At 66.1% G+C, this 46,271-nt stretch carries 38 protein-coding genes; 27 read left to right on the forward strand and 11 right to left on the reverse strand.

What is annotated here, in order from left to right:
- Positions 1–171: 171 nt before the first annotated feature.
- The 3 genes from AUL36_RS21620 to AUL36_RS21630 all read left to right on the forward strand — a co-directional run bounded on the left by AUL36_RS21620 (position 172) and on the right by AUL36_RS21630 (position 3,662).
- Positions 172–717, forward strand: coding sequence for a flavin reductase family protein (locus AUL36_RS21620; protein WP_062224150.1), 546 nt, complete (start codon positions 172–174; stop codon positions 715–717).
- A gap of 327 nt (positions 718–1,044) precedes the next feature.
- Entirely contained in the window at positions 1,045–2,220 is a 1,176-nt protein-coding gene (ssuD, locus tag AUL36_RS21625) for an FMNH2-dependent alkanesulfonate monooxygenase (RefSeq protein WP_062224152.1), read from the forward strand.
- Complete coding sequence (locus tag AUL36_RS21630) at positions 2,217–3,662, forward strand: FAD/NAD(P)-binding protein (RefSeq protein WP_062224154.1); 1,446 nt, start codon at positions 2,217–2,219, stop codon at positions 3,660–3,662. Before ssuD ends, AUL36_RS21630 begins: the two co-directional genes overlap by 4 nt.
- 122 nt (positions 3,663–3,784) lie before the next feature.
- Here AUL36_RS21630 and efeO (AUL36_RS21635) read toward each other — a convergent pair whose 3' ends face one another.
- The 5 genes from efeO (AUL36_RS21635) to AUL36_RS21655 form a co-directional block, all read right to left on the reverse strand.
- Positions 3,785–4,600, reverse strand: a complete 816-nt coding sequence (gene efeO / locus AUL36_RS21635) for an iron uptake system protein EfeO (RefSeq protein WP_062224156.1) — start codon at positions 4,598–4,600, stop codon at positions 3,785–3,787.
- A gap of 17 nt (positions 4,601–4,617) precedes the next feature.
- Positions 4,618–5,937, reverse strand: a complete 1,320-nt coding sequence (gene efeB, locus AUL36_RS21640) for an iron uptake transporter deferrochelatase/peroxidase subunit (RefSeq protein ID WP_062224157.1) — start codon at positions 5,935–5,937, stop codon at positions 4,618–4,620.
- Entirely contained in the window at positions 5,934–7,133 is a 1,200-nt protein-coding gene (gene efeO, locus AUL36_RS21645) for an iron uptake system protein EfeO (RefSeq protein ID WP_062224159.1), read from the reverse strand. The genes efeB and efeO (AUL36_RS21645) overlap by 4 nt, the downstream gene beginning before the upstream one ends.
- Positions 7,130–7,984, reverse strand: a complete 855-nt coding sequence (efeU, locus tag AUL36_RS21650) for an iron uptake transporter permease EfeU (RefSeq protein ID WP_062224161.1) — start codon at positions 7,982–7,984, stop codon at positions 7,130–7,132. Before efeU ends, efeO (AUL36_RS21645) begins: the two co-directional genes overlap by 4 nt.
- Before the next feature lie 161 nt (positions 7,985–8,145).
- A complete protein-coding gene (locus tag AUL36_RS21655; protein WP_062224205.1) occupies positions 8,146–10,059 on the reverse strand; it encodes a putative bifunctional diguanylate cyclase/phosphodiesterase in 1,914 nt (637 codons plus the stop codon).
- Positions 10,060–10,505: 446 nt separating this feature from the next.
- On the opposite strand from AUL36_RS21655, the gene AUL36_RS21660 reads away from it, so the two are divergent.
- The 6 genes from AUL36_RS21660 to AUL36_RS21685 all read left to right on the forward strand — a co-directional run bounded on the left by AUL36_RS21660 (position 10,506) and on the right by AUL36_RS21685 (position 18,542).
- Complete coding sequence (locus AUL36_RS21660) at positions 10,506–11,435, forward strand: LysR family transcriptional regulator (RefSeq protein WP_062224163.1); 930 nt, start codon at positions 10,506–10,508, stop codon at positions 11,433–11,435.
- A gap of 121 nt (positions 11,436–11,556) precedes the next feature.
- Positions 11,557–13,221 (forward strand): OFA family MFS transporter, encoded by a 1,665-nt coding sequence (locus AUL36_RS21665; RefSeq protein WP_062224165.1) that lies wholly within the window; start codon positions 11,557–11,559, stop codon positions 13,219–13,221.
- Between the two features lie 60 nt (positions 13,222–13,281).
- Positions 13,282–13,767 (forward strand): formate dehydrogenase subunit gamma, encoded by a 486-nt coding sequence (locus tag AUL36_RS21670; RefSeq protein ID WP_062224167.1) that lies wholly within the window; start codon positions 13,282–13,284, stop codon positions 13,765–13,767.
- Positions 13,764–15,341 carry a formate dehydrogenase beta subunit gene (locus AUL36_RS21675; RefSeq protein WP_062224169.1) on the forward strand — a complete coding sequence of 526 codons (1,578 nt, stop codon included), beginning with the start codon at positions 13,764–13,766 and terminating at the stop codon, positions 15,339–15,341. Before AUL36_RS21670 ends, AUL36_RS21675 begins: the two co-directional genes overlap by 4 nt.
- A gap of 13 nt (positions 15,342–15,354) precedes the next feature.
- Positions 15,355–18,228: a formate dehydrogenase subunit alpha gene (gene fdhF, locus AUL36_RS21680; protein WP_062224171.1), complete on the forward strand. Its 2,874-nt coding sequence runs from the start codon at positions 15,355–15,357 to the stop codon at positions 18,226–18,228.
- Positions 18,225–18,542, forward strand: coding sequence for a formate dehydrogenase subunit delta (locus AUL36_RS21685; protein ID WP_082656005.1), 318 nt, complete (start codon positions 18,225–18,227; stop codon positions 18,540–18,542). The genes fdhF and AUL36_RS21685 overlap by 4 nt, the downstream gene beginning before the upstream one ends.
- Positions 18,543–18,652: 110 nt before the next feature.
- Here the strand turns inward: AUL36_RS21685 and AUL36_RS21690 are convergent, their stop codons facing one another.
- The 3 genes from AUL36_RS21690 to AUL36_RS21700 all read right to left on the reverse strand — a co-directional run bounded on the left by AUL36_RS21690 (position 18,653) and on the right by AUL36_RS21700 (position 22,776).
- Complete coding sequence (locus tag AUL36_RS21690; protein WP_062224173.1) at positions 18,653–20,086, reverse strand: NAD(P)(+) transhydrogenase (Re/Si-specific) subunit beta; 1,434 nt, start codon at positions 20,084–20,086, stop codon at positions 18,653–18,655.
- 16 nt (positions 20,087–20,102) lie between these two features.
- Positions 20,103–21,671, reverse strand: a complete 1,569-nt coding sequence (locus AUL36_RS21695; RefSeq protein ID WP_062224175.1) for a Re/Si-specific NAD(P)(+) transhydrogenase subunit alpha — start codon at positions 21,669–21,671, stop codon at positions 20,103–20,105.
- Between the two features lie 211 nt (positions 21,672–21,882).
- A complete protein-coding gene (locus AUL36_RS21700) occupies positions 21,883–22,776 on the reverse strand; it encodes a helix-turn-helix transcriptional regulator (protein WP_082656006.1) in 894 nt (297 codons plus the stop codon).
- 214 nt (positions 22,777–22,990) lie between these two features.
- Between AUL36_RS21700 and AUL36_RS21705 the strand changes: the two genes are divergently transcribed.
- The 3 genes from AUL36_RS21705 to AUL36_RS21715 all read left to right on the forward strand — a co-directional run bounded on the left by AUL36_RS21705 (position 22,991) and on the right by AUL36_RS21715 (position 26,651).
- Entirely contained in the window at positions 22,991–24,565 is a 1,575-nt protein-coding gene (locus AUL36_RS21705) for an amino acid permease (protein WP_062224177.1), read from the forward strand.
- 67 nt (positions 24,566–24,632) lie between these two features.
- On the forward strand, positions 24,633–25,400 hold the full coding sequence (locus tag AUL36_RS21710; protein WP_062224179.1) for an SDR family NAD(P)-dependent oxidoreductase: 768 nt from the start codon (positions 24,633–24,635) through the stop codon (positions 25,398–25,400).
- Between the two features lie 12 nt (positions 25,401–25,412).
- Positions 25,413–26,651 carry a D-arabinono-1,4-lactone oxidase gene (locus tag AUL36_RS21715; RefSeq protein ID WP_062224181.1) on the forward strand — a complete coding sequence of 413 codons (1,239 nt, stop codon included), beginning with the start codon at positions 25,413–25,415 and terminating at the stop codon, positions 26,649–26,651.
- A 193-nt stretch (positions 26,652–26,844) separates the two neighbouring features.
- Here the strand turns inward: AUL36_RS21715 and AUL36_RS21720 are convergent, their stop codons facing one another.
- Entirely contained in the window at positions 26,845–27,030 is a 186-nt protein-coding gene (locus AUL36_RS21720; RefSeq protein ID WP_062224183.1) for a hypothetical protein, read from the reverse strand.
- Positions 27,031–27,279: 249 nt separating this feature from the next.
- On the opposite strand from AUL36_RS21720, the gene AUL36_RS21725 reads away from it, so the two are divergent.
- The 3 genes from AUL36_RS21725 (at position 27,280) to AUL36_RS21735 (ending at position 30,267) form a co-directional block, all read left to right on the forward strand.
- Positions 27,280–28,290, forward strand: coding sequence for a Gfo/Idh/MocA family protein (locus tag AUL36_RS21725; RefSeq protein WP_062224185.1), 1,011 nt, complete (start codon positions 27,280–27,282; stop codon positions 28,288–28,290).
- A gap of 13 nt (positions 28,291–28,303) precedes the next feature.
- On the forward strand, positions 28,304–29,404 hold the full coding sequence (locus tag AUL36_RS21730) for a Gfo/Idh/MocA family protein (protein WP_062224187.1): 1,101 nt from the start codon (positions 28,304–28,306) through the stop codon (positions 29,402–29,404).
- A gap of 107 nt (positions 29,405–29,511) precedes the next feature.
- Positions 29,512–30,267, forward strand: coding sequence for a FadR/GntR family transcriptional regulator (locus tag AUL36_RS21735; protein WP_062224189.1), 756 nt, complete (start codon positions 29,512–29,514; stop codon positions 30,265–30,267).
- Positions 30,268–30,283: 16 nt separating this feature from the next.
- Here AUL36_RS21735 and AUL36_RS21740 read toward each other — a convergent pair whose 3' ends face one another.
- On the reverse strand, positions 30,284–31,747 hold the full coding sequence (locus AUL36_RS21740) for a protein adenylyltransferase SelO (protein WP_062224194.1): 1,464 nt from the start codon (positions 31,745–31,747) through the stop codon (positions 30,284–30,286).
- Positions 31,748–32,023: 276 nt separating this feature from the next.
- Here AUL36_RS21740 and AUL36_RS21745 point away from each other — a divergent pair, with 276 nt between their 5' ends.
- The 9 genes from AUL36_RS21745 to AUL36_RS21785 all read left to right on the forward strand — a co-directional run bounded on the left by AUL36_RS21745 (position 32,024) and on the right by AUL36_RS21785 (position 43,620).
- Positions 32,024–34,873 (forward strand): GAF domain-containing protein, encoded by a 2,850-nt coding sequence (locus AUL36_RS21745; RefSeq protein ID WP_082656007.1) that lies wholly within the window; start codon positions 32,024–32,026, stop codon positions 34,871–34,873.
- A gap of 315 nt (positions 34,874–35,188) precedes the next feature.
- The gene (locus AUL36_RS21750; protein ID WP_058600308.1) at positions 35,189–35,398 is read left to right on the forward strand and encodes a cold-shock protein; all 210 of its coding nucleotides are present in this window, start codon (positions 35,189–35,191) and stop codon (positions 35,396–35,398) included.
- A 583-nt stretch (positions 35,399–35,981) separates the two neighbouring features.
- Positions 35,982–36,224, forward strand: coding sequence for a 30S ribosomal protein S21 (gene rpsU / locus AUL36_RS21755; RefSeq protein WP_062224197.1), 243 nt, complete (start codon positions 35,982–35,984; stop codon positions 36,222–36,224).
- A 563-nt stretch (positions 36,225–36,787) separates the two neighbouring features.
- The gene (locus AUL36_RS21760) at positions 36,788–37,669 is read left to right on the forward strand and encodes an AraC family transcriptional regulator (RefSeq protein WP_062224199.1); all 882 of its coding nucleotides are present in this window, start codon (positions 36,788–36,790) and stop codon (positions 37,667–37,669) included.
- Positions 37,670–37,765: 96 nt separating this feature from the next.
- The gene (locus AUL36_RS21765) at positions 37,766–38,683 is read left to right on the forward strand and encodes an ABC transporter substrate-binding protein (RefSeq protein WP_058600305.1); all 918 of its coding nucleotides are present in this window, start codon (positions 37,766–37,768) and stop codon (positions 38,681–38,683) included.
- A gap of 52 nt (positions 38,684–38,735) precedes the next feature.
- Complete coding sequence (locus tag AUL36_RS21770; protein ID WP_062224200.1) at positions 38,736–40,238, forward strand: sugar ABC transporter ATP-binding protein; 1,503 nt, start codon at positions 38,736–38,738, stop codon at positions 40,236–40,238.
- Complete coding sequence (locus AUL36_RS21775) at positions 40,228–41,199, forward strand: ABC transporter permease (RefSeq protein WP_058633575.1); 972 nt, start codon at positions 40,228–40,230, stop codon at positions 41,197–41,199. Before AUL36_RS21770 ends, AUL36_RS21775 begins: the two co-directional genes overlap by 11 nt.
- A 32-nt stretch (positions 41,200–41,231) precedes the next feature.
- A complete protein-coding gene (locus AUL36_RS21780; protein ID WP_062224201.1) occupies positions 41,232–41,963 on the forward strand; it encodes an SDR family oxidoreductase in 732 nt (243 codons plus the stop codon).
- A gap of 31 nt (positions 41,964–41,994) precedes the next feature.
- Positions 41,995–43,620, forward strand: a complete 1,626-nt coding sequence (locus AUL36_RS21785; protein WP_062224202.1) for an FGGY-family carbohydrate kinase — start codon at positions 41,995–41,997, stop codon at positions 43,618–43,620.
- 47 nt (positions 43,621–43,667) lie between these two features.
- On the opposite strand, the gene phnF is transcribed toward AUL36_RS21785, so the two are convergent.
- On the reverse strand, positions 43,668–44,387 hold the full coding sequence (gene phnF, locus AUL36_RS21790) for a phosphonate metabolism transcriptional regulator PhnF (RefSeq protein ID WP_062224203.1): 720 nt from the start codon (positions 44,385–44,387) through the stop codon (positions 43,668–43,670).
- 110 nt (positions 44,388–44,497) lie between these two features.
- Between phnF and phnG the strand changes: the two genes are divergently transcribed.
- The 3 genes from phnG to AUL36_RS21805 all read left to right on the forward strand — a co-directional run.
- Positions 44,498–44,986, forward strand: coding sequence for a phosphonate C-P lyase system protein PhnG (gene phnG / locus AUL36_RS21795; RefSeq protein ID WP_082656008.1), 489 nt, complete (start codon positions 44,498–44,500; stop codon positions 44,984–44,986).
- 1 nt (position 44,987) lies between these two features.
- Positions 44,988–45,599 (forward strand): phosphonate C-P lyase system protein PhnH, encoded by a 612-nt coding sequence (gene phnH, locus AUL36_RS21800; protein ID WP_062224204.1) that lies wholly within the window; start codon positions 44,988–44,990, stop codon positions 45,597–45,599.
- Positions 45,600–45,602: 3 nt separating this feature from the next.
- A partial coding sequence (locus AUL36_RS21805; RefSeq protein ID WP_192843890.1) for a carbon-phosphorus lyase complex subunit PhnI occupies positions 45,603–46,271 on the forward strand: 669 nt, incomplete at its 3' end.

Here is a 46,271-nt window from a genome sequence, read left to right on the forward strand (position 1 = left end):
AGACCCTGATGGACCCCAGGCGGCGCGGGAGTGTCGCAATGCTACGGCGCGCCTCCGAGACGACGGGATCGTTCTCCATAATCCATTAATTTGGTATATTATTTGTCCCACAGGCCGCTCGGCACGGTCTAATCTGTGGCCATCCGCATGGTTCAAAATCGGGATGCCGCCATGTCTCTGACTTCCTTGCCGACCCGCCGTCATGTGCCGGCCTCGCTCGCCTCGCTGCCGACGGACGGGCCGCAGTTGAAAGACGCCATGCGCCATCTGGCGGGTGCTGTATCCGTTGTCACGGCCGGCATCGGCGACGAGCGCACGGGGGCGACCGTCACCAGCGCGCATTCGCTTTCGGTCGAGCCGGAGACCATGGTCGTCTCGATCAATCTCTCCTCCTCGACTTGGCCGGTGATCCGCCGCTTCGGGCATTTCTGCGTCAATCTTCTGGCCGACGATCAGCAGGAGATCGCCGATCGCTTCGCCGGGCGCGGCGGCGTGAAGGGGGCCGATCGCTATCTCGGGGCGGATTGGTCCACGCTGGAAACGGGCGCGGGCGTGCTGGCTGGCGCCCTGGCTTCGGTGGATTGCGAGGTGGACGAGATTATCGAGCGCCACAGCCACGCGCTCATTCTCGGGGCGGTGCGGGGCGTGATCGTGTCCGGCGGTCAGCCGCTGGTCTATAGCCACGGCCGCTACGCCCGCGTTCATCACGGCGACTAGAGCGTTTCCGGCGAACATAGGTTCGCTAGAAACGCTCTAGGGTTTTTGTTCTCGCATTGTCCGGGCGCAAAAGCCGACTCGGCTTTCGCTGGAAATGCTCTAGGCGGGTCTCACGGCTCTTTGAACTCGCTGGGGCCTCGTTTTCTGCGACGACGCCCCTCCAAACGCTTCGAAGCCTGTCCAACGCATCCAGTTCGACGTCGCTCGAGGCGCAACGAGGAATGGCGAGCGCCATTCCCAGCGCACCCTCGTTCAACGCAAGCGCCCGTTGCCAACCGCCATCACGCTCGACCCGTCGTCCCCCGCCATCCTTTCAGGACCCCCTTCATGTCCTTCCATACGCCCGACAAGATCAACGTCCTCTGGTTCCTGCCGACCCATGGCGACAGCCGCTATCTCGGCACCAGCGAGGGCGGGCGCGCCGTCGATTTGCCGTATCTGCGCCAAGTGGCGCAGGCCGCCGACCAGCTCGGCTATTACGGGGTTCTCCTGCCGACCGGGCGCTCCTGCGAGGATAGCTGGGTGGTCGCGTCCGCGCTGGCTCCGCTCACCGAGAAGCTCCGCTTCCTTGTGGCGGTGCGCCCTGGCCTGCAATCGCCGACGCTCGCCGCGCGCATGACCGCGACGCTCGATCGCATCTCCAACGGTCGCCTGCTGATCAATGTGGTGACGGGCGGCGATCCGCAGGAGAACAAGGGCGACGGCATCTTCCTGTCGCATGCCGAACGCTATGAGGTGACGCGCGAGTTCCTGCAGATATACAAGCGCGTTCTGTCGGGCGAGACGGTGGAGCACAGCGGCAAGCACTTCACCATCGAGGATGGCCGCCTTCTCTTCCCGCCGGTCCAGTCGCCCTATCCCCCGCTTTATTTCGGCGGTTCGTCGGAGGCCGCCAACGAGGTCGCGGCCGGCGAGATCGACAAATATCTCACCTGGGGCGAGCCGCCCGCGCTCGTCGCCGAGAAGCTGGACACGGTGCGCGCTCTGGCGCGGGCGCGCGGGCGTCAGGTCTCCTTCGGCATCCGCCTTCATGTGATCGTGCGCGAAACCAACGAAAAGGCTTGGGCGGCGGCGGACGAGTTGATCAGCCGTCTCGACGATCACACGATCGCCGAGGCGCAGAAGGTCTTCGCGCGCATGGATTCGGTTGGCCAGTCCCGCATGAGCCAGTTGCATGGCGGGCGGCGCGACAAGCTGGAGGTCAGCCCCAATCTCTGGGCCGGTGTCGGGCTGGTGCGCGGCGGCGCGGGCACGGCCCTGGTGGGCGATCCCGAGACGGTGGCCGAGCGCATCGACGAATATCGCCGACTGGGCATCGATACGTTCATTCTGTCGGGCTATCCGCATCTGGAGGAAGCCTACCGCTTCGGCGAACTCGTCCTGCCGAACCTGCCGCTGGCGCACCCGGTGAAACGCGCGGGCAGCGACATCAATACGGGGCCCTTCGGCGAGTCGATCGCGGGAGACCGCCGCCCCGTCGCGCGCCTCGCCAGCCAGTCGTGACACGGCGTCCAGCCGAGCACCCGCCGGTCGTGGCGATCATCGGCGGCGGATTTTCCGGCGCGGCGCTCGCTTACCATCTGGCGCGCCGGCGGGACAGCGCGGGCGCGCGCATCATCGTCGTGGAACCGCGCGAACGGCTCGGCGCCGGCCTTGCCTATTCCAGCGCGGAGCCCAGTCACCGCATCAACGTGCCGGCCGGGCGCATGAGCCTCGACACGGCCGAGCCGGATCAGTTCGCCCGCTGGCTGGAGGGCGCGCGCCTTCTGGAAAACGGAGAGCGCGCGGCGAGCGATGTCTACGCCCAGCGCGGCCTGTTCGGCCGCTATGTCCATGAAGCGTTGACGCCGCTCGTGAGGGCAGGGCGGATCGAGCATTGTCGCGCGAGGGCCGAGCGCATCACGCGAGAAACGGACGGCCGCTTCCGCATCCAGCTGAGCGACACGGTGGAGCTGACGGCCGATATCTTGGCGCTGGCGACGACCCATCCCCTGCCGGCCGTCCCGTCGCCCTTGGCGCGTGTGGCGCAGGCGAAAGGCTTCCTCGCCGATCCCTATGATCCCGCGGCGCTGGCCGCCGTGCCCGACAAGGCGCGCGTGCTCATTGTGGGCAATGGGCTGACCTCGGCCGATATGGTCGCGACGCTCGACCGGCTCGGCCATCGCGGATCGATCGTCACGCTGTCGCGCAACGGGTTGCGCTCGCGCGGCCACGCGCCCGCGCCGGTCGAAGCGCGCGGCGATTTTACCAGCGATCCCGAAACCAGCGCCGTGTCGCTGCTCGGGCGCATCCGGCGCGAAATCGAGGCGGCGGGGCGCGAGGGCCTGTCGTGGCACGGGGTTCTCGACGCCGTTCGCTCGCAGGGGCAAGTGATCTGGCAAGGGCTGCCGGAGCCTGAGCGAGCTCGCATCGTGCGCCATCTCCGAACGATCTGGGACGTCCATCGCTTCCGCATCGCGCCCGAGGTCGAAGCCACGCTGGAGCGCTTGGAACAGGACGGCCGCCTTCGCCGGGTCGCGGCGACGTTGAACGGCGCAGAAGCAGTGGCGGATGGGTTCGACGTAAAACTGCGCCCCCGCCGCTCGGTTGAGGTCGAAACCCAGCGCTTCGACGTGATCATCAACACGACGGGTCCGGCCCATCGTTCGGTCATTGCAGCGGAGCCCGCGCGCTCGCTGCATCAGGCGGGCTTCATTACCCTCGACCGCGTCGGCCTCGGGCTTGCGACGGCATCGGATGGATCGGCCCTTGGTTCGAACGGCGAGCCGGTGGAGGGCCTTTACATCGCCGGCCCGCTGGCGCGCGGAACATTCGGCGAATTGATGGGCCTTCCGCAGGTGACCGCTTATGCGGAACATCTTTCCGAAACGCTGGCGCATGAACTCTCGCGCCGTGAATTCGCGAACCCTCATGTCGAAGCTGGTTCTCGCCGCCGGAGCGCATAAGCGCTGCGAAAAGCGCTATGAATACTTCGAGATGCAAAAGGCCTGTCGCTTCATACGGCAGGCCTTTTGCACAAGAGGCACCGCCGGCATCAGATGCGCCGGCGATCCGATCGGACTCGAACTCAGTTCAGCCCGAGCTTGCCACGCAGGGTGGAGAGTTCTTCGGCCAGGACGTTGACATTGGCGGATAGGATCTTGCGGTCGCCGTCCGTCAGCTTGTCATAGGTCTCGTAGCCATTCGCCGTGCGGTATTTGGCGAGCGTGGTGTCGACCGTGGCGAAACTGTCATCGACCTTTTTGACGAAACCGGCATCGTCCTTCGCGATCAGGGGGCGGACGAGATCGTAGATCTTCTTCGAGCCGTCGAAATTGGCTTTGAAGTCCCAGAGATCGGTGTGGCTGTAACGGTCTTCCTCGCCGGAAATCTTGGTCGCCGCCACTTCCTCCATCAGGGCGGCGGCACCGCCCACGACCTTTTCCGGTGGCAGGGCGAGGCTCGCGATCCGCTTGTCGAGATCGGTGACATCAGCCATCAGCTTGTCCGCGACCGGGCCAAGACCCTCAGTCGAGTTCTTCTCGAACAGGCCATATTCGATGCGATGGAAGCCGGTGAAGCCGGGGTCCTGCTCGCGCTTCTCATGGTCGTCCGCGCGCGAATCGATCGAGGCATCAAGATCGCTGAAGAGTTCGGCGATCGGCTCCACCGCCTCGTAGCTCATGCGCGTCGGCGCAAACAGGGACTTGGCCTTCTCCAGATCGCCCGCCTTCACCGCGTCGGTGAAGGCCTTCGTGTCCTTGGTCAGCTGCTCCAGCTTCTCCGACACGTAGATCTTGTAGTCGACGACGGGCTGCACGATGTCGAGCGGCGAGACTTTGGCAAAAGCGGGAGTCGCAAGGAGAGCGGCCAGCGCCACGCCGCGCAGGAGAAAAGACGTCATCGGTTTCAAGGTCTCCGTTAGGATTTGAGCTGGGTTGCCGCTTGAAGCAGCGAGCGGCCCAAGAAGTCCGCCTCGTCCCGCACGCCGGGCAGAGTGAAGAAATATCCGCCGCCGATCGGCTTGATGTATTCTTCCAAAGGCTCGCCATCGAGGCGAGACTGAACAGTGATGAAGCTGCGTTCGAGATCGGCCTGATAGGCGATGAACAGAAGCCCCTGGTCGAGCTGCCCGTTCTTCGTCACGCCGTTCGAATAGTTGAAGGGCCGGCGCAGCATCAGGCTCTTCTGCGTCTGCGGCGTGCGCGGATTGGCGAGGCGGATATGGGCGTCGAGCGGGGTGAGCTCGCCCTTCGGGTCCTTGGCATAGTCGGGCACGTCGTGCTCGCTCGTACCCCCACTCAGCGGCGCGCCGCTGGCCTTGTGCCGGCCGAAGATCGCCTCCTGCTCGCCCAGCGGCGTGCGGTCCCAGCGCTCCACGAAATTGCGGATGATGCGCACCGCCTGATAGGTGCCATCGTGCGCCCATCCGGGCTCGTCATCGTCCTCGCCCACCCAGACGACGCGGTTCATCACGTCGCCATCGTGCGAGTTCGGATTGGCCGAGCCGTCGCGAAAGCCGAGAAAGTTTCGCGCGCTTTCATGTACGCCCTTGGGGCTCGGCGGCAGGATCGGCAGGGTGCCCTCCTGCTTCCAGCGCACCAGAAGCAGGTCGGGGAGGGTCTTGATGAGATCGCGCAGGGCGTGGATCGTGGCGTCCGGCGTGTTGGCGCAAATCTGCACGGTGAGATCGCCATGGCAGAGATCGGCCACCAGCGCGTCGTTCTTGAACTGCGTCATGCGCTGGAGACGGCGGGGCTTGGCCGGCGTCAGCCAAGGCCGGTCATCGAAGAAGGACGAGCCGAGCGACAGGGTCATAGTGAGATTGTCGGGTGGCACGACCGGGCCCAGAATGCCGGAATCGGCCGGCGGCAGCTTGGGGTCGAGTTCGGGCACCGGACCGCCCGCCATCAAAAAGCGAAACCGCTCCGTCAGGCCGCGCAGGAGACGCTCGACATCCTCCGGGTTCTGCGCCAGCGTGTCGAAGGACACGACCATGCCGGCTGCCGGCCGAGGCGTGACGATGCCGCTCTGATGTCGACCGTGAAAGGGCTGCGCTTCGCGCGCTGTGTCGCTCTGCGGCGCTTCCGCGACCTGATTGTCCTGCGTGTCGCGGCTCTGGCTCGCGGCATGGGCGGGGTGGAACGTGGCGGCAGCGGCCGCGCCTCCCGCCAGCCCGGCCAGAAGCCGACGCCGGTTGGTGACGAACCCGTTCTCGACTGGCTTTTCCCGATCCATCATACGTTGTCCTGACCAAACCCAACCTTTTCGTTGAGCGTTTCCATCGTTTGTTCGAGGGCGTTGACCCCGTCCGACAGGGCGGTCTTCTGCGTCTGCGGCAGAGCGTCGAAAGCGGGATCGCCGCCCGGCTTTCGCAGCGCCGAAAGCTGACCCTCCACAGCGGCAAGCTTGGCCTCCACAGCGGCAAGGGGCGCGGGCGCGGCCTCGCCGGCGACCGGCTTCAGAAGCGCGATGATCTTCGCGACGCCCGCCAGCCGCGCTTCGATGTCGGCCAGATCCGTTCCGGCATAAAGTTCGGTCCCGCCCGTGGACAGGGCATCGGCCATCACACGCAGGGCGCGCGCGGCCCCATCGCCCATATCCTCCGGCATCAGCCGCAAAGCGCGCAGCCGGCCGCGCAGCGCCTCGACATCGGCCAGCAGCTTCGCCGAGACCGGCGCGAGACCATCCAGACTCTGAGCGGCGAAGAGCCCATGCTCCAGCTTGTGAAAGCCGGTGAAGCCCGGGTCCTTCTCACGCCCGGCGAGATAGGCTGGCAGCGGATCGATCGCGTTGGCGAGATCTGACAGATGAGGCATGACCGGGGTGAGCGTGTCGTAGGGGGCACGCGCAGGCGCATAGAGCGCGCGCGCCTTTTCGAGATCGCCGGCCTGGATGGCGTCGTTCAGTGCGCCGACTTCGCGCACCAGCTTGTTGGACTGGAGCGCCAGATAAACCTGATATTCCGCAAGCGGACCGATGAAGGCGGTCAGTGCTGGACGCTCGGCTTCACCATCCTGACCCGCCTGCGAGGGCGAGACGATCAGCTTGCCGCGTGGGTTGGAGAGGAGGCCGCAGGTGATCTCATATTCGCCGGGGCGAAGCTTGGCACCGAGCGTCTGCGACAGGCCGGGCGCGATATTCTCACGCTCTTCCAGCACCATCACGCCATCGAGAATTTCCCATTCCACGGCGCGATCCGTCTGGTTCACGATGCGAAAGGTCGATCGGCCTTCGGGAACGCGCAACTCGCCGGGCTCGCATCGGTTGTCGCGTAAGGTGACGGTGATCGCCCCGCTGCCCGACGCGCGGCCCGCCGCGACATTCGAGGCATAGGCAAAGGCTCCCAGCCCCGCCAGCATCAGAAGCCCGGACCCTGCCGCGCCCCACTTGAGAAGGCGGTTCGAACCGACGGACCGAGGGGACGGCGCGCTCATCGCACGTTTCCCGCGCGGCGAAGCATCGACGGCCCGGCGGCGGGCCGGGGCGTCGCCGGCTTCAGGAACAGCGGCAGGGTCACCACGAGATAGGCGACATAGGCCAGAAGCTCACCGATCGTCGGGTCCGCCATATAGCCGAACAGACCGGACAAGACGCTTCCCACCAACCCATCGGTCGGCAAAACCGGGCTGAGATCGAAGGCGACGGTTTGAAGGTGGTTCCAGAGCCCGGCTTCATGAAGATGGCGCAAGGCACCCGCGAGAAGCCCGGCCGCGACGAAGAGAATGAACACACCCGTCCAGCGGAAGAAGCGCCCGAGATCCAGTCGGACGCCGCCGATATAAATGCCGTATCCCAGGAGCGCCGAGACGAAGAGCCCCAGCAAGGCGCCGAGCGGGCCCGACGCGCCAGGGCTCTGCTGGAAAATCGCCAGGAGGAAGAACACCGACTCCAGGCCTTCGCGCGCCACGGCGAAGAAGACGAGCCCGACCAGCGCCAGACCCTTGCCGCGCGAACCCGACAGGGCCGCGTCGATCGAGCCTTGCAGCTCGGCTTTCAGCGAGCGCGCCGCGCGGCGCATCCAGAGCACCATGGATGTCAGGATAATGACGGCGACGAAGCCGACGCCGGACTCGAACAATTCCTGCGTGCGTTGCGGAAATTCCGCGCTCGCCAACTGCAGCCCCGCGCCCGTGAAGAGCGCCAGCGCGACGGCCAGAAAAATTCCGATCCACACGGCCGGCATCCAGTCGCCGCGACCGCTTCGAGATAGATAGCCGGCTACGATTCCGACGATCAGGGCAGCTTCAAGCCCCTCGCGGAGCATGATGAGAAACGGGACGAGCATGGCTGGAACCCGGTGAATTCGAGGACATCTCGGGCTGAGCCCGCCCGACCTCCTTAATCCTTCACGAAAGTGTCAGCAATAACTATGTTCTGGAACCGTTCCAAGTTTGCCCGGCGGTTGTCGGGGTCCGCAATGCGACCAACCCGAGCGATCTCGGGCTTTCATCCGCCATGGATCAGCCGGCGGGACGATTGGTTGTGGTCTTCGATCCAGACCAGCAAATCGCCGAGCGGCATGGGTTTGGCCAAGAGATAGCCCTGGAAGTCGTTGCAGCCGACCGCCTTCAGGAAACGCAGTTGCGTCACGGTCTCGACGCCCTCCGCCACGCACTGCATCCGCATCGATTCGCAGAAGGCGATGATGGCGGACAGGATTTCCCGTCCCTTTCCGTCCTTGGCGCCCGCCATGAAGCTGCGATCGATCTTCACCTTGTCGATCGGTAATTGGCGGAGATAGCTCAGGCTCGACTGGCCCGTGCCGAAATCGTCGAGCGCGATCTGAATCCCCAGCGAATGCAGCAATCGCACCGAGGCCTCGGCTGCCTCGAAATCGCGCAGCACCGCCGTTTCGGTCAGCTCGACGATCAGGCGCGAGGGGACGATCTTGGAGCGCCGCACGAGCGACATGATGCTCAGCACCGTTTCGCGATTGGTGATGTCATGCGCCGACAGGTTGAAGGACAGCCTGATGTCGGCGGGAAGCTGATCGAGGCAGGCGAGGGCTTTGCCCAGAAGCGTCAGCGTCAGGCGATGGATCATCCCGGCCCGCTCGGCCGATGGAATGAAGACATCGGGTCCGACCCGCCCCAGATGCGGGCTGGTCCAGCGCGCCAGCGCCTCCACGGCTTTGAGGGATTCGGTGGCGATGCAGGCGATGGGCTGGAGATGAACCTCCATCTCCGCTTCGAGATCGGCCAGTTGAAGGGCTGCTTCCACCGCGCGCTCCGAGCGGATGCGCCTCTCATGCTCTGGCGAATACAGAATGGCGAAGCCACGCCGCTGATTCTTGGCGGTGTAGAGCGCGTAGTCGGCGCCATCATAGAGGGCGCGAGAATTGCCCTCCACATCGCGCCTCATGGCCAGCCCGCAGGACGCGCCGATGGAAACGATGATGTCGCCCAGATGAAATGGCTGAGACAGGCTTTCGCAGGCGCGGGTGGCGACGAAAAGCGCGTGCTCGGGGCTTCCCTCGACCACGAAGGCGAACTCGTCCCCGCCCAGACGCGCCACCATCCCATGCGTTTCGAACACGATTTGCAGGCGCTGGCCGACCGCCTCCAATATCTGGTCTCCCAAAAGATGGCCGAACGTGTCGTTCGCCGCCTTGAAGCGATCGAGATCGATCACGCCGACGGCCAGATCCTGGTCCGAATTTCGGCAGCGCGCGATACGCGCGTCCGCTTCCGCGAAGAAAAGCCGCCGGTTTGGCAGACCGGTCAGCATGTCGGTATGAGCCAGCTTGGTGATTTCGCCGTTCAGCCGCTCAGTTTCCGCCTGGGTTCGGATCAGTTTTCGGAACCCGTCGAAACTGTTCAATAGAACCCGGATCAGCACCACCGTGACGAGAAAGATGTTGATGCCGATCGCGGTATAAACCGCATCGTTCCCCGACGAGTAGAAGATGAGATAAGGCAGCGTGACGATGGCCGTGACGCCCAAGGCCGCCTGCGGAAGATGCATCAAACAGAAGATGCAGCCGATCACCGTGATGGCGATGAAGATGGCGACATGGGCCTCCTGCCGGACATCTCCGTAGCGCCCCAGTTCCAGCGACCATGCGATATAGGTCATCGCCAGAAGGCACGCCAAAATCGTCGTTCGGCGCAGGGCGCGGATCGCTTCGGCCCCATCGATGACCTGTCGATGCGGACGCACCCAGCTCGCCAGCCGCACCATGCAGACGAAAACCAGCGCCATCGGCACCCAGACGGTCATCCAGACAGGCGCAATAGCGTAATGCGTGTAGGAAACGATCAGCGCATTCACGGTGAGCAGAGCGTAGAGAAGCGGAATTTGCCGCCGAAGCTCCTTCAGCTGGGCCGAAGCGAGAGCCGGGTCCACGGATCGAAGGGTCAACCAATCCCCGAAGGATTTCAACACCATCACTTGGCTTCCACTTGGTCCGACGGACTTGGCGTCCAAAGCCCGAGCCGTTCGAGGTTCGCCCTCGTTCGGCATCGGGCGCCAACGCTCCCTTGCGTCGCCAACCCTAGTTTGGATTCACGAATTTCCCGTTCACGGACGGGTGACGTAGCGGAAAATCCGTAGCGGACTGACATGTTTGCGAAACCGGCCGGCACCATCGCCGACCGTTTGCCGCTGTGGCGGCGGGCGCGACCCGCATTGCCCCGATGCCGGACACTCGCTAGTCTGTGATCGAAACAAGCGATCAAGGGGCCGTCGCGGGAGCAGCGCGCCAGCATCGCCGTCTTGGGTCGCCGACGCTCACAGGCGTTCGATGGGTATGAACGCCCCCGCCACAGCGCTCAGTTCCCGACCGTGAACCCATCGCAGGCCCGTCCATGCAGATCCGCCATCTCCGCTATTTCGTGACGCTGGCGCGGGTCGGGCATTTCCGGCGCGCCGCCGAAAGCTGCGGCGTGTCGCAACCCACGCTCTCGGCCGGCATCGGCTCGCTGGAGACGACGATGGGTGTGGAGCTCGTGCGGCGGGACCGACGCTTCGTCGGCCTGACGGAGGAGGGCGAGGCCGCGCTGCCCTGGGCGCAGCAGATGCTTCATGACTTCGACAGCCTGCTGCGGGCGGCCGGGCGGCCCGGCATCGGGCTGACGGGGCGTGTTCGGCTCGGCGTCATCCCCGCCGCCATGCCGGCGGTCGGCGCCATCGCCCCGGTGCTCGCGGCCGAGCATCCCGAATTGCAGCTGGTCGTCCTGTCCATGACCTCGCGCGAGATCGAGCGCGCGCTTCACGCACACGACATCGAAGGCGGCATCACCTATCTCGATAACGAACCCTTGTCGGGCGTGATCAGCTGGACCTTCTACGAGGAACATTATCGCTTCGCGACCCCCGCGAAAGGCCCCTTTGCGGGCCGCACGTCCATCACCTGGGCGGAAGCTGCCGCAGCGCCGCTCTGCCTCCTGACACGAGATATGCAGAACCGGCGCATTCTCGACGCGCAGATGGAGCGCGTCGGCATGGAGCCGCGCCCGCGCGCCACGGCCAATTCCTACGCCGCGCTTTTGTCGTTTGTGGGCATGGGCGAGTTGTCCTCGATCCTGCCCCATCCCCAGGCGGGAACCGCCGCGCGCGATCCGAGCATCCTGATCCTGCCCTTCGACGACCCGTCGCCGCCGCAGGCCGTCGGTCTCGTCGTGCTCGATCGTCATCCCATGTCGCCGCTGACGCGGGCCGTTCTCACCTGCGTGCGGTCGGTGGAATTCCGCAAGCGGATCGAGTCCCTTCGAAACTCGGATGAACCGGTCTCGTGATAGATTTCCTCTATCATTGATTGATCCATCCAGATTTGACTCGTTCCAAATTTCCCTCAACCCTCACGGGATAAGAAGGGGCGCGGTGTGATCACCGTAAGCCTCGCAATTGGGGGAAGAGATGAGTTCAACGACCCAAGCCGCCCGCCCGCCTGGAACGGGCTTTCTCGACCGGGAAAACACGGTCGCGAAAGCCGGATTCAACCGCTGGCTGATCCCGCCCTGCGCGCTCGCCATCCATCTGTGCATCGGCATGGCCTATGGCTTCTCGGTGTTCTGGCTGCCCTTGTCGCGCGCCATCGGCGTCAGCCAAGCCGTCGCCTGCGAGGGCATGACGCTCGGCTCCGCCCTGTTCACGACAACGTGCGACTGGCGCGTGTCGGACCTTCTCTGGATGTACACGCTCTTCTTCGTCGTGCTCGGCGCCTCCGCCGCCATCTGGGGCGGTTGGCTGGAGCGGGCGGGTCCGCGCAAAGCGGGCCTCGTAGCTGCCCTCTGCTGGTGCGGCGGCATGGTGATCTCGGCCCTTGGCATCTATGTGCACCAGCTCTGGCTGATGTGGCTGGGCTCCGGCATTATCGGCGGCGTCGGGCTTGGCCTCGGCTATATCTCGCCCGTCTCGACCCTCATCAAATGGTTTCCCGACCGGCGCGGCATGGCGACCGGCATGGCCATCATGGGCTTTGGCGGCGGCGCGATGATCGGCTCGCCGCTCGCCGACATGCTGATGCGCCATTTCGCGACCGCCCAGGGGGTCGGCGTCTGGCAGACGTTCCTGGTGCTCGCGGCCGGCTACTTCGTCTTCATGGTGGCCGGCGCGCTCGGTTACCGCGTACCCCCTGAGAATTGGCGTCCGGCAGGGTGGACACCGCCGGCGGCCACCGGCAACCGCATGATCGCGACCGGCGACGTGCACCTCAAGGACGCGCACAAGACCCCGCAGTTCTGGCTGATCTGGACCGTGCTCCTCCTCAACGTGACGGCTTCGATCGGCCTGATCGGCGTCGCCTCGCCCATGCTGCAGGAAATCTTCGGCGGCCGGTTGATCGGCGCGGACGGCGTCGCCTTCCTGAACTTCACCCCCGAGCAGCGCACGGCCGCGGCCGCCGTCGGCGCCGGCTTCGTCGGCCTTGTCTCGCTGTTCAATATCGGCGGGCGCTTCTTCTGGGCGTCCTTCTCCGACAAGCTCGGCCGCAAGACCATGTATGCGGTGATCCTGGCGCTCGGCATCGCGCTCTATGCCGCGCTGATCCCCTTCGCAGCGTCAAGCCGCCTGCTGTTCGTCTTCGTCGCGTCCTTCTGCGTGATCGCCTCCATGTATGGCGGCGGCTTCGCCACCGTGCCGGCCTATCTCGCCGACGTCTTCGGCACCAAGTTCGTCGGCGCGATCCACGGACGCCTCCTGACGGCTTGGTCGCTGGCAGGCATCTTCGGCGGTCTCATCACCGGCAATATCCGCGATGCGCGGATCGCCTCCGGCGTGCCGCGCGAGGCGGTCTATCAGCCGATCTTCTTCACCATGGCGGCGCTTCTGGCGGTGGGCTTCGTGGCCAACCTCCTGGTGCGGCCGGTGGCGGAGAAATGGCAGATGCGCCAGGAGGCCAAGGGCGGGGCCAAGCCGAAGCTTGCGACCGTCTCTTCGACCGCTGCGGCAAGCGTCGGCGGCGACTACGGCATCGGACGCGGCGGCGTCAGCGGCCCGGCCGTGATCGCCTGGCTGGCCGTTGGCCTGCCGCTTCTCTGGGGCGTCTACATCACGCTCATGAAGGCGACAGCCCTCTTCTAATCTCAATTCAGGCCGGCGCGCTTCCGCTGCGCCGGCCTTCCATTCTTTCGGGAGACCTTCATGCTCGATTCCGCACGGCGCTCCGCACCCTTCGACCGCGAACGGCTCGATGAGATCATCGCCGCGCATCAGAACCGGGCCGGCGCGCTCCTGCCGATCCTTCACGACATTCAGGGCGAGTTCGGCATGGTGGACGACGCCACCGTTCCCGTAATCGCCGAGGCGCTGAACCTGTCGCGCGCGGACGTGCACGGCGTTCTCACCTTCTACCACGACTTCCGCCGCCAGCCGGCCGGGCGTACCGTGGTCAAGATCTGTGCCGCCGAAGCCTGTCAGGCGGCGGGCGGGCGCCGGTTGCAGGCGGCTGCCGAACGGCTTCTGGGCGTGCCGATGGACGCAACCACCGGCGACGGCGCGGCGACGCTGGAGCCGGTCTATTGCCTCGGCCTTTGCTCCGTCGCGCCCGCCGCCATGGTGGACGGCAAGCTCCACGGCCGCTTGAGCGAAGACCGACTGACCACCATTATCGAGGAGGCGATCCGATGAGCGCGCCCATCCGCATCTTCGCGCCGCGCGACGCGGCCGCCGTCGCCGTCGGGGCAGACGAAGTCGCCGCCGCCTTTGCCGCATCCGGGCACGCGCTGGAGATCGTGCGCACGGGCTCGCGTGGGATGCACTGGCTGGAGCCGCTGGTCGAAGTCGAGACACCGAACGGGCGTATCGGCTACGGCCCCGTCACCACAGGTGACGTCGTCTCGCTTCTCGCCACCGGGTTTCTGGACGGCGGCGCGCATCCGCTCCGCATCGGGCGGCCGGAAGAGCACCCGTTCCTGGCGCGCCAAACCCGCTCCACCATGGCGCTCTGCGGTGTGGTCGATCCGCGCTCGGAAAGCGATTATGCTTCGCATGGCGGCTGGCGCGGCCTGAAGGCCGCCCTTGGCATGGACGCCGAGGCGCGCGTCAAGACGGTCTCGGCGTCGGGCCTTCGCGGGCGCGGCGGCGCGGGCTTCCCGACCGGCATCAAGTGGGACACGGTGCGCCGCGCTGTGGCGGACCAGAAATATATCGTCTGCAACGCCGACGAGGGGGATTCCGGCACCTTCGCCGACCGGATGACCATGGAAGGCGATCCGTTCCGGCTGGTCGAGGGCATGACGATTGCCGGAGTCTCGGTCGGCGCGACCTATGGCTATATCTATATCCGCTCCGAATATCCGCACGCGATCGAGGCGATGGAACAGGCCATCCTCGGCGCGCGGCGCGCCGGGTGGCTGGGCGCATCGGTGGGCGGTTCCGGCCTCGCCTTCGACATGGAAGTGCGCGTCGGCGCGGGGGCCTATGTCTGCGGCGAGGAAACCTCGCTTCTGAACTCCATCGAGGGCAGGCGCGGCATCGTGCGCGCCAAGCCTCCGCTGCCCGCGCTCAAGGGCCTGTTCGGCAAGCCGACGGTCGTCAACAACGTCCTGTCCCTCGCCGCCGTGCCTGCGATCTTCGCCGAAGGCCCGGAAGCCTATGAGCGGCTCGGCCTCGGGCGCTCGCGCGGCACCATGCCCGTGCAACTCGCCGGCAACGTGAAATATGGCGGCCTGGTCGAGGTGCCCTTCGGCATCACACTCGGCGAGCTCGTCAACGAGATCGGCGGCGGCACGGCCTCGGGCCGGCCGGTGCGCGCGGTGCAGGTCGGCGGCCCGCTCGGCGCCTACTTTCCGCCTTCGCTCTTCGACACGCCCTTCGACTACGAGGAATTCACCAAGCGCGACGGCCTCATCGGCCATGGCGGCATCACCGTCTTCGACGACACGGTGGACATGGCCCATATGGCGCGCTTCGCCATGGAGTTCTGCGCGGCGGAAAGCTGCGGCAAGTGCACGCCCTGCCGCATCGGTGCGGTACGGGGCGTCGAGACCGTGGACCGCATCCTCGCCAAACGCGAGGCCCGCCAGCCGGTCGGTGCCGAACTCACGCTCCTCGCCGATCTCTGCGACACGATGAAGTTCGGCTCGCTCTGTGCGCTCGGCGGTTTCACGCCCTATCCCGTCACCAGCGCCATGACCCATTTCCCCGAAGATTTCGACCTCGACGCTCAGCCCCTTCCGGCCGGGCTCCAGGCGGCGGAATAAGGAGGACGTCCCCATGTCTCTCGTTCCCGAAACCGACTACGGCACGCCCGCCCGTCACGCCGACAAACAGGTAACGCTGACCATCGACGGCGAGACGATCTCCGTCCCCATCGGCACGAGCTTGATGCGCGCGGCGGCCGAGATGGGCACCAAGATCCCCAAGCTCTGCGCGACGGACTCGCTCGAGCCCTTCGGCTCCTGCCGCATGTGCCTCGTCGAGGTCGAAGGCATGCGCGGCACGCCGGCCTCCTGCACGACGCTTGTGGCCGAGGGCATGGTGGTGAAGACGCAGACCGACCGGCTGGCGAAGCTGCGCCGGGGCGTGATGGAGCTTTACATCTCCGACCACCCACTGGACTGCCTGACCTGCTCTGCCAATGGCGACTGCGAATTGCAGGACACGGCCGGGGAAGTCGGCCTTCGCGAGGTCCGATACGGCCAGCATGGCGAAAACCATGTTCACGCTCACGAGCATGGGGCCCCGAACCCGCTCTTCATGGAGAAGGATCTCTCCAACCCCTATTTCCAGTATGACCCGTCGAAATGCATCGTCTGCTCGCGCTGCGTGCGGGCCTGCGAGGAGGTGCAGGGCACCTTCGCGCTGACGATCGCCGGCCGAGGATTCGACAGCCGCGTGTCGCCCAGCCAGGGTCAGGACTTCTTCTCCTCCGAATGCGTCTCCTGCGGCGCCTGCGTGCAGGCTTGCCCGACCGCGACACTGATGGAGAAGTCGGTCGTCGCAATGGGCGTGCCGGAGCACTCGAAGGTCACGACCTGCGCCTATTGCGGCGTCGGCTGCTCGTTCAAGGCCGAGATGCGCGGCGAGGAACTGGTGCGCATGGTGCCATGGAAGGACGGCAAGGCCAACCACGGGCATAGCTGCGTCAAGGGCCGCTTCGCCTATGGCTACGCCAACCATCGCGAACGCATCACCTCGCCGATGATCCGCGCCTCGACGTCCGAGCCCTGGCGCGAAGTCTCATGGGAGGAGGCGATTGCTCACACGGCCTCCGAGTTCCGCCGCATCCAGGCGAAATACGGACGCAATTCCGTGGGCGGCATCACCTCGTCCCGCTGCACGAACGAAGAGACCTTCCTCGTCCAGAAGCTGATCCGCGCGGGCTTTGGCAACAACAATGTCGACACCTGCGCCCGCGTCTGCCACTCGCCGACCGGCTACGGCCTGAAGACGACGCTCGGCACCTCGGCGGGCACGCAGGACTTCGATTCCGTCGAGGAAGCCGACGTCATCCTCGTGATCGGCGCCAACCCGACCGACGGCCACCCGGTCTTCGCCAGCCGCATGAAGAAGCGCCTGCGCGAGGGTGCCGAACTCATCGTCATCGATCCGCGCCGCATCGACCTCGTGAAGACGCCCCATGTCGAGGCCGCGCACCATCTGCCGCTGCGCCCCGGCACCAACGTCGCCGTGCTCACCGCCATGGCGCATGTGATTGTGACCGAAGGGCTGGTGGACGAAGCTTACGTGCGCGAGCGCTGCGACCTGGAGGCATTCCAGGCCTGGGCCGAGTTCGTGTCGGACGCTTCGCGCTCGCCCGAAGCGACGGAGCCGATGACGCGCGTGCCGGCCGACGATCTTCGCGCCGCCGCCCGCCTCTACGCCACCGGCGGTCGCGCCGCGATCTACTACGGTCTCGGCGTGACGGAGCACTCCCAAGGCTCCACCACCGTCATGGCGATCGCGAACCTTGCCATGGCCACCGGCAATATCGGCGTGCGGGGCGCGGGCGTGAACCCGCTGCGCGGCCAGAACAACGTGCAGGGCGCCTGCGACATGGGCTCCTTCCCGCACGAACTGTCGGGCTATCGCCACGTGTCGGACGATACGGCGCGCGCGCTGTTCGAGACCATGTGGGGTGTCGAGCTGGACGACGAGCCGGGGATGCGCATTCCCAACATGCTGGACGCCGCCGTCGAGGGCGAGTTCAAGGGCATCTACATCCAGGGCGAGGACATCCTCCAGTCCGATCCCAACACGCGCCACGTCACGGCCGGCCTCGCGGCCATGGAATGCGTGGTTGTGCAGGACCTGTTCCTGAACGAGACGGCCGTTCATGCCCATGTCTTCCTGCCGGGCTCGACCTTCCTCGAAAAGGACGGCACCTTCACCAACGCCGAGCGCCGCATCCAGCGCGTGCGCCGCGTGATGAAGCCGAAAAACGGCTATGCTGACTGGGAGATCACGCAGCTCCTCGCCAACGCGCTCGGCTTCCCGATGAACTACGCGCACCCGAGCGAGATCATGGACGAGATCGCGGCGCTCACCCCGACCTTCGCGGGCGTGTCCTACAAGCGATTGGAGACGGAAAGCCTCCAGTGGCCCGTCACCGACAAGGCTCCGCTCGGCACGCCGCTCATGCACATGGAAGGCTTCGTGCGCGGCAAGGGCCTCTTCGTCGTCACCGAATATGTGCCGACCGACGAGAAGGTCGGCCCGCGCTTCCCGCTGCTGCTCACCACCGGCCGCATCCTGTCGCAGTACAATGTCGGCGCGCAGACGCGGCGCACCGACAACGTGATGTGGCATGAGGAGGATCTATTGGAGATCCACCCGCATGACGCCGAAGAGCGTGGCATTCGCGAGGGGGCCTTCGTCAAGGTCGCGAGCCGGGCAGGCGACACCACCCTGCGCGCGAAGATCACGACCCGCGTCGCGCCGGGCGTCGTCTACACGACCTTCCACCATCCGCTGACGCAAGCGAATGTCGTGACGACGGACTATTCCGACTGGGCCACCAACTGCCCGGAATACAAGGTGACGGCGGTGCAGGTCTCGCCCTCCAACGGGCCTTCGGACTGGCAGGAGAGCTACAACACCTTCGCCACCACCTCGCGCCGCGTCGCCCAGGCGGAGCCTGCCGAATGAGCGCTGCGGAGGAAAAGCATGGCGGCGAGGCCGAGCGCCTCGTCATCATGGTCAATCAGGTCGCACAGTTCTTCGAAAGCCAGGCGCACGAACCGGGCGTTCTGGGGATCGCCGATCATGTGGCGGCCTTCTGGACGCCGCGGATGCGTGACATGATCTTCCGGCATCTGGACGCGGGTGGCCAAGGCCTGCGCCCGCTCGCCCGCGAAGGTCTGGAATCCTTGCGCGCCCGCCCGCCCAAAGCCGCGCGCAAGAAACTGGAAGCCGCCGGCGGTATCTCCGTCGGCACCATGCCGGGCGCGGACGCCGGCTGACGGCGCAAAGCCTCAAGCCTCTGAGCTTAGAAGAAAGCCCCCGCCGAAGTCCTTCGGCGGGGGCTTTCTCGTTGTGGGGAGGCAGCCTTCGCTCAGGCTGCCTCGCGTTCTCAAAGCTGCTTCAGCAATTCGTCGATCGAGGCCTTGGCATCGCCATAGAGCATCCGCGTGTTGTCCTTGTAGAAGAGCGGATTCTCGATGCCGGAATAGCCCGTGCCCTGGCCCCGCTTGGACACGAAAACCTGCTTGGCCTTCCACACCTCGATGACGGGCATTCCGGCGATCGGCGAGTTCGGGTCTTCCTCGGCCGCCGGGTTCACGATGTCGTTCGAGCCCACCACGATCGCGACATCCGTGGACGGAAAGTCCTCGTTGATCTCGTCCATTTCCAGAACGATGTCGTAGGGCACCTTGGCCTCGGCGAGCAGCACGTTCATATGGCCCGGCAGACGGCCCGCGACCGGGTGGATGGCGAAGCGCACAGTCTTGCCCTTGGCGCGCAGCCGGCGCGTCAGCTCGGAGATCGAGCCTTGGGCCTGCGCCACCGCCATGCCGTAGCCGGGCACGATGATGATGGAATCGGCTTCGTCCAGGGCCTGCGCGACGCCGTCGACCGAGATCGCCACCTGCTCGCCGGTGATTTCCTGCGCCGGCCCCGTCGTTCCGCCCCAGCCGCCGAGGATGACCGAGACGAAGTTCCGGTTCATGGCGCGGCACATGATGTAGGACAGGATCGCGCCGGACGAGCCGACGAGCGCGCCGGTGACGATCAGGAGATCGTTCGACAGGGTGAAGCCGATGGCCGCCGCCGCCCAGCCGGAATAGGAGTTCAGCATGGAGACGACCACGGGCATGTCCGCCCCGCCGATCGCCATGATGAGATGCCAGCCGAGCGCGCCGGCGAGGATCGCGACGAGGATCAGCGTCCAGATACCGGCCCCGTTGAAGTAGAGAAGGCCGAGCAGGAGCGCGAGCGCGAGGCCCGCAAGGTTGATCGCATGGCGGTTCGGCAGAACCAGCGCCTTGGAGTTGAGGCGTCCCGACAGCTTGCCATAGGCGACCACCGAGCCGGTGAAGGTCAGCGCGCCGATGAAGACGCCCAGAAACACCTCGACCCGCATGATGGTGAGTTCCACCGGCGTCTTGTGCGCGAGCGTCGCGGCAAAGCCGGACAGCGCCTCCACCGCGCCGCTCGCGTGAGCGGCGGCGACCCGGCTCGCCTCGATATCGGCGTTGAAGCCGATGAAGACGGCGGCGAGCCCGACGAAGGAGTGAAGCGCGGCGACGAGTTCGGGCATCTGCGTCATCTGCACGCGGCCCGCAAGCACGCCGCCCGCCACCGCGCCAATGCCGATCATCGGCAGGATCAGCCAATGGCCGGAGACGCCCGGCCCGAAGATCGTGGCGACGATGGCGAGCGCCATGCCGGAAATGCCGTACCAGACGGCGCGCTTCGCGCTTTCCTGGTTGGACAGACCGCCCAGCGAGAGAATGAAAAGAATGGCCGCGACGATATAGGCCGCGCCGACAAGTCCTTGGCTCATGGATGCGTCCTCCCGCTCAGCTCTTCTGGAACATCTTCAGCATCCGGCGCGTCACCATGAAGCCGCCGAAGATGTTGACCGATGCGATGAGGATGGAGATGGCCGCCAGGATCGTCACGATCGCGCTGGACGAGCCGACCTGAAGCAGCGCTCCCAGGATGATGATGGAGGAAACGGCATTGGTCACGGCCATGAGCGGCGTGTGCAGCGCGTGGCTGACATTCCAGATGACGTGATAGCCGACGAAGCAGGACAGAGCGAAGACCACGAAATGCTGAAGGAAGCTCGGCGGCGCGACGAGGCCGATGAGCAGCATGAGCGCAGCGCCCCCCGCCAGCAGCGCGACCTGCCGCTGGCCGGCCTTGCGGGCGGTTTCCGCCTCGCGCAGGGCCTTGGCCTCGGCGCTTTCCTCGGGGGCCTTCTTGGCGGGCTGGCGGGCGATGGCCTGGATTTTCGGCGGCAGGGGCGGATAGGTGATCGCGCCCTGATGCGTCACGGTCGCGCCGCGAATGACGTCGTCTTCCATATTGACGATCGGCACGCCGTCCTTCTTCGGCGTCAGATCGTCCATCATATGGCGGATATTGGTGGCGTAGAGGCTGGAGGCCTGCGTCGCCATGCGGCTGGGATAGTCGGTATAGCCGACGATCGTGACGCCGTTCGGCGTCTCCACCACCTGATCGGGCACGGTCAGATCGCAATTGCCGCCGCGCTCGGCGGCGAGATCCACCACGACTGAGCCCGGCTTCATCAGGGCCACCATGTCGGCGAGCCAGAGCTTGGGCGCGTCGCGGCCGGGGATCAGCGCCGTCGTGATGACGATATCGACCTCCGGCGCTTGGGCGCGGAAAAGCTCGAGCTGCTTGGCGCGGAACTCAGGGGACGAGGGCGCGGCATAGCCACCCGTCGCCGCGCCGTCGGCGGCGTCGGTGAAGTCGAGGAACAGGAACTCCGCGCCCATGGACTGGATCTGCTCGGAGACTTCGGGGCGCACGTCGAAGGCGCGGACCTGCGCGCCGAGCGACTGCGCCGCGCCGATGGCGGCCAGACCCGCGACGCCCGCGCCGATAACGAGAACCTTGGCCGGCGGCACCTTGCCGGCGGCGGTGATCTGACCCGTGAAGAAGCGGCCGAAGCGGTTACCGGCCTCGATCACGGCGCGATAGCCCGCGATATTGGCCATGGAGGACAGGGCGTCCATCTTCTGCGCGCGGCTGATGCGCGGCACCATGTCAATGGCGAGCGTGGTCACGCCCCGCTCGCGCAGCGCTTCCAGAAGAGCGGGGTTCTGCGCAGGATAGAGGAAGGAGATCAGGATCTGACCCGAACGGGTCTGCGCGACCTCGTCCGGCTCGGGCGGGCGCACTTTGGCAACGATGTCGGCTTCGGCAAAGAGCGCCGCCGCATCCGGCACGACCCGCGCGCCGGCCGCCTCATAGGCCGCATCCGAGAAGCGCGCCGCTTCGCCCGCACCCGATTCCACGAGGCAGCTATAGCCGAGCTTGCGCAGCCGCTCAACGCTGTCCGGGCTCAGCGCTACCCGCCGCTCGCCCGGTCTGGTTTCCCTAGGGACACCGAACTTCATATCGATCACTCTCCTCCCACGAGACGGACACAAGGGTTCCTCTCCCCTTCGGTTCGCTCGAACGCGTCTCCCTCGGCTCGGAAGGCCCGGTTCGCCAAGGCGAGCCATACCTTTCAAGCCGGCTCCTCTTGGCCGCAAATCAGCCTCTACTGGGCTCCCCGAAAAATCGCAAAGCCTCTGACACGGGTGCGCGATCGCAAACCGGAAATACTTAACTTATATCGACGCCGGGAAGCTCACGGGCCGTTTCGCGACCCGACAGGGCATGGCCGAGAAACAGGCTGAACAGCTCCTGCTGGCTGGCGATCCCCAGCTTGGCATAGATGCTCTTGCGGTGATTCTTCACCGTTCCCTCGGCGATCCCGAGCAACGAGGCGACCGAATGGGTCGAATGGCCGCGCAGCACCATCTGCGTCACCATGCGCTCGCGCGTCGAGAGAAGACCGGGGCAGAAGCGGGCGAAGGCGTCGTCCAACCCATGATCGGCGTCGAACGGGTCCGCGCCGAGCGCCGGCTCGCCCTGCGGCGCGGCGAGATCGGCCCATTGCCGGCGCAGCGTCTCTCGAACGATCGGCTCGGCGGCGCTCAGGCGGTCGAACTCGGCCTCGCTGAAGGGCGGGCGGCCGGCGCTGCGCATCAGCGAGTAGACCGCCGTCAGCCCGCGCGGCAGATCCACGATGAAGCCGATTTCCTCGGCGAGCGACCCGGACTCCATGGAGATGCAGGGATGTACCTCCCAATTGTTCACGTACTCGCCCTCGAAAAAGGCGTCGGGCGCCAACTGGCACATCCGGTAAAGGCCCGATGGAACGGGCTCGGCGCAGGCAACATAGAAGGGGTCGAGCAGATAGGCCCCGTCGAGATAGGCGTCGAGCGCCGCTCCCGGCCGATGCCCGCCGAACCCGTCATGAAGATACAGCGGCCGACCGCTCGCGGGATAGGCGAAGACAACGCTGAGATCGAACGGGGCCAGCCCGCGCAGCGCCTCATCCAGCACATCGGGCAGATCGGGCTCCCCCAGACGCGCGATCAGTCGCGAGACATCCGACAGCCAGCTCGCGCCCGCATGGGCTTCCCGCCCGCCTCCCGCCGGAGATCGCGCCATGTGCTCAGCACCCCATTCGCCCAACCGATCGAGCGGAAGGGAGCCTAACAAAGCGACTGGGCGGTGGAATAGCCCTTTGGTGATATTGCACAGGTCTTAACCCTGCCTCCAGACTAGGCAGATTGGCGGGTCGGCTGGAAGATCGCCCCCGCTGGAGACCCATGACTGACCGCAGTCAGGGACGTGCATGCAGCCGCAGAACACGGAGAGGTCGATGACAAGCCCAGTACCGCCGGGAGTTCCCGCCACCTATACGGACGATCAGAAACACGCCGACATGCAGGTTCTGCATTCGATGGGCTATGCGCAGGAGCTGGAGCGGCGCATGAGCCGCTTTTCCAACTTCGCCATTTCCTTCTCGATCATCTGCATCCTGTCGGGCGGCATCAATTCGCTGGCCCAGGCCACGTCCGGGGCCGGAGGCGCCGCCATCGGCATCGGCTGGCCGCTCGGCTGCGCGGTCTCGGCCGTCTTCGCCATCGCCATGGCGCAGATCGCCTCGGCCTATCCGACGGCGGGCGGCCTCTACCACTGGGGTTCGATCCTCGGCAATCGCTTCGTCGGCTGGCTGACGGCCTGGTTCAACCTTCTGGGTCTCGTCACGGTTCTGGGTGCGATCAATGTCGGCACCTATTACTTCTTCTACGGTGCCTTCGGCCCGGCGCTCGGCATGAGCGACACGATCGGCACGCGCATCGGCTTTCTCGTCGTCATCACGGCGCTTCAGGCCGTGATCAACCATGTCGGCATCGGACTGACGGCCAAGCTCACCGACTTCTCGGGATCGCTGATCCTCGTGACCTCCGTCGTGCTAGCGCTGACCTTTCTCGCCTGCGCCCCGTCCTGGGACGTCGCCCGGCTCTTCACCTTCCACAATTATTCGGGCGCGGCGGGCGGCAATGTCTGGCCTGAAATGTCGACGGGCTGGGCCTTCCTGCTCGGCCTGCTCCTGCCGATCTATACGATCACCGGCTATGACGCTTCGGCCCATACGTCGGAGGAAACGCGGGACGCGGCAAGCGCCGTGCCGAAAGGCATGGTCTCCTCCGTCCTCTGGTCGAGCATCGCGGGCTATATCGTGCTCTGCTCCTTCGTCCTGATGATCCCGGATATGGACGCCGCCGCCGCTCAGGGCTGGAACGTGTTCTTCTGGGCCATGGACACGCAGGTGCCCGCGCTTTGGCGCGACATCCTCTACGCCGCCATCTTCGTCGCCCAGTTCCTCTGCGGCATGGCGACCGTCACCTCCGTCTCGCGCATGATCTTCGCCTTCTCTCGCGATGGCGGCCTGCCGGCCTCCAAGACGCTCGCCGCGGTCCATCCGCGCTTCCGCACGCCGGTTCCCGCCATCTGGACGGGCGCGGTCCTGTCGGTGCTCTTCGTCTGGGGCACATCGCTCGTCAGCTTCGGTGAAACCTCGGCCTATGCGATCGTCGTCTCCTGCACGGTGATCTTTCTGTTCTTCTCCTTCGCCATCCCGATCGTCGCGGGGCTTCTGGCCTATGGCGGCTCCAAATGGCCGAAGATGGGGCCTTGGAACATCGGGCGTGGCCCCTTCATCCTGGCCGGCATTCTCTCCATCCTCGCCATGGTGCTGATCTTCGTGCTCGGCGTGCAGCCGCCCAATGACAACGCGCTCTTCATCACGCTCGGTTTCCTCGTCGTGTCGGGGCTCGTCTGGGTTCTGTTCGAGCGTCGGCGCTTCGCCGGCCCGCCGGTCGGAGCCGAGATCGCCAAGCGACAGGCCGCCATCCGCGCCGCCGAAAGCGCGGTCGGCGAAACGCGCTGACGTCAGGCCGCGAGGGCGAGGCGACTTCGGACCGCCTCGCCCGTCCGATCTTGCAGGGAGACGAAGAATGACGGGACGTTTGAACGGCCGCAGCACGCTCGTATCGGGCGGGGCCGATGGATGCGGCGCGGCCGCCGCGCGGATTTTTGCCCGCGAGGGCGCGCGTGTGACCATCGTGGACCGGCAGCGCGAGAAGGGCGAGGCGCTGGCCGCCGAAATCCGGGCGGGCGGCGGCGAGGCGATCTTCGCCGAGGCCGACGTGTCGAAGCGCGATGCGGTGGAGGCGGCGGTCGCGGCCGCCCACCAAGCCTTCGGCGCGCCGACCGCCCTCTTCAACCATGCCGGCTCGATCGTGGTGAAGCCCTTTCTGGAGACGAGCGACGAGGACTACGACTGGCTGATGGACGTGAATGTCCGCTCCATGTTTCTGATGACGCGCGCGGTTCTGCCGGGCATGATCGCGGCGGGCGGTGGGGCGATCGTCTGCACCTCGTCCATCTCGGCCGTGGCGGCGACGCCCGCCGAGGTGCTCTACGACATGACAAAGGGCGCGGTGCACATGTTCGCCCGCGCGATCGGCGTCGAGTTCCGCGACAAGGGCGTGCGCTGCAACGCCGTCTGCCCCGGCTTCATCGCGACGGCCCACGGCAATCGCGAGGTCGAACTCCTGACCGCCCACGGCGTCGATGCTTCGGAGGCGGCCATCGCGGCGGGGCAGGGACGCATGTGCCGGCCGGAGGAAGTGGCGAACGCCGCGCTCTTCCTCCTCAGCGACGAGGCAAGCTTCGTCAACGGCGCGCATCTCTTCGTGGACAACGGCTTCACCGCCATCTGAGGGGAGGGTCTCATGACATTCGAAAAGGGCGGCCTCTGGCGCAATTGGGTCGGCAACCAGTCCTGCATCTCGCGTTACAAGGCCATGCCGACCGAGGAAGCGCAGCTTTGCGAGATGGTGGCGGAGGCCGACCGGCTGGACCTGCCCGTTCGCGTGGCGGGCTCGGGCCATTCCTTCACGCCCGTCGTCGGCACGAGCGGCCTGCGCCTGTCGCTTCAGGAGATGAGGGGCGTTCTGAAGGTCGAGGGCGAGCACGTGACGGTCGCCGCCGGCACGCGGATCGGCGATGTCGGCCGGGCGCTGAAGGATCTGGGCCTTTCGCTCTCCAACCAGGGCGATATCGATACGCAGGCCATCGCCGGGGCCTTCACTACGGGCACCCATGGCACCGGCATCACGCTCGGCTGCCTCGCCTCGCAGATCGCGGGGCTGCGCCTCGTCCAGCCGGACGGCTCGGTTCTGGACGTGGAGGGGTCCGACCCCGACCTGCTGCTCGCCGCCCGCGTCTCGCTCGGCACGCTCGGGGTCATTTCGGCCATCACCTTGAAGACCGTCCCCGCCTATAACCTGCACGAGCATGTCTGGCGGGACGATTTCGAGACCTGCATGGAGCGCCATGACGAGCTGGCGGCCAATCACCGCCATTTCGGCTTCTTCTGGTGCCCGGTGCCGGAAAGCCGGCATCTCTATTGCCTGGCCGACACATCGGACGCGCCGCGCTCCACCACGCGCAAGACCTCCGACGTCTGCGAGATGAAGGTGATGGACATCACCGAGGCCGAGCCGATGGAGGCGCCTTTCGAGAAGATCGCCTATTCCTCGGAGGTCTATCCGATCGAATATGTCCCGAACTTCGTGGAACTCGAATATGCCGTGCCGCTCCAGCACGGGAAGGAGGCCGTGCGCGCGGTGCGCGAGTTGATGCTGACCAAGCACACGAACTGCATCTACCCGATCGAATACCGCTTCACCGCCGGGGACGACGCCTGGATGAGCCCGTTCCACCGGCAGGATTCGATCACGCTGTCGGTCTCGGGCGGCCCTGGCATCGACTATTGGGACTTCCTGCGCGATGTGGATGCGATCCTGCGGCGCTACGATTCCCGCCCGCACTGGGGCAAGATGCACTTCCTCGACGAGGAGGACGTGACGCATCTCTATCCGCACGCCAACGATTTCCGCGCCCTGCGCCGCCGGCTCGATCCCGCCGGCCGCTTTCTCAACGACCATGTGCGGATGCTCCTGGGCTAGAACCGGCCCCGCCCTTTCGGGCGAGGCCATTCCTCCGGAGTCGAGGCCCTGCGGATGCCGCCGGGCGCGCTTCGATCCGAAGCCTCGTCCACGACAGGCTGCCCCTTATCGTCCACGAGCTGCGCGCCGCCCTCGATCGGTAACCGTGGCCATATCCGGCCCATGGCCCCATTCCAGCTGGACGGGAGGCTTTTCACCAGTGGCCGATAAGAAAGTTCTCGACCTTGACCTCAATCTCAGGGTTCGCGGCCTCGAAGCGCTCGATCACGAGCGCCATCACGGCGCAGCCGAAGCCGCCGTCCTGGCAGGCGCGGGGAATCTCGTCCGCAAATGGCATTGAGGCGAAAGCCATGGACGCGCCGAGCACCCAGACGGCCAAGAACGACCTGTGCCGCTTTCCCGGTTGAACGTCCCGCCTGGCAGCTGGCGAGCCTCCCACGTTTCGGGCCATACGCTCGGAATAATTGGTCTTACCAGATTTTCGATGATCCAAGAGTGGCTGAGAGTCTTGTCCGACGCCTGCGGTGCGCGCTGTCTTGACATCCGCTGGAACGCTGTGTCTGGTCTGACCAACGACGCGCACCGGAAGTTTTGACGCGCCAATCCGTGACGGGAGGAGCATTCGGACATGCTGAGATTTGCGGCCGTGGGTATCGATCACGGGCACATTTTCGACCATATCAAGGGACTGATCGCGGCGGGCTGCGACTTTGCGGGCTATTGCCCGGAGACCACCGCGCCCGGCATCCTCAAGGCCCTCGAAAGCGATTATCCGAACGCGCCCAAGCTCGACCGCGATGCGATCTTCGCCGACGCGTCGATCGACATCATCTGCATCGCCGCCATTCCCGCCGATCGTGCCGGGCTCGCGGTGCGCGCCATGAAGGCGGGCAAGGACGTGATGACCGACAAGCCGGGCGTCACCACCTTCGCCCAGCTCGAAGAGGTCCGCCGCACGGTCGAGGAAACCGGACAAATCTTCTCGGTCTGCTTCACCGAACGCCACAGCGTGCGCTCTGCCGTGAAGGCTGGCGAACTCGTGCGCGAGGGCCGCATCGGGCGGGTCGTGCAGACCATGGGCATGGGGCCGCACCGGCTGCAACTCGCCACCCGCCCGGACTGGTTCTTCGATCCCGACCGCTTCGGCGGCATCATCGTGGACATCGCGTCCCACCAGATCGACCAGTTCCTCTATTACACGGGCTCCGAGACCGCCGAGATCGTGTCGAGCGCGATCGGCAATTTCGCCATGCCCGACAAACCCCGCTTCCAGGATTACGGCGAAATCCTGCTGCGCTCGGACAGGGCATCGGGCTTCGTGCGCGTCGACTGGTTCACGCCCGACGCGCTCGGCACCTGGGGCGACGGCCGCCTGACGATCCTGGGAACCGAAGGCTATATCGAGCTGCGCAAATATATCGACATTTCCGGCCGCCCGGGAAAGGACCACCTCTTCCTCGTCAACGGAACCGAGAACGTCCATATCGACTGCAGCGAAGAGAAGCTGCCCTATTTCCAGGCCTTCGCCGACGACGTGAAGCACCGCACCCAAACCGCCATGCCGCAGCGCCATGTCTTCGAGGTGTGCCGCCTGTCGCTCGAAGCGCAGGCGAACGCCGTGCGCCTCGGCCATCGCTGAGAGTGGGGACACCATGACCCGGAAACTGCGCGTCGGCATCGTGGGCGCCGGCATCGCCGAGCGGCATCTGGCCGGCTTCGACTGGATCAAGGATCTCTACGAGGTCGTCGTCCTCTGCTCGCTGGACGAGGAGCGCGGCCGCAAGCTCTGCGATCGATATGCCATTCCCGAATATACGCAGGATGTGGACACGCTGTTCCGACGCGACGATCTCGACCTCATCGACATCTGCACGCCGCCGGACTCGCATTTCGATCTGTCGCGTCGCGGCATTGAGGCGGGTAAGCACATCATCTGCGAGAAGCCGCTTTTGGGCTCCATCGCGGAAGTGGACGAGATGGCCGGGATCGTCGCCCGCGCGAACGGCCCCAAGCTCATGCCGATCTTCCAGTATCGCTACGGGACCGGCCTCCAGAAGCTCAAGATGCTGATCGAGAAGGGGCTGACGGGTCGCCCGTTCCTCACCACGATCGAGACGCATTGGTGGCGCGGACCGGCCTATTACGACGTGCCCTGGCGCGGCAAGTGGACGTCGGAGCTGGGCGGTGGCCTGCTCGGCCACGCGATCCACGCCCATGACATGCTGAACTATGTCCATGGGGCTTGCGCCGAGGTCTTCTCCTATGGCGCGACGCTGGTGAACCCGATCGAGGTCGAGGATACGGCCACACTTTCGGTGAAAATGGCGAACGGCTCGCTGGCGAGCCTCTCCATGACGCTCGGCTCGCGCAAGGAAATCTCGCGGCTGCGCTTCTGCTTCCATGATCTGGTGGCCGAAAGCATTCTCGAGCCCTACACGATGGGCCGCGATCCCTGGACCTTCATCGCAGGCGACGAAGCGCATCAAGCGCGGGTGGACGAGGCGCTCGCCGCCTATGAGACCCATGAGGACGGTTATACGAGGCAGTTCGAGCTGTTCCATGCCGCGATCATAAAGGATGGCGAGCCGCCCGTGACCTTGCAGGACGCGCGCAACTCGCTCGAGCTCGTGACGGCCGCCTACCATTCGCAGCGCACCGGCCAGCCGACGCCGCTGCCGATCACCGCGAGCCATCCGCTCTATCGCTCCTGGCTGCCGGACGACATGCGCCCGGCGCAGAATTTCCAGTCGTAGGACGTTTGGCCGCTCTGGACGTTATGGTTCGAAAACGGATCATCGGCGCCGGACGTCTCGACACTGCGCCACCCGGTGCCGGGTGGCGTCCGCTTCATGAGGACGACATGCCGGCCGACGCCCCCATCCGCCAACCGAGCGAACGCCTGTATCAGACCGTCGCGCGCCGCATCGCCCGGCTCATCGAAGTCAACGCGAAGAACACGGACTGGCGGATGCCGTCCGAGCGCGAGCTGGCCGAGGAGTTGGAGGTCAGCCGGCCGGTGGTGCGCGAGGCCGTGATCGCGCTGGAAATGCGCGGGATCGTGGAAGTGAAGGGCCGCACAGGCATCACCGTTCTTCCGGTTCGCGGGCCGATCTCGGCCTTCGACAAGATCAACGCCGATTCCGGCGCGGGGCCGTTCGAGCTTCTGGACGCGCGCATGGCGGTGGAATCCAGCGCAGCCGCCATGGCCGCCGAGCGGGCCACCAGCTACGACCTCGCCACGCTGGAAGACTGCATGGCGCAAATGGAATACGAGACCAACGCCCAGCTCGACCACGAGAAAGGCGACCGGGACTTCCACATGACCATCGCGCGGATGACAGGCAATGCCATCATTCTTTCGATCATCGAAGCGCTCTGGGTGCAACGCGACGAGTCGCTGATGTGGAAGAAGCTGCACGAGCATATCCATGCGCCGAGCGTACGCCCGCTCTGGATCGGCGATCATCATGCCGTTCTCACGGCGCTGCGGATGCGCAATCCGGAAGCGGCCTACAAGGCGATGACCCGCCACATCCAGAATGTCAGCAAGGAGCTGATGGAAGCCGACGAGCGCGGCCGCCGCGCCCGCGCCACCGCCCTTTCGGCGGAGCGCTGACAGCTTTTCCCGGCGCTCAGGTCCCGCAGAAGGTGCGGTACGGCTCGTCCGCGCGCGGCGGCAGCGCGGCATAGACGCTGCCCTCCGCCGAGGCGCCGTAGGGTTCCGCCAGCGCCGCGTTCAGTTGCTCGAAAGGCGCAAAGTCGCCCTCCATTGCCGCCGCCAATGCCGCTTCGACGTGATGATTGCGCGGGATGACGGCGGGATTCACCCGGTCCATCTGAGCGCGCCGCTGTCCCGGATCGAGAGCATCGGCGTCCAGACGCGCGCGCCAGCGGGCCGCCCAGGCGCCGAAGCCATCGGCGTCCGCGAGGGCGAGGGCGGTCTCGTCGCCCTCGGCCGCCCTGCCGAGCGCGCGGAAGGTCCGCGTAAAATCCGCCTTCTCTCGCGCCATCAGCCCCAGCCAATCCTGCACAAGAACGTCATCACCCTCGCGCGCCTGCGTCAGTCCGATCTTGCGCCGGAAGCCGTCGAGATGCGCCTGATGAAACGCGGTGGCGAAGCCCGCGAGGCTATCCTGCGCGATCTCGACCGCGCGGTTCTCGTCGGGGTCCAGAAGATCGAGCAGACATTCGGCGAGGCGCGCAAGGTTCCAGCTCGCGATGCCGGGCTGATTGGCATAGGCATAGCGCCCGTTCCGATCGATGGAGGAGAAGACCGTGGCGGGATCGTAGGCGTCGAGAAAGGCGCAGGGGCCGTAATCGATCGTCTCACCGGCGATCGACATGTTGTCCGTGTTCATGACGCCGTGCACGAAGCCAACCTGCATCCAGCGCGCCACGAGCGCCGCCTGACGCGCGCAGACGCCGTCTAAGAGCGCTCGATAGGGATGCTCCGAACCGGCGGCGTCGGGATAGTGCCGCTCGATCACGTGATCGGCCAGACGCCGGAGCGCGGCCTCGTCCCGGCGCGCCGCGAAGAACTGGAACGTGCCGACCCGGATATGGCTGGAGGCGACGCGCGTCAGCACCGCGCCGGGCAGCGGCCGGTCGCGCATCACCCATTCGCCCGTCGCGACCGCCGCCAGCGCCCGTGTGGTCGGAATGCCGAGCGCCGCCATGGCCTCGCTCACCAGATATTCGCGCAGCACCGGCCCGAGCCCCGCGCGCCCGTCGCCGCCGCGAGAATAGGGGGTCGGCCCCGCGCCCTTCAGTTGCAGATCGCGCCGCGCGCCATGGCGGTCGATGATCTCGCCCAGCAGCACCGCGCGCCCGTCACCGAGCTGTGGCACGAAATTACCGAACTGATGGCCGGCATAGGCTGTCGCGATCGGCTCCGAACCCGCAGCGATCCGATTGCCGGCCAGGATTTCCGCCCCCTCGGCGCTTTCCAGCGCTTCGATATCGAACCCGAGTTCGCGCGCCAGCCCATGGTTCAGCTTCAAAAGAAGCGGCGCGGCGACGGGCGTCGGCGAGGTCGGCCGATGAAACGGGACGCCGAGGCGCGCATAGCGATTGTCGAAGTTGAAATGGGCCGTCATGACCAGCTGCCTTCTGGTTGGATGGCGCCGAGGCTTTCGCCGGATGCTTCGCCACTGAGCCTCATTTGGGCGAACGGTCGGCCGATTGCGAGCGCCCGGCAGGAGAAAGCTGACGGGCGGGGAGGCGAGTTTTGAGGAGGCCGTGCGTGACGGGCTCCGAATCACCCGCGCCCCGCCAGTGTTTACCGAAGCGGCGATAAAACTTCACCCATTTCAAGTCACGTCTTCGCAATCGTCTCGCCAGTCGCTAAGAGACAAGATGGACAAGAGGAAGGCATGAGAGACCCCGTGCGAGACGACGCCAAAGCCCAGTCGCTGCGCTCGCCTTTCAACGAGGCCCGACGATCGGCCGCTCTCCATGCCTATGACGTTCTCGATACGGAGCGGGAAGAGGAGTTCGACGTCCTCGCGCAGATGGCGTCGGAAATCTGCGGCACGCCGATCGGTGTCGTGAATTTCGTCGATACGCGGCGTCAGTTCTTCAAGGCCGAGGTCGGACTCGGAGTTCGTGAAACACCGCTCGAAACCTCGTTCTGCGGCCACGCTATTCTGGAAGACGATCTGATGGTCGTGCCCGACGCGACCAAGGACCCGCGCTTCGAGAGCAATCCGCTGATCACGAGCGAACCGGGTCTGCGCTTCTATGCCGGAGCGCTGGTCAAGACGCCGGACGGGATGCCGATCGGTACGGTCTGCGTTCTCGACTACCAGCCTCGCCATCTGGCCGAGCATCAGGCCCAGATGCTGCGGCTGCTGGCGCGGCAGGCCAGCACGCAACTCGAACTGCGCCGGGCCTTGACCAAGGCCCGCGCCGCCGAGACCCGCCATCGCAATGTCCTCGACAGCGCCGTGGACTACGCCATCATCTCGCTCGATCTCGAAGGCCGGGTCGTCGGCTGGAATCGCGGCGCGGAGAACGTGCTGGGCTGGCGGGAAGAGGAAATGCTCGGCCGCTCCGCCGACGTGCTGATGAGCGCAACGGACCGCGCGCTCGGCCTGCCCGAGCAGGAACTGCGCACGGCGCGCGAGGTCGGCCGTAGCGAGGACGAGCGCTGGCTTGCCCGCAAGGACGGCTCGCGCCTCTTCGCGCTGACCGACATCATGCCCCTGCGCGATCCGAACGATCGCCATGTCGGCTATGTCAAGATCCTGCGCGACCGCACGCAGGACCGGCGGCGGGGCCAGCGCCTCGCCCTGCTCGGCCAATTGTCGGAAGCCCTTCTTACCACCGACGATCCGAACGCCGCGTTGCGCCCCATCCTGGAGAGCGGCGCGGACACGATCGGCTTCGACCAGAGCTATGCCTATGAGATCGCTGCGGACGGGCAGCATCTCTGCCTGCAACAGGCCGTTGGCGTCGATCCCACGCTGTTAGGCGCGTTCCACTACGTCTCCTTCGAAGTCCCGATCTGCGGTCTCGTCGCCCAGAACGGCGAACCGCTGGTGCTGTCGCACCTGCAAAGCTCTGAGGATCCGCGGTTCGAGGTCGCGCGGGCGGAAGGGCTAGACGCCTATGCCGGGTTTCCGATCTTCGATCGGGACGCGTTGGTGGGCGTCGTCTCCTTCGTCTCGCGCGACACGCCCAGTTTCGATCGGGAATCCCTCTGCTTCTTCGAGACGGTGGCGCGCCTCTTGTCGATCGCGCGCGAGCGGCTGAATCGCGAGACCACGCTGCGCGCCTCGGAACAGCGCTCGCGGATCGCGCAGGATGCGGGGCAGATCGGGATCTACGAGCTGGATCTCGCCAGCGGCCGAATTCTCGGTTCGCCTCTGTTCTGGCGGCTTTTCGGCTTGGACGACGCTGCTGGCCGCACGGCTGACGACATCCGTCCCTTTGTCGTGGAAGAAGACCTGCCTCTCATCTGCGTCGATCCCGCCCGGCGGGACGGCAGCGCTCCGCTGGAAGTGCAGTACCGAATCCGCCGCGCGAGCGACCAAAGCTTGCGCTGGGTGGCCCGGCGCGCCGAGTTCATCCGCGACGGGGATGGTGTCGCCCGCGCGATGATCGGGACGGTCATCGATGTCACCGATCGCAAGCGCGCCGAACTCCATCAGACGGCGCGCCTCGCCTTGGCCGATCGGCTCCGCTCGACTGAGAGCGCGAGCGAGGTCCATGCGCGGGCGTCCGAGTGCCTTGCGGTGACGCTCGGCGCGCCGAGAGCCGGCTACGGCCGAATCGACCGTCGCGCCGAACTCTTTGAAGTGGCGGAGGATTGGGCATCGCGGGAAGAGGACAAGCTGGTCGGGCATTATGGGCTCCAGCTCTTCCGAGGCACGGTGGACTATCTCGCAGGCGGTCAGGCCCTGGTGGTACCCGACCTCTCGGATTTTCCCGCGCTTGTCGAGGATGAAACGACCTATCGCGCGATGGGCACGCTGGCCCAGATCGTGGTTCCCATCATCGACCGGAGCGAGCTTGTCGGCGCGCTTTATGTGCACGCCAAGGAGCCACGCCTTTGGACAAGCGATGAGGTCGAATTCGCCAAGGCCGTCGCCGATCAGACCTATGCCGCGCTGATGCGCGTTCGGGCCGAGGCCGAGCAACAGGTTCTGAATCTGGAATTGTCGCACCGGCTCAAGAATACGCTCGCCATGGTGCAGGCCGTCGCCATGCAGACGCTGCGCGGCGTGACCGAGCGGGAGCTGGTGGAGGCGTTCAACCGGCGCGTTCAGGCCCTGGCGGTGGCCCATCACGTGCTTCTGTCCCGCAACTGGACCGCCGCGCGCATCAAGGACACGGTCGAGGCGGTTCTGGGCACGTTCGACCAGTCGGCGCGGTTCGCCATCGAGGGGCCCAATGTCGAACTCGGGCCACGCAGTACGCTCACGCTGTCTTTGATGATGCACGAACTGGCGACCAACGCGGTCAAATATGGCGCGATCTCCGTGCCCGACGGAGGTGTCGATGTCAGCTGGCGGCTCGAACACCGGGCGCGCAGCCAGGATCTCGTGCTCGAATGGCGCGAATATGGTGGGCCTCCGGTGGTGGCGCCGAGCGCGAAAGGCTTTGGCTCGCGGCTGATCGGCATGGGGCTGGTGCAGAGCGGCAGCGTCGATCTTCGCTACGAGACCGCTGGCTTCGTGGCTGTCATGTCGGCTCCGCTGGAACATTTGCAGGGTGTTTGATCCCGCGCGAGGCCGGCGCGAAGGCATCGCTTAGCCCGCCCTGCGCTTTATCGCCTGTCCAAGATTTTCTCTTGCGCGAGAGAGTCGGGATAGGATCGGGCGTTGTGATATTTAAGAATAAATCCAAACTCGAAAAATAAAATCAGGAATGAGCTTGCGCAGGACGACGCAAACTCATACCTTCCAGCTATCGAACTTGTTGACTGAATTTTTGGGCGCCTCTTCGCCCCATGATCTTCTCTCTCAATCTCGAAACTTGAGCGGTCGCGCATCCGGCGTGATCGTCATTCAGGCACGTTCTTGAAAGGGACTGTCATGGCTATCGGCACCGTAAAATTCTTCAACACCACCAAGGGTTTCGGCTTCATCTCGCCTGAGACCGGCGGCACGGACGTGTTCGTCCACATCTCCGCCGTCGAGCGTTCGGGCATGAGCTCGCTTCAGGAAGGCGACAAGGTCAGCTACGACGTCGTCGCCGACCGTCGTTCGGGCAAGAACGCAGCCGAGAACCTTCGCGCTGTCTAATTCGTCTCGCTCCGTGACCGCGGATGTACCGGCACGGAACGATTGACGACGCAGAGAGGTCGGGCCACGCCCGGCCTTTTTTTGTCTCAAGGCTTTGTCGCGTTTGCTCGACAATGGGGCTGAACGGTCTCTCGGCTTAGGCTAAGGCTTGCGAGCATAGGCTTCTGTTTCGATAGAGCGCCTTCTCCTGGGCTGGCCTCTGAGACCACGCAGCATCATAGATCTTTCGATGTCGGATGGTGCGAAACCTCGGGCCACTGGACATCGTGGCCATACGCAGCCTCCGCGCCGCAAACCCGCACCGCACCTCGTCGTGCCCATGCCGCCTCGCGGCCAGCTTTCTACGCTGATGAGCCCGGTCCCCTGCGGACCTCGCCTCGACCTCACGGCGCTTCGTTTCGCGGCTTACCAGCCGATCCCGCTCCCGGCTCCCATCTGTCGCCGGGGTGTCCATCGACGATCCAGACCTTTCCTGCCCGGCTCTTCGTCCTCTTGGGCGCTGACAAGGCCATGGCGACACGCACCGCCTTCTTTCGCGACGTCGGACATTTTTTCTCGTTTTCATCTTTCAAGGAGATCACACATGCAGGTTCTCGTGCGCGACAACAATGTCGACCAGGCCCTCCGCGTCCTGAAGAAGAAGCTCCAGCGGGAAGGCGTATTTCGCGAGATGAAGGCGCGGCGCGCCTACGAGAAGCCCTCCGAAGCGCGCGTGCGCGAGAAGAAGGAGGCCATTCGCCGGATGAAGAAGCTCGCGCGCAAGAGTGCCCAGCGCGAAGGCCTGCTGCCCGCGCCGCGCCCCAAGGCCGTCGCCGGCAAACGCTGAGCCTCTCGCGAGCCTCAGGCTCGCCGCCGATACATGAGCCCTATCGAAGGGCTCGCGCCATAGGTGGGGCGTTCCGGCCCGGTCATCGCTCGGCCGCCCCTCCGGCCGCCCGTTCTCGAAAACCGAAGCGGGCGGGCCGTGGCGACGCCCCCGCGCTCTCACAGGACGGTCCGCTCAATCGCTGTGCGAGGCAGCGTTCATCATCCTACGCCGCGCGCGTATCCCCATCAGTGCCGGGCACAAGTTGCCTGTTTTCGAGGACGGGCGACGACATCGCTCCCTCGACAAGCGACGCGAACAAGTCGGCAGTGCCGCTCCGATGGCTTCCAAACTCCCGATGCTCCGCCACAGGCGCAATCGGCTCGCGGATGATGGAAAAGCATAGCGACGCCAATAGTTTCCGCACTGCAAAATGACAAAAAAGTATCGGCATTTTGCTGGATGAAATGTAGAAGACAGCGCCAGCACGCTGATACCAATTCGTCAAGATCGCAGAGTGAGCCCCGTGGGAGAGACGGGGTTCGCCAAGCCTGAAAAGGGGCTGCGGGAAGGGAGGTGAGGTCATGCAGCCGGACCTGGAACTGGTGCATGTTCGAAAAGGCGAGTCGTTTGCGGCTTGGATGCATGGCTATCCGTTCCGCACGGTGCGCTGGCATTATCATCCGGAATACGAAATTCACCTGATCGTAGCGACATCGGGCCGATACTTTATCGGCGACTTCGCCGGGACCTTTTCGCCCGGTCAGCTGATCGTGACCGGACCCAATCTGCCGCAGAACTGGATCAGCGACGTTCCCGCCGACGAGGTGGTTCCGGTACGTTCCATTGTCATCCAGTTTCCCGAGCATTTCATTCAAAGCGCCTGCGAGACGATCGCGGAGATGCAAGGGGTACCCGCGCTTCTGGAGCGCAGCCGGCGCGGCCTTCTGTTCGATCAGGGCACGAGCACCATCGTCGCGCCCCTGATGCGCCAGCTGGTGGAAGCGCAGGGGCTTCGCCGCCTCGTTCTGTTCTGGGAGATCCTACATCATCTCACCACCGGCGAGCATGAGGTTCTGGCCAGCCTCAGCTATGAGCCGAACCTGTCGCAGGCCGGCGACAGCGGCATCAACCGGGCGCTCGCCCATCTGCGCGAGCATCTGACGCGGCAGGTCGAGGAGCGGGAACTCGCCGATATCGTGGGTCAGAGCCCCAGCGTCTTCTCGCGCGCCTTCAAGCGGCACACCGGCACGACGCTGGTGCGCTATCGCAACCAGCTTCGCATCGATCTCGCCTGCAAGATGCTGCTGACGGAGCCGGGGCTCGCCGTCGCCACGATCTGCTACGAGGTCGGCTTCTCCAACCTCTCCAATTTCAACCGACATTTCCTGAAGCTGAAGGGCATGTCGCCCTCGCAGTTCCGCGCGAATTTCGCCGCCAACCGCGACCTCGTCATCGCCGACTGAGCACAGCGCCAGCTTCACGAACCACCGAATTCGGCAGCCCCTCGGCTGCCGGGGCTCTGCGGGTGCGCCCGTTTCATACCATCTGGGAGGAATACCATGTTCTCGAAGACGATGCTTTTCGCCGCCTCGGCCCTGGCGCTCGCCATGGCTGCCCCCGCCAGCGCTCAGGAGCCGACCAAGCTCAAGATCGGCATGAGCTTTCAGGAGCTGAACAATCCGTATTTCGTGTCCATGCAGGAGGCGCTGAAGGCGGCCGCCGCCAGCATCGGCGCCGATGTCGTCGTCACGGATGCCGGCCATGACATCGCCAAGCAGATTTCCGATGTCGAGGACATGCTGCAGCAGAAGATCGACATTCTGCTTCTGAACCCGACCGACAGCGCCGGCATCGAAGCCGCCGTGCAGGCCGCCAAGGCGCAGAACGTCGTGGTCGTGGCGGTGGACGCCAATGCCAACGGCCCGGTCGACACATTCGTCGGCTCCAAGAACCGGGATGCGGGCTACATGTCCTGCAAGTATCTGGGCGAGAAGCTCGGCGGCAAGGGCGAGGTCGCGATCCTCGACGGCATCCCCGTCGTGCCGATCCTCCAGCGCGTCGAAGGCTGCAAGGCGGCGCTCGGCGAGTTCGCCGACATCAAGCTGGTGGACACGCAGAACGGCCGTCAGGACCGCTCAGTCGCGCTCGGCGTCGTGGAAAACATGATCCAGTCGCACCCGAATCTGGCCGGCATCTTCTCGGTGAACGACGGCGGCGCGATGGGCGCGCTCGCCGCCATTCAGGGCTCGGGCCGCGACATCAAGCTCACCTCCGTGGATGGCGCGCCGGAAGCGGTGAAGGCGATCGCGGACGGCACCCCGTTCATCGAGACGACCGCCCAGTTCCCGCGCGATCAGGTGCGCGTCGGCCTCGGCATGGCGCTGGCCCACAAGTGGGGCGCGCGCGTGGTGCCCAAGGACGTCCTGATCGACGTGCGCGTCGTGGACTCCAAGAACGCCGCCGACTTCAGCTGGTAATCGCCACCGGCCCCCGCTCGCTCGAGCGGGGGTCGTTTCCACGGGAGGCAACATGCTGGAACTCAGGGGCATCAAGAAGAGCTTCGGCCGGATCGAGGTTCTGCACGGGATCGACCTGACGGTGCGCGCCGGCGAGGTTCATGCCCTGCTGGGCGAGAACGGGGCCGGCAAATCGACCCTGATGAAGATTCTCTGCGGCATCCTCGCGCCCAGCGAAGGAACGATCCGCATCGACGGCGAGGTCAAGCGTTTCGCCGATTACGATCAGGCGATCGAGGCCGGCATCGGCATCGTGTTTCAGGAATTCAGCCTGATCCCCGACATGAACGCCGTCGAGAACATGTTTCTGGCGCGCGAACTGCGCGGGCCACTCGGGCTTCTGGACAAGAAGACCATGCGCCGGCGCGCCGCCGAGGTTCTTCTTCGGCTCGGCATCGAAGTGCCGTTGGACGTGCCGGTGCGCCGCCTGTCGGTCGCCCAGCAGCAATTCGTCGAGATCGCCAAGGCGCTGCTTCTCGACGCGCGCATTCTGGTTCTGGACGAGCCGACCGCAACGCTCACCCCGTCCGAGGTCGAGCATCTGTTCAAGGTCATGCGCGAGCTGCGTCGACAGGGCGTCGCCGTGGTCTTCATCTCGCATCATCTGGACGAAATCTTCGAGATCTGCGACCGCATCACGGTGCTGCGCGACGGCAATTTCGTCGGCGAATGCGCGGTAGCCGACATCGACAACGACCGGCTCGTGGAGATGATGGTCGGCCGCCGGCTGGAGGCGAATTTTCCGCCCAAGCCCGCGCCCAATGCCTCCGCGCCCGTGATGATCGATGTCGAGGCGATCCAGCTCCGCAAGGGCGGGCCGGTCTCGCGCTTCCAGCTGCGCCAGGGCGAAATCCTCGGCTTTGCCGGCCTTGTGGGCTCCGGGCGCACCGAGACCGTTCTCGCCATGCTCGGCGCGCATCCGGCCGCGCGCTGCGAGATGCGCATCGACGGGCAGTCCTTGCGCCTGTCCGGCCCCGACGAAGGGCTGGCGCGAGGAATCGGTCTTCTCCCCGAAAGCCGCAAGGAGCAGGGGCTGATCACCAGCTTCTCGATCCTCCAGAACATCTCGCTCAACAATTACGGCAAATATCGCAAGAACCACTGGTTCCTCGATCTGAAGGCCGAACAGGTGGCGACGGAAGAGGCCATGGCGCGCGTGCGCGTAAAAGCGCAGGGGCCTCACGCCCGCGTCGATACGCTGTCGGGCGGCAACCAGCAGAAGGTCGTCATCGCCCGCTGGCTCAACCACCAGATGAAGGTTCTGGTCTTCGACGAGCCGACGCGCGGCATCGATGTCGGGGCCAAGGCCGAAATCTACGCGCTGATGCGCGCCTTCACCGCGCAGGGCTACGCCATCATCATGATCTCCTCCGAACTGCCGGAGGTGATCGGCATGTCCGACCGCGTCTGCGTCTTCCGATCCGGGGGCATCGTCGCCACCGTCGAAGGGGAGGCCATCCACGCCGAACGGATCATGAGTTTCGCTACGACCGGGAGGGTCGAACATGTCGCTTGATGCCACCACGCTTCCCCGCAACCGGCTCGCCGCCTGGGGCAATCTCATCCATTCGCCGCTGGTCCTGCCGCTGGCCGGTCTGATCGTCGTGTCCTGCCTCATGGGGCTCGCCAGCGACAATTTTTTCACCGTCAGCAATCTTCTCAACGTACTGCGGCAGGTTGCCGTCGTCGCGGTTCTGGCCGTCGGCATGACCTTCGTGATCCTGACCGGAGGCATCGATCTGTCGGTCGGCGCGGTCATGGCGCTGGTTGGCACGATCTCGGCCGGTCTCATCGTCCATTCCGGCCTGCCGGCGGAACTGGCGCTGCCGATCGGTCTCGTGCTGGGCCTTGCCATCGGCCTTCTCAACGGCTTCCTCGTCGCCTGGGGGCGGATGCCCGCCATCATCGTGACGCTCGCAACCATGGGCATGGCGCGCGGGCTCGGGCTGATCTATTCCGGCGGCTATCCGATCTCGGGCTTGCCGAGTTGGATTTCCTGGTTCGGCATCGGGCGCATCGGCATCCTGCCGGTCCCGGTCGTCATCATGCTGGTGATCTACGCGCTGGCCTTCGTGCTCCTGCAGCGCACCGCCTTCGGCCGCCATGTCTATGCGCTGGGCGGCAACGAGACGGCGGCGCAGCTTTCGGGCGTCAAGACGCGGCGCGTGAAGCTCGCGGTCTATGCGCTCTCGGGCCTCACCTCGGCCTTTGCCGCCGTGATCCTGACCGGTCGCTTGATGAGTGGCCAGCCGAATGCCGGCGTCGGCTTCGAGCTCGACGCCATCGCCGCCGTGGTGCTCGGCGGAACCGCCATCTCCGGCGGTCGCGGGCTGATCCTCGGCACGCTGATCGGCGCTGTGCTGCTCGGCATTCTCAACAACGGCCTGAACCTCATGGGTATCAACCCCTACCTTCAGGACGTCATCAAGGGCGGCATCATCCTGCTCGCCATCTATATCGGTCGCGAGTGGCGCTGACCGGCCTCTTCCCCCAAGCATGGAACATCGTCATGTCTGAATCGCTGAACGGCAAGATCGCCGTCATCACCGGCGCCGCCTCCGGCATCGGCCTCGCCACGACCGAAAAGCTTCTGGGCGCGGGCGCCACCGTGGTCATGGTGGACCGCAACGCCGAAGCGCTCAAGAGCCTCACCGCCAGGCTGGGCGAGAAGGCCGTCGCGCAGGTCACCGACCTCACCGACGCGGAAAGCTGCGCCGCCATGGTGCCGGAAATCCTGCAGAAGGTCGATCATATCGACATTCTCTACTGCAATGCCGGCCTCTATATCGGCGGCGATCTGACCGAGACGACGCCGGACGCCATCGACCGGATGCTGAACCTCAACGTCAACGCCGTGATCAAGAACGTCCATGCCGTCGTTCCGCATATGAGCGCGCGCAAGACCGGCGACATCATCGTCACCTGCTCGATCGCCGGCCATTACCCGACCTATTGGGAGCCGGTCTATGCCGCCTCGAAATGGGCCGTGACCTGCTTCGTGCAGACCATGCGCCGGCAGATGATCCCGCATGGCGTGCGCGTCGCGCAGGTTTCGCCCGGCCCCGTCGTTTCGGCCTTGCTCGCGGACTGGCCGGAGGAGAACCTGCGCAAGGCGAAGGAATCGGGCAGCCTGATGGACCCGAGCGAAGTCGCCGATGCGGTGGAATATATCCTGACGCGCAAGCGGACGGTGACGGTGCGGGACATGATCGTCCTGCCCACCAATTTCGACCGCGTCTGAGCGAAGACGAGTGCTGCGAGGGAGAGACGAAATGGCGGACCATGTGATCGGGATCGATGTCGGCACGGGCTCGGCGCGGGCCGGCGTGTTCGACCAAACGGGCCGTCTTCTCTCCCTTGCCAAGCGCCCCTTCGACATGCATCGCGAGCGCGGCATCATCGCCGAACAGTCGAGCGAGGCGATCTGGCGCGCCGTCTGCGAAGCGGTGCGCGAGGCGGTGGCGACGAGCGGCGTCGATCCGGCCGATATTGCCGGCATCGGCGTCGACGCGACCTGCTCGCTGGTCGTGATCGGGCCGGACGGGAAGGGGCTGCCGGTCGGCGACCCTGCCCACCCCGAGCGCGACGTCATCGTCTGGATGGACCACCGCGCGACCGGCGAGGCCGAGCGCATCAACGCCATGGGCCACCCCGTTCTGCGCTATGTCGGCGGGCGCATCTCGCCCGAGATGGAGACGCCCAAGCTCCTCTGGCTGCGCGAGAACCGGCCTGAAATCTACGAGGGCGCGGCGCATTTCTTCGACCTGACGGACTTCCTCACTTGGAAGGCGACCGGCGCGCTCGACCGTTCGGCCTGCACGCTGACCTGCAAATGGACCTATCTCGCCGCCGAAGGGCGGTGGGACGACAGCTATTTCCGCGCCATCGGGCTCGGCGACCAACCTGACGATGGCTATCGCCGCATCGGCACCAGCGTCGTCGAGCCCGGCACGGCGCTGGGCTCCGGCCTGACCGAAGAAGCCGCCGCCGCCTTCGGCCTCCGACCCGGCACGGCGGTCGCGGCCGGATTGATCGACGCCCATGCCGGCGGGCTCGGAACCGTCGGGGCGACGGGCGGCACGGGCGATCCCACGACCTGCCTCGCCTATGTCTTCGGCACATCCTCCTGCACCATGGCGACGACGGTGGAGCCCGTTTTCGTGCCGGGCGTCTGGGGACCGTATTTCTCCGCCATGGTGCCCGGCCTCTGGCTGAACGAGGGCGGCCAGTCGGCGGCGGGCGCGGCGATCGACCAGCTTCTTCTCGGCCATCCCGCCCATGGCGCCGCCTCGCGGCAGGTGGAGGCGGAGGGCCAGTCCCTGCCGCAATGGCTGGGCGAGCGCGCGCTGCGCGGCGCGGCTTCGGCCAGCGGGACCGTGCGCCTCGCTGATGGTCTGCACGTCGTGCCGGAATTCCTCGGCAATCGCGCGCCCTTCGCCGATCCGCATGCGCGCGCCGTGATCTCCGGGCTCGGTATGGAAAGCGACGAGGATTCGCTGGCCGCGCTCTATATCGCGGGCGTCTGCGGCCTCGGCTATGGGCTGCGGCAGATCGTGGAGACGCAGGAGGCCCATGGGCTCTCGATCCGCACGATCAGCATCAGCGGCGGCGCGGGCGCGCATCCGCTGACGCGCCAGCTTCTGGCCGACGCCACGAACCGCACGGTCGAAGTGATCGATTGCCCCGAGCCGGTTCTGCTCGGCTCGGCCATGCTGGGGGCGGCCGCCGCAAAACTCTTCGACGGTCTGAAGGCCGCGATGCCCGCCATGTCGCATGTCGGCGCGCGCTGCGAGCCCGATAGCGGCGTGCGCGCCCTGCATGATGCGCGCTACAGCGCCTTCCTGCGGCTTCAGGAGACGGCCCGCTCCATTCGCGAGGCGGAAGCCGCAGCGGCCTGATCAGCAGAGCGCGCGGCCTCGGCTGATCCGCCGGGGCCGTTTGGCGTTCAGGGGCGCAACACGAGTTCCATCCGGTCGGCCGGGAAGCGCGCGCGGATCGCCTGCACGGGTCGCCCGTCGAGATCGACATCGACCGCCAAGCTGACGAGGACGATCGCGTCCGGCGCGCTCGCCAGATGCTCGGCGTCCAGCGGATGCACCCGCTCGGCCGTGATGCGCGTTTCGCGCCGTCGATAATCCGCAACCCCTTCCAGCCGCAGCGCCTCGGTCACCGAGCCGGTTTCGGCATAGGCCCGCACGATGCCGGGAAAACGCTCCACCGAGAAATGCGAGGTGGCGATGGACAGCGGCACGCCATTGGCGACGCTGAGCGTTTCCAGCCTGTGCAGCATCGCGCCCGGCGCGCAGTCGAGCAGCTGGGCCAAGGCCCCGTCCGCCCGCATCGTATCGGCGCGGATCAGCCGGCCGCCGGGCCTGCGCCCCTGCGCCGAGACATTCTCCGAAAAGCGCGTGCGCGGGCCGATCGGATAGGCGAGCCGGGGCGGGGCGGAGTTGACGAACGTGCCCCGCCCGCGCTCGGCGCGCAGCAGGCCTTCCGCCGAGAGGGACTGGATCGCGCGCCGCACCGTATGCCGGTTCACGCCATAGGTTTCCGCCAGTTCCGTTTCCGGCGGCAGGCGCTCCCCCATCATGCCTTCGGCGATGGCCGACCTGATCCTGTCGGCCACGCGCCGCCAGCGCGTCACGCCCTCGTCCGTCTCATTCAACCGTTTCTCGCCCCGTCGCGCCCGCTGTCATTGGGATGTCACCGATGGACGGTTAGAGAGGTTTCGTCCAGACTAGATGTCTAGACCAATAGACAAAGTTAGGCCGACCCATGCACTCCTCGCCCAGTCAGGCGCACGAGACGCCTCCGAAGCTGCGCCAGCGCGCGATCAGCGCCTTTGCGCTCGCGCCCGCCCCGCGCCTTCGCTCCCTCTTCGCCGCACTGGCGAAGGATGCGGGTCACGACGTGCCGGAGGCCATGCCGGTGCGCGGGCCGGAGATCGGCCTCGTCATGCTGCGCGGCCGGGCGGGCGGCGGCGGCGCGCCGTTCAACCTCGGCGAAGCCAGCGTCTGCCGCGCCACGGTGCGCTTGGGCACCGGCGAGGTCGGCCATGCCATGATCCTCGGACGCGATCCCGAAAAGGCGCGGCTCGCCGCCCATCTCGACGCGCTCTGGCAACATGCGGACTGGCACGAGCGGGTCGAGTCCCAGATCGTCGCGCCGCTTCTCGCCGCCGATGCCGAGGATGCGGCGGAACTGGCCAGCGAGACGGAAGCGACGCGGGTCGATTTCTTCACGGTGGCGCGGGGCGAGGACTGACATGACACAGATTCATTTCGCCGCAGACGCCGTGGCCGGAGGCTTTCCCGATCCGGTCCTGGACGCGCAGAGCGCCTTTCGCCGGATCATGAACGCCTTCGCCGAGCCCGGCACGACAGCTTGGCTGGACATGCCGGTCCAAGCGCCCGCCGCCTTGTCCCCCGCCGCCGCGATCCTGCTTCTGACGCTGGCGGATGCCGACGCGCCGATCTTCCTCGAAGGCGCGGCCGCGCTGACAGAGGCCAGCGCCTGGCTCGCCTTCCACACCGGCGCGCGGGTCGATGCCGCACGGGGGGAGGCCAGCTTCGCCCTTCTGACCGAGAATTCCGACCCCGCCGGGTGGGATGCGTTGCCGATCGGCACGGATGCCTATCCCGACCGCGCCGCGACGCTGATCCTTCCCGTGCAAGCCTTGGAGGGCGGTGCGCCGCTCACCCTGACGGGACCGGGCATCGAGACGGTGCGGACCATCGCGCCTCTTGGCCTGCCGGCGGGCTTCCTCGAGGCGCGAGCGCGCAACGCCGCCCTCTTCCCGCGCGGGCACGATCTCGTTCTGGTGGCGGGCGACGCGCTGATCGCTCTGCCGCGCACCACCAAGCTTCGGGAGGCCTGAGCCATGTATGTGGCCGTCAAGGGCGGTGAAGCCGCTATCCGCAACGCCCATCGCCTGCTGGCCGACCGCCGCCGGGGCGCGCGCGACGTGCCGGCGCTGGGCCTCGACCAGATCACCGGGCAATTGTCGCTCGCCGTCGATCGCGTCATGGCCGAGGGCTCGCTCTACGATCCGGAACTCGCCGCCATCGCCATCCGGCAGGCGCGCGGCGACATGATCGAGGCGATCTTCCTCCTGCGCGCCTATCGCACCACGCTGCCGCGTTTTCGCGCCGCCGAGCCGATCGACACCGGCCATATGCGCTTGGAGCGGCGCGTGTCGGCGACCTACAAGGACCTGCCGGGCGGCCAGCTTCTGGGCCCGACCTTCGACTATACCCACCGCCTGCTCGACCCCGCCATGGCGGGCGACGAGCCGGTAGCCGAGCCCGAGCGCAGAGCGGCCGAGCCGGACCAGCCCGCGCCGCGCGTCACCGACATTCTCGGCCATGAAGGGCTGATCGAGCCCGATGGCGTGAAGCCGCTTGAGGGCTGGGCCGAGCCCGGCGACATCACGCGCGATCCGCTCGACTTTCCGGCCGGGCGGGACCTGCGGCTCCAGGCGCTGGCGCGCGGCGACGAGGGCTTTCTTCTGGCGCTCGGCTATTCCACGCAGCGCGGCTATGGGCGTACC

Source organism: Aureimonas sp. D3, from assembly GCF_001463805.1.
Lineage (GTDB): Bacteria > Pseudomonadota > Alphaproteobacteria > Rhizobiales > Rhizobiaceae > Aureimonas > Aureimonas ureilytica_A.

Excerpts from the sequence above, each read along its gene's own strand:
- AUL36_RS21670 (WP_062224167.1), top strand. The coding sequence starts at position 13,282 with ATGCTCGATTCCGCACGGCGCTCCGCACCCTTCGACCGCGAACGGCTC.
- AUL36_RS21665 (WP_062224165.1), top strand. The coding sequence starts at position 11,557 with ATGAGTTCAACGACCCAAGCCGCCCGCCCGCCTGGAACGGGCTTTCTC.
- AUL36_RS21730 (WP_062224187.1), top strand. The coding sequence starts at position 28,304 with ATGACCCGGAAACTGCGCGTCGGCATCGTGGGCGCCGGCATCGCCGAG.
- AUL36_RS21700 (WP_082656006.1), bottom strand. The coding sequence starts at position 22,776 with ATGGCGCGATCTCCGGCGGGAGGCGGGCGGGAAGCCCATGCGGGCGCG.
- rpsU (WP_062224197.1), top strand. The coding sequence starts at position 35,982 with ATGCAGGTTCTCGTGCGCGACAACAATGTCGACCAGGCCCTCCGCGTC.
- AUL36_RS21765 (WP_058600305.1), top strand. The coding sequence starts at position 37,766 with ATGTTCTCGAAGACGATGCTTTTCGCCGCCTCGGCCCTGGCGCTCGCC.
- AUL36_RS21705 (WP_062224177.1), top strand. The coding sequence starts at position 22,991 with ATGACAAGCCCAGTACCGCCGGGAGTTCCCGCCACCTATACGGACGAT.
- AUL36_RS21735 (WP_062224189.1), top strand. The coding sequence starts at position 29,512 with ATGCCGGCCGACGCCCCCATCCGCCAACCGAGCGAACGCCTGTATCAG.
- AUL36_RS21725 (WP_062224185.1), top strand. The coding sequence starts at position 27,280 with ATGCTGAGATTTGCGGCCGTGGGTATCGATCACGGGCACATTTTCGAC.
- AUL36_RS21660 (WP_062224163.1), top strand. The coding sequence starts at position 10,506 with ATGCAGATCCGCCATCTCCGCTATTTCGTGACGCTGGCGCGGGTCGGG.
- AUL36_RS21770 (WP_062224200.1), top strand. The coding sequence starts at position 38,736 with ATGCTGGAACTCAGGGGCATCAAGAAGAGCTTCGGCCGGATCGAGGTT.
- AUL36_RS21750 (WP_058600308.1), top strand. The coding sequence starts at position 35,189 with ATGGCTATCGGCACCGTAAAATTCTTCAACACCACCAAGGGTTTCGGC.
- AUL36_RS21710 (WP_062224179.1), top strand. The coding sequence starts at position 24,633 with ATGACGGGACGTTTGAACGGCCGCAGCACGCTCGTATCGGGCGGGGCC.
- AUL36_RS21675 (WP_062224169.1), top strand. The coding sequence starts at position 13,764 with ATGAGCGCGCCCATCCGCATCTTCGCGCCGCGCGACGCGGCCGCCGTC.
- AUL36_RS21775 (WP_058633575.1), top strand. The coding sequence starts at position 40,228 with ATGTCGCTTGATGCCACCACGCTTCCCCGCAACCGGCTCGCCGCCTGG.
- efeO (WP_062224156.1), bottom strand. The coding sequence starts at position 4,600 with ATGACGTCTTTTCTCCTGCGCGGCGTGGCGCTGGCCGCTCTCCTTGCG.
- efeO (WP_062224159.1), bottom strand. The coding sequence starts at position 7,133 with ATGAGCGCGCCGTCCCCTCGGTCCGTCGGTTCGAACCGCCTTCTCAAG.
- efeU (WP_062224161.1), bottom strand. The coding sequence starts at position 7,984 with ATGCTCGTCCCGTTTCTCATCATGCTCCGCGAGGGGCTTGAAGCTGCC.
- phnH (WP_062224204.1), top strand. The coding sequence starts at position 44,988 with ATGACACAGATTCATTTCGCCGCAGACGCCGTGGCCGGAGGCTTTCCC.
- AUL36_RS21620 (WP_062224150.1), top strand. The coding sequence starts at position 172 with ATGTCTCTGACTTCCTTGCCGACCCGCCGTCATGTGCCGGCCTCGCTC.
- efeB (WP_062224157.1), bottom strand. The coding sequence starts at position 5,937 with ATGATGGATCGGGAAAAGCCAGTCGAGAACGGGTTCGTCACCAACCGG.
- AUL36_RS21695 (WP_062224175.1), bottom strand. The coding sequence starts at position 21,671 with ATGAAGTTCGGTGTCCCTAGGGAAACCAGACCGGGCGAGCGGCGGGTA.
- AUL36_RS21760 (WP_062224199.1), top strand. The coding sequence starts at position 36,788 with ATGCAGCCGGACCTGGAACTGGTGCATGTTCGAAAAGGCGAGTCGTTT.
- AUL36_RS21715 (WP_062224181.1), top strand. The coding sequence starts at position 25,413 with ATGACATTCGAAAAGGGCGGCCTCTGGCGCAATTGGGTCGGCAACCAG.
- ssuD (WP_062224152.1), top strand. The coding sequence starts at position 1,045 with ATGTCCTTCCATACGCCCGACAAGATCAACGTCCTCTGGTTCCTGCCG.
- AUL36_RS21690 (WP_062224173.1), bottom strand. The coding sequence starts at position 20,086 with ATGAGCCAAGGACTTGTCGGCGCGGCCTATATCGTCGCGGCCATTCTT.
- phnG (WP_082656008.1), top strand. The coding sequence starts at position 44,498 with ATGCACTCCTCGCCCAGTCAGGCGCACGAGACGCCTCCGAAGCTGCGC.
- AUL36_RS21685 (WP_082656005.1), top strand. The coding sequence starts at position 18,225 with ATGAGCGCTGCGGAGGAAAAGCATGGCGGCGAGGCCGAGCGCCTCGTC.
- fdhF (WP_062224171.1), top strand. The coding sequence starts at position 15,355 with ATGTCTCTCGTTCCCGAAACCGACTACGGCACGCCCGCCCGTCACGCC.
- AUL36_RS21780 (WP_062224201.1), top strand. The coding sequence starts at position 41,232 with ATGTCTGAATCGCTGAACGGCAAGATCGCCGTCATCACCGGCGCCGCC.
- AUL36_RS21740 (WP_062224194.1), bottom strand. The coding sequence starts at position 31,747 with ATGACGGCCCATTTCAACTTCGACAATCGCTATGCGCGCCTCGGCGTC.
- AUL36_RS21785 (WP_062224202.1), top strand. The coding sequence starts at position 41,995 with ATGGCGGACCATGTGATCGGGATCGATGTCGGCACGGGCTCGGCGCGG.
- AUL36_RS21745 (WP_082656007.1), top strand. The coding sequence starts at position 32,024 with ATGAGAGACCCCGTGCGAGACGACGCCAAAGCCCAGTCGCTGCGCTCG.